Origin of the sequence: Bacteroides sp. HPS0048 (assembly GCF_964240755.1) — a bacterium.
GTDB lineage: Bacteria > Bacteroidota > Bacteroidia > Bacteroidales > Bacteroidaceae > Bacteroides > Bacteroides nordii.
Genome location: NZ_CAXSVC010000029.1, coordinates 1 through 57,671, shown reverse-complemented (window position 1 = coordinate 57,671; position 57,671 = coordinate 1). Strand labels below are relative to the sequence as shown.

Genomic DNA, 57,671 nt, shown 5'->3' with positions numbered 1-57,671 from the left:
GTTACCTATTGTATAAGAAAAAAATATATATAAAGATATGATATTAATAGCAGATAGTGGTTCTACAAAGACCGATTGGTGCGTTGTAGGACAAGGACAACTCGTCCGACAGATAGTTACGAAAGGTATGAATCCTTTCTTTCAATCAGAGGAAGAAATAGGGAATGAGATAGCTACTGCACTACTCCCCCATCTGGAAACCAATGCGCTCGACGCTGTTTATTTTTATGGAGCAGGATGTGTACCGGACAAGGTGCCAATGATGCACAATGCACTCTCTCTCCATCTGAACGTCAAGAATGGCATTGAAGTCAATACGGATATGCTGGCTGTCACCCGTAGTTTGTGTGGACACAAACCGGGCATCGCCTGTATTTTAGGAACCGGTTCGAACTCCTGTTTCTATGACGGCGAAAAGATTGTGAACAATGTTTCCCCGTTAGGATTCATTTTGGGAGACGAAGGCAGTGGTGCTGTATTAGGAAAACTTCTGGTAGGCGACATTCTGAAAAACCAGATGACCCCGGAATTGAAAGAAAAGTTTATGAAAAAAAACGGCCTGACACCTCCCGAAATTATCGACCGCGTATATCGTCAGCCGTTCCCAAACCGTTTCCTGGCAAGCCTTTCTCCGTTTCTGGCAGAGAACATTCACGAGTCATCTGTGCATGCACTCGTTCTTGGCAGTTTCAAAGCTTTCCTGAAACGTAACGTGATGCAGTATGATTATCAGAATTATCCGGCACATTTTATCGGCTCCGTTGCCTACCATTATCAGGAGGTATTACACGAAGCCGCCCAAGAACTGGGAGTACAAATAGGAGTTATCGTCAAAAGCCCCATGCAAGGTCTGATGACATTTCATAATTCATAAATCATAATTTACCCAATGTTTATCAAAATATCAGAGCAACCTTCGCTCTACAACGATTTAGAGAAAAAGTCTGTCCGGGAAATACTGGAAGACATCAATACGGAAGACCAGAAAGTAGCCCTTGCCACACAAAAGGCCATTCCGCAAATAGAGAAACTGGTAAGCCAAATCGTGCCTCGCATGAAGCAGGGAGGACGTATATTCTATATGGGTGCCGGAACAAGCGGACGCCTGGGAGTACTTGACGCTTCGGAAATACCTCCAACTTTCGGTATGCCTCCCACATTGGTCATCGGGTTGATTGCCGGTGGGGACATAGCCCTTCGTAACCCTGTAGAGAATGCCGAAGATAATACAACCCGTGGCTGGGAAGAATTGATGGAACATAACATCAATGATAAAGACACGGTTATCGGTATTGCTGCGTCGGGTACCACTCCTTACGTCATCGGAGCCATGCATGCTGCGCGCGAACACGGGATTCTAACCGGATGCATCACCAGTAACCCCGATTCACCCATGGCAGCAGAAGCCGATGTTCCTATTGAGATGATTGTAGGGCCGGAATACGTGACAGGAAGTTCACGTATGAAATCGGGCACAGGACAAAAAATGATCCTGAACATGATCACTACCTCTGTAATGATCCAGCTGGGACGTGTGAAAGGTAACAAAATGGTTAACATGCAACTCAGCAATCAGAAATTAGTGGACCGTGGCACGCGTATGATCGTTGAAGAGCTTGGATTGGACTATGACCAGGCAAAAGCCCTGTTGCTGATGCATGGTTCGGTAAAAAAAGCCGTAGACGCTTACAAAGCGGGACAATAAATAAAACTCAGCTTACCACAAAGGCCACCAAGTTTCATAGAGTATTACTTTTATTTGATAAAACGCGGATTTATGCGCATTAACGCAGAATTAAAGACAGTAATTCTTTCTTTTACATCTGTTTCTTTTTGCGAAAATCCGGATAAATCCGCGTTTCAATAATACCATACTTATCTTATCCAACTTTATCTAAACTACGTATTCATATGAAAACATCCTTCCTAATATTGAGCCTATTCTTTCTCTCTTTCCAGGCCTTGGGACAACCGTTACAACGCGTAGCTCCCGAACAAACAGGCATGAACTCCCGTCAACTTACATATGCTGATAAAGCTATTGAAACAGCTATAAACAACAAAGAAATTCCCGGTGCTGTACTTGCCGTCGTACGCCATGGCAAATTGGCTTATCTGAAAGCCTATGGAAATAAGCAACTGCTCCCTGATACAGAGCAGATGGATGTCAATACCGTATTTGACATGGCTTCCGTGAGCAAAGCCATGTCAACCGCCATCAGTGCTATGATTCTCATTGAACGCGGTCAACTCCGGCTTACAGACCGTGTCAGTCTCTATATTCCGGGATTCTCCGAAGATATCCGTATCACCGACCTCATGACACACACTTCCGGACTCCCACCTTATGCTCCGGTTAAGGAATTAACGGCTAAATATGGTGCTCCGAATCCTAAAGGGCTCATAGAATACATTTCCGGTTGCAAAACTAATTTCAAGCCGGGAACAGACTTCCAATACAGCTGCCTCAACTATATTGCCCTGCAACATGTCATTGAAACAGTCAGTGGACAAAGCCTGCGTGATTTTGCAAAAACGCATATTTTTGATCCGTTGGGTATGCAACATACCGATTATTGTCCTACCGGAGAAACATTGGAACGGTGTGCTCCTACCGAAAAGCAAAAGGACGGCAGTATTCTCAAAGGAATTGTTCACGATCCGTTGGCACGTATCATGAACGCAGGTGTCTCGGGTAATGCAGGTGTTTTCTCCGATGCCAATGACCTGGCTATACTCGCTGCAATGTTACTCAACAACGGAGAATATAACGGACATCGTATCCTCAGTCCATTAGGAGTAAAAACAATGAGAAGTATTCCCCGGCATATCCCCGGTCTGGGACGCGCATTAGGATGGGATCTCTTTTCTCCGTATGCATCTAATAACGGTGATCTGTTTGGACCAAACACCTACGGACATACAGGATATACAGGTACTTCCATCACCATTGATCCCGACAATGACACTGCCGTTATTCTGCTGACCAACAGCGTACATCCGGATGACAAAGGTAAAGCAACCCGGCTTCGTTCACTGGTAGCCAACGCCGTTGCTGCTTCTATCTACCCTACCGAGCGGACATATACTGAACATTACTACAAACGCTTTCTCGAATTTGAAGATGAGCCGGCCATCAGCCCCAAAGATATCGTCATGCTGGGCAATAGCCTCACCGAAGGCGGCAAAGACTGGGGAGTACGACTAAAAAAGAAACATGTACGTAACCGGGGCATCATCGGAGACGAAGCAATGGGTGTATACGACCGTCTGCACCAGATTCTCCCCGGGCATCCGGCAAAGCTCTTTTTATTGATAGGCATCAATGATGTATCACATGACCTCACAGCAGACAGTGTCGTGACTCTTATTACTCTCCTGATAGACAGAATACAGAGAGAATCACCCGATACCAAACTATATCTGCAAAGCCTGCTCCCTATCAATGAATCCGTATGTAAATACAAAACAATGATCGATAAAACAGACATCGTACCGGAAATTAACCGAAAACTGGAAACGCTCGCTACTTCCCGGAAAATACCATTTATCAACTTATTCCCTCTCTTTGCAGAAAAGGGAACAAATATTCTACGAAAGGAACTGACGACAGACGGATTACATCTGACGGAAGAAGGGTATCAGATATGGAGTAGGAAGTTGAAGAAATATCTTTAAGACAAAGACTTTCGGTCCCTTCCTCCCCCATCGTAACAGCACACAAATAACCTTTATAACAATATCCTATGAAACACAGTTTACTGTTCTTTTTATGCCTTTGGAGAATGATCGATTTATATTCTCAATGCAGTCTCACTTCTGAACTTAATAAATTCAGAGTCAATGACACCATTGTCAAACAGCAAATAGAATATAAGGCTCCTGGCCGGTCAGGCAAAGATGTACTTTGGGATTTCGGAAAATTATCTCCGATAAACAAGAAGTATACGCTCATTTATTCCGCCCGAAAAGGGGTTGATTCTATGATTGTAGGGCGAGAACACCATACCCGCTATTATTATGATTGGCAAAAGGATTCGGTATGGTTATGGGGATTTGAAAATTCAACTACTCAAATCGAAAACTCTAAACCTGAACTTCTTTTGCAGCTTCCCATGCATTATGGAGACAAAGTTCAAGGCTATTATCAGGGAGAAGGGAAATATTGCGGACGGTTACACATCTCTACGGTGGGACGAAATACGACCGAAGCCGATGCATATGGAATGATTATCTTACCCGGAAAAGATACTCTAAAGCACGTGTTACGGATAAAAATGACCAAATTAATCAGTGAAACGATTTCTCCCCTAAAGGTTCTATCCGAAAACATGAATACCCCGACTTACCGGATTCTGCCGGAAGATTCCATCGACAATATTATAAGACAGAACGAACGTACCATTATTGTAGAAACCTATCAATGGTACGCTTCAGGATATCGCTATCCCATCTTCGAAACAATACGTACCGGCCATCTGTCTGATAGTTTAAAAACAGCATATTTTTCTACGGCATTCTTCTACCCACCGGGCAAACACATGTATCTGCAAAGTGATACCGCCAATCTGGATTTACAGAAAAAAATACTGGCAGATACCGTCCATAAGAATGAGAAAGACGATCATAAAAGTCAAGACAACTCAAACGACTTACCTTTAGACTTTTCATACAATGTCTATCCCACCCCTGTGCAAACAGAATTAACTTTTGAATTCTATCTCTCTGACTATGCAGCTATTTCTTATAGATTGTACAACATAGCAGGCCAACAGCTTACTCATTATACCGTAAAAAATTACCCCGGAGGAGTATATCAACATTACATCGATATGGATAAATATCCCAAAGGAGAGTATATCCTGCAAATCTGTGTGAATGAAAAAGTATTCAGTGAAAAAATAATAAAAGGATAATACTATGAAAAAGATAGTGGCTTTATTAAAACAGAAGATTGTGTTGGTAGGAATTTTATCTTGTATTTCTCTCTTCTTGTCAGCACAAAGTGAGCCTATTCCGGTTATCACCAGACCGTCAGCCGAAGCGCAAACATTGGAAAAGTTTGGAGAAATACCAACCGACCTTTATACAGGAAGAGTAAATATTGACATACCATTATTGGATATTTCAGAATATGATATTACCATCCCTATAAAAATAAACTATTTCGGAGGCGGAATCAAAGTAATGGAAGAAGACGGACCAATAGGTTTAGGATGGAATCTTAGCGTTGGTGGAGCCATTTCCAGAAATATTTGTGGATTGCCGGATGAAATGTATGACCAGACTAACAAAATAGTAGGTTATGACAAACTCAACACTCCCCTTTTTCCATATATCCCGGGCACTGATGATAGAAAAAGTTTTGTAGAACTGATTAAGGAAAGAGAATTTAATTATAACCCTGCCGATCAATATCGTTCAGATGGAAGTTATTGTAAAATCGGTTACATGAGTAGTATTTATGGCGAACAGTATGACCAAGGTCATTTTGATACAGCACAAGATACATATAGTTTCAATTTCATGGGAATATCGGGAGTATTCGTCATTGATGAAAATAAAGATTATATCATTCAAAGTGATTATAATATTTCGATTGAGCGTTCATCAAATGGTGATTTTAGTATTTCGGATGCTAACGGATATGTTTATAGATTTACAAAGAGAGAGATATCAACTTTTCAATATACTTCTATTCAGCCAAGCACTAATCGGAGAGAATCATTTCGTTGTCCTTCTGCCTGGTGGCTAACTTCCATCACGACTCCGGCAAAAAATGTTATAGAATTCTATTATCGTACTTTGGAGAACATTGAATGTACTATTACAGATTATCCAATAATAGATTCTGAATTCCAAAAAATGCATTTTAACGAAGATTGTAATGAAGTCTATGAGTGGATCAGAAAAGTTTCCACAATTCCATTTCCTACTAAAATTTCCGACAAAGTATTACTAAGTTCCATTGTTACCAAAAACAGCTTGATTCGTTTTGAATACGAAGGGGATAGTTGCCACTCGCAACTAAAAAAGATTATCTATATACCCAATAAATTAGACGAAAATAGTATTTATAAAACAATTAACTTTTATCGTTCCTGTTTCAATACTGATGACGGCAGTTACCGTACAAAATTAGACAGTTTACAAATTATAGGAGAAGACACTTCTATCATCCAAACTTATAAATTAGCATATACAACAGATGAACTATTCAATAAAAACATTCGGGAAAGAGATCATTGGGGATATTGGGTACCCAATGGTGGCTTATATCCTTCTCATGTAAATTACTTTAGTAAACGCTATTATTATGGTGAATCAAGTAGACATTCATTTCCCGATGGTGCGACAATCGGTATGTTACAAAGCATAACTTATCCAACAGGAGGAAAAACAGAGCTTTTGTGGGAGCCCAATACTTTCTCTAAATTGGGATTAGCCGCCCAGCAAACAGATGCATCAGATAACTCTTTCTTTGAAACATTAGAAAACTATCGTGACACTATTGCACACCATCTTACGCTAAGAGGAAAAAAGAGCAACTATATATTGGAAACATCTTGCAACATAGGTACTCCTCAATCTATATATATAGATTTCACACAATATTATCCAGCAAACATACTAGGAGACGAAGATCCAGCAAGTTATAACACCTGTATTGAAGGATGGTTGTCTAATGATACAATATATAATTCAACCCATTTACCATATCTGGAGATAACCTTTCCGGATAACAACAGACAAATCATCCGCATAAATAAAAACAACTTTAACCGTACTATTCCAATATTTGTTTCCCAAAGTGGCAGATATACATTTAAGCTAAAAAATCCAGGAACAGAATGGTCTGGGCACAGACCTGATTTATGTGGTATTTTTTATGATATTTTCGATGGTCCCGACTGTACTGATTGTGGGAAAATAGATATTAAGTATTTCACTCTCCGTACTCCTATTGCAGCAGATACATATCCAACAGGAGGATGTAGAATAAAAATAATTAAAAATATATCAGGCAATGATACAATCGTCCGACTATATAATTATTCGGAAGATGGTAGAGATCCGACATCCCCCAGTAGCGGAGTACTGACATATATGCCCAGATATGGTTCTATTATTAGCAAAGCTTATCAGCCAGAACAACCATTAGACTTTAATGGTAATTCACTCTGCCGCCTATGGTGTGAAGCTGAAACTTCCATAATAAGTTTAAGTTCACATGGTATCCCCACCACACTAAACGGAGGAAGCCACATCGAATATTCTAAAGTTACAGAAAATATCATTCGGAACGGACACCTAAATGCCTTAGATCCGGCAAGAGCCGACAGACATGAAATTATATATGAATATGTAACATCTGCAGATCATTTAGACTGTGCAGATATTGATGAGACACAATATGGGCCTTATGTCAGAGCCGACATGCTCAAACTTACTTCCAAAAGATATAAAAGAGGATATCTAAAAAGAAAAACGGAACACACAGATGAAAAAAAAGTAACAGAATATTCATATGATATACAAGAGAAAGAAAAGACTTCTGTAATTACGGGTTCATTATTTATAGTCGGAGACTATACCGAACAGAAATTTGTAAGTTCTAAATGTCCTGAATACGGAAAAATTCACATGTATAAAGATTATGGAATTGTCAAATACAGAGTTATTCCTTACAATAAACATATTAATGAAATAAAAGCAACAGGAGATATTACTAGTAATTATCAAAAATATACTTATGCAGACAAATTATACAGTACTAATATAATGGCAAACGCTCCTTTATCATATTCTACAATAGATTCACAAGGAGACACAGTTACCCAATATTATACATATACCCGAAAAAACAAAATACATACCTGTATTTCTATAAAACAAGGGAGGATTACGGATGCATACCGAAACGAATATAACGATAAAAGCCAACTTACAGCCAAATACATAGCAAAATTAAATCCGGGCAATCTTCCTCTTGCCTCCTCCTATAAGTTAGGTAATTGGCAATTTATAACCGAAAACCAGAATCCGGCATTATACCAATTGACCAACGTCCTTACGGAAAGTTACCAATATGATCGTGACAGGCTGGTTCAGGTTACAGATGAGACCTCAGGTATATCCACCGTCTACCTCTGGGCCTACAACGGTACACATCCCGTAGCAGAAATCAGAAATGCCACATTTGCCAACGTAGTGCAAAGTTTAGGTGGCGATTATATGGTGAATCAATTATACAATTCGTATACCCCTAATATGAATGTGGTAAATAATCTAAGAAACGTACTTATAAATAGCCAGGTAACCACAATGACCTTCAAATTATTGGTAGGAGTAACCTCCATCACAGACCCCAGAGGTATCAAAACATCTTACGAATATGACTCTTTCGGAAATCTCAAGAACATACGGGATCTTAATAATCGACTGCTTCAGACCATTCAAGTTCATTATATCGGCGAATATTTATGAAAACAAGCATCTTATTATCAGGAATTTTTTTATTACCACTATTTATCGTACATGCACAATCCGGTGGTAATCAAAACTACATCTCCATACATACAAAAATGAATGCAGAGGGCACAACAGAACAGGTGTCTATTCAATATTTCGACGGCATGGGACGCCCTGTGCAACAAGTTCAGAAAAATCATACGCCATCCGGTAAAGATTTAGTTACCAACATCGACTATGATTATTGCGGACGGGTATCAAAAGAATGGCTGCCGACTCCTGTTGAAAACAGCCAGGAATATATCAAACCCGGAAACTTTGCCACACTGTCAAAAGCCTATTATCAGGATGGACGGCCCTATAAGGAAAACCTTTATTCCTCCCGTTACAGATATGATTATCTGGAAGGGATACAGGTACCCGGTGACGATATGGACAAGCACCACAGCAAACTGAAACATACAGCCAACACCGCGAACCAAGTCAGAAAATATATAGTGAATGCACAAAACCGTCTTGAAAATGCCGGATACTATCCTCCAAAAACACTCGAATGTTTTCTCACAACCGATGAAGATGGAAAAGAATCCCAAATATTCAAAGATAAAAACGGACGCATCATCCTGCAGACATCCGGAGGGGATGTGAATACCTATCACGTTTATAATTCATTGGGACAGCCGTGCTACATACTTCCTCCTATGATTTCGGATGTACTGAATGCAGGTGAAGTCAGTGATGACCATGTATTGTTAAAACAATACGCATTCATTTATAAATATGACGACTTAGGGAATTGCATATACAAACGCTTACCCGGATGCGAACCGATATACACGGTATACGATAAAGCCGGGCAATTGGTTTTCAGCCAGGATGGTAACCAACGGAAAAAGCATTTGTGGACAGCAAGCAATTATGACATTTTCGGCAGACTGATTTATATGGGACAATATGAAGCCGAAATGAGCTTGGAAGAAGCTATTATGGAATTTGGAAACTCACCGGTTACCGATTCATTTATCACAACTAATGCGATGGGATATTCAAATACTCCTTTCAACCTGCAATCCGACAAGATGCTAACTGTGAATTACTATGATGACTATCGTTTTCTGGAACTGCTACCGCCTGCACAAAGAGATTCATTATCTTACAAACAGAAAGAAGGTTACGGAACAGCATTCACATCAAACAGTTCTTCTTCCGGTTCAAAACCGAACGCCAAAGGCCTTCTTACAGGCACACGCACTTATCTATTGGATGGAAGTGGAAAATATACTATTCAGGCATTCTATTATGATGAAAAAGACAACATCATACAGACTCGCCAAAGCAATCATTTGGGCGGGTATACAACGGCATACCACAGAGTAGATTTCAGAGGGAAACCTATAAATGTGCTTAAAGAGAGTTCCATTTCCGGCAACAGATACGGCAATGTGTCCGAACTTTATTCATATACATATGACCAGGCAGAGAGACGTCTCACTACAAGCTACCGGCTAAATGGTAATCCTGCCATCACTTTGTCCGAAAATGAATACGACGAATTAGGACGACTACAAACAACATACAGACATAATCGGACAGACACAGTTTGTTACAAATACAATATACGGAACTGGATAACCCAAATAAGAAGCGGTTCATTTGAGGAGAATATTTATTACAATCAACCTGTTTATAGTTCGGAACTGGCAAAGCCTTGTTATAACGGAAATATATCCAGCAACACATGGACTTACAACGGAAAGAAAAATGGTTATATCTATTTTTATGATGCACTGAACCGACTAACATCAAACTATTGTTATCTGGATGGACTATTTATGGATGCCGGACAATTATCTGAGTCATTCAAATACGATAAACATGGAAATATAAAAGAGGTAACGAGATTTGGCGAAGACGATGTTATCGACCTGCTGACATTATCCTATCATGGTAATCAACTAAAGAAAGTCACAGATGGCTGGGGTTCCGGTAACCTGTACAATCAAAAAGAGTATCAGGATAAGGCAAACGAAACTGAAGAATTCGCTTATGATGCCAATGGAAACATGGTGAAAGACCTGGATCGTAACATCGTTACCGTTCGCTATAATATACTAAACTTGCCTGACACGGTCCAATTTAAAAATGGTAATCAGATAATCAGCTCGTATGATGCTTCCGGCAGGAGATTAAGTACCCGAAACTTCACGCTTGCTACTCCGGTAGTTGTACCTATCGGAGAAACCCGTAAATGGGAATATGATCTGGATGTAATAGACGAAACCGGCACATTTTACGTTGATAATATAGAATACGACTTTAATGGCTGTGACCCGGGAGTATATATGCTGGGAAAAGTGTTCAATCCTGAAGGATATGCTACAAGGATTAACTCAACTTCTCTTCTGCCCGATTACCATTATTATCGTAAAGATCATTTAGGTAATAACCGGGAAGTATGGCGTGCCGCATACAAAGACTATAGAGGGACGATAGTCCCGGCTACCACTGTACAACGTATTCAGTACTACCCGAGCGGTCTGCCTTGGGCAGAAGGAACAGGAAGAGACGTTCAAAACCGTAAATATAACGGTAAAGAGTTCATTGAAATGCATGGATATGATACATACGATTATGTGGCTCGTGGTATGTATCCGGCGATTATGAGTTTCACCTCAGTAGATCCACATGCTGAGAATTATTACAACCTTAGTCCATATGTATATTGTGGAGGAAATCCCATAAGCAGAATCGACCCGTACGGAATGGACTATTGGAGTACAAGCGATCCGGTGGAAATAGAACGGTTCTGGAATTCTCTATTTTCGCCTCTTGTAAACATGCTACAATATTATTCTAATTCATTCAATTTTTCATCCTGGGATCATCTTACAGATGCAGAGTTCACAGACAGACTGACTTTTAATGACGAGAATGAGACATTTTATTTTAGCTATAGTAAAATCATTAATGGCGAAATTAATGTTATAGGAATATCTATTAGAGCTACAAATGTAAACCAAGGAAATGCCTGGACCCAATATGGACTTCCCGCTTCCGGAAGGATAGAACAAACCAATACTGTATACGATTTATTAACAGGACGTTTTATAAGGAAAGCAGGTATAGAAATGGCTAAAGAGGCTATTTTTCCAGGTGGTTCGCCTACTAGTACTTTTGGTATAAGATCCGGGAAAAAGTCTACGAAAGGAATGCCACATGGTGATGGTGGAAGAGCTATGGAAAAGACTAAAAAGAGAGTTAAAGAACTACAGCAAAAAATTAAAACAGCAAAAAGCAAGAAAGAAAAGAAAGAACTTCAAAAGACAATAGAAAGAATTCTAAAAGATGCTCAATACAAAGAGAAAGGTGAAACTCATTGGAATTAATAATCAATCAATAAAAACCTATGGAACATAAAGGATTAATCCCAAACGAATCATATGAAATTTTTATTATTGGAGACAACATAACTAACTATCTCCATTTTCCTCATATATTAGATCATACTTGTGGTAATATGTACTGTTATGATAGTTATACTTTCCCAACTCTACATTTTACAGTTTGGGTAGAAGACGGAAGAATAGACACAATATGTTGCGACCAAGTGTGTTACTGGAAAAATACAAATCTGATAGGCATGCCATACAGCGATTTCCTAATAATGTGCGGACAAAAACCAACGAAAGAAAGTAAAGAATATGTATTGTTATCCAAGGACAGAGGGCAAAACCAAAAAGTTTATATATTTGATGACTTGAGTCTAACAATATGGACATGGCGTAACAAAATAAAAACTGTATTAGTGTACAAAAACGAAGATGAAGAATAGCTGTACCTATCGGAGAAACCCGTAAATGGGAATGGGATTTTGGATACAAAAAAAGATAGACAGGATACGTAAAGATGCCCATGACAAGAACAATGGTGAAACTCACTGGAATTAACAACAAAACATTTTAGACAACATGAAGAAAAAAGGTTTAATCCCCAATAAATCATACGATATTTTTATCTTAGGAGACAACATTGTTAACTATTTGCATTTACCTCATCATATGAAGTCTTATGATGATCAGGAAATATATCATGATACTTATTATTTTGATAATTTCAATTTTGAAGTGTGGGTTGAAAATGGTAGAATAGAGACTATTTGCTGTGATATAGAGTGTTATTGGCAGGATAAAAACTTAATAAAGATGTTCTATAAAGAGTTCTTGACTCTTATTAATTACCAGCAGTCTGATAGTGATGATTTCGTATATGTTCCCATAAGTAGAGATAGGGGACAAAACCAGAGAGTTCATTACTTTGACAACTTGGGACTAACATTATGGGTATGGAGAGAGAAAATAAGAACAATATTAATTTACAACTACAAAGATGAATAATAGAGAACCTTTGCAGGGAAGTTAGAGCTACAAATGTAAACCAAGGAAATGCCTGGACCCAATATGGACTTCCCGCTTCCGGAAGAATAGAACAGACCAATACTGTATACGATTTATTAACGGGACGTTTTATAAGGAAAGCAGGTATAGAAATGGCCAAAGAGGCTATTTTTCCAGGTGGTCCGCCTACTAGTACTTTTGGTATAAGATCCGGAAAAAAGTCTACGAAAGGAATGCCACATGGTGATGGTGGAAGAGCATTAAAGAAAGCAGAAAAACGTATTAAGGAGTTACAAAAAAAGATGAAAACGGCTCCTGCTAAAGAGAGAAAGAAGATCCAGAAAAAGATAAATGACATTAGAAGTGCTGCTCTAAAGAAAGATAAAGGTGAAACCCATTGGAACTAATTTTAATAACCATCAAGTTCACTCTTTTAGCATGCTGTCTTCTAACAATATATAAAAAAGACAAATGAGAGAATTAACAGAGTCAGGAAACACTACCAGCAACTGACTCGCATAAAATAACGAAATAAATTCATTAATATGGCAGAAGCAGGATTAATACCTAACAAATCTTATGAAATTTTTGTGTTAGGAGACAGCATTTCTAGCTATTTACATTTACCTCACAAGATAGAGTCTTACGATGATCCATACATATATTATGACACCTATTATTTCGATAATTTCAATTTTAAAGTTTGGGTTGAAAATGGCAAAATTGAAACAATTAAATGTGATAAAGAGTGTTATTGGAAAGGCAAAAATTTGATAAATATGTTTTATGAAGACTTCTTGATGTTAATAGATTATCAGCAACCTGACAACGCAGATATCTTATACGTACCTGTTAGCAAAAATAGAGGACAAAATCAAAAGGTATATGATTTTGACAATTTAGGACTAATGATATGGGTATGGAGAAAGAAAATTGTAAATATATTAATTTCTAATTATGAAGATGAACCATAGGAGGCTTTAAAGTATAAAAATAAGAATCTTTAGAATTAATAACAAAAGCAGAAATAACAACATGGGAAAGACAGGCTTAATACCCAACAAATCATATGAGAATTTTATTCTTGGAGATGATATTACTAATTATTTGCATTTGCCCCATCATGTGGAATTTTATGATCATTCTAAAATAGATCATGATTCTTATTTTTTCGATAATGTCAATTTTTATATATGGGTTAAAAATGGTAAAATTGAAACAATTAAATGTGATAAAGAATGTTATTGGAAAGGCAAAAATTTGATAAATATGTTTTATGAGGAATTCTTGATATTAATAGATTATCAGCAACCTAGCGATGAAGACATCATATACGTTCCAATAAACAGAGATAGAGGACAAAATCAGAAAGTGTATACTTTTGATTATTTAGGATTAATGATCTGGGTATGGAGAAAAAAAATCAGAACAGTATTAATCTACAATTATGAAGATGAATGATGGTTTAACACTTATTTTAAAGCAGAATTTCGATTGTAATCTCGACTGTGATAAATATAATCAGCTTCAATAGAATTGTAACAAATTTATTCCTTATTTAGATTGAGAACAGCTATTACTACCGCATCATTTAATTTAGAAAAGGAGTTTAGAGCAAGTATTTGATTTAAAAATAATGATTACAAACAATTTAATAAAAAAATAATAAACAAAGATAATATTTGGAGACAAATTATTCAGTTTGTCAAAGAAGAATGGTGGGATGACGAATATACTCCTGAAACAGATCTCGTAAAAGATTTGAAACTCAACGGAGATGATGCGTACGAATTTATCTACTTATTTAGCAAGAAATTCAATGTAAGCATTACCGAATTTAAATTCGAAGAGTATTTCTATCCTGAAGGAGATCGTATACTTCTAAAATTATTATACTTAATTCTAAAACAAAAGAAAAAAGTCAAGAAAAAAAATAACTCTCAGAGATTTAGAAAGGAGTGTGAAAGAAGGAAAATTGGTTTGAGATTATCTTTAAAATACTTATGAAAAAGATAATTTAGACTTTAACAATCATAATAGAAAGTTATACTGAAGCATCAAGTCAAATATAGTATGAAGAAAAAAAGTTTGCAGAATCTGTTTCTTATAAGTTTATTTTTCCTTTATAACGGATGCAATAACTCGAAACCTACATCTCAAGATTTTATTGGAACATGGGTCTCAGAAGATGGAGGAGAGATCATATTTAAAGAAGATAGTACATGTATCTTCAAAGGAATATATGCGAAACAGATCAATCCATTTTCAGAAGAAAAAGCATCATTATCTGGTGAAGGACAGTGGCGAATCCGAACTAAAGACAGTAATGGATATGATCAATATAATATAGCTATTTATCTAAAAGAAGTAATTTATTTCTCGTTATTTATTTCTGGGGAAGGACTATTAGACAACAGACCTCCATGGTATTTATTTGACTATATCGGTGATCCAGATGAGCTTAATTTATATAAGTTTACAAAATCAAAATAAGAAATGAAGAAAAAAAGTTTATTCAATCTGGCATTTGTATGTTTATGCTTCCTTTTTAACGGATGCAATAGCCCTAAACCTACATTTCAAGATTTTATTGGAACATGGGTTTCAGAAGATGGAGCCGAAATTACATTACAAAAAGACAGTACATGTATATATAAAAATATTCCTATTGAATATATAGAGATATCCATAGATAAAGATTCTCTTAATAATACAGGAAAATGGTATTTGAAAAAAGACGATTTAGGATATAACGGATATTACATAGATATCAGACAAAAAGAGACTCCATATATGACCCTATATATATCAGGAGGAGGACTATTGGACAATACCCCTCCTTGGTTCTTATTTCAATATATCGGAGATCCAGATGAGCTTAATCTATATAAATTCACAAAATCAAAGTAAGAAATGAAGATAAAAAGTTTATTTAATCTGTTTTTCATTAGTTTATTTTTCCTACTTAATGGATGTAATAACCCTAAACCCACATTTCAGGATTTTATTGGAACATGGGTTTCTGAAGATGGAGGAGAAATCATATTAAGAGATGATAGTACATGTATACTTAAGAATATACCTGCCCAATATGTTAATAGGTACACAAATACAGATTTTTTTAGCAATATAGGGAAATGGAATTTAGAAAAAAGTGATTTAGGATATGATGGATATAATATAAGAATCGGCCATGAAAGACTTTTATATATCATCTTTTATGTTTCTGGAGAAGGATTATTCAACAATACCCCTCCTTGGTATCTATTTCAATATATCGGAGATCCAGATGAACTTAATCTCTATAAGTTCACAAAACTTAAATAAAATGAAGAAAAAAAGTTTATTCAATCTGACATTTGTATGTTTGTGCTTCCTTTTTAACGGATGCAATAGCCCTAAACCTACATTTCAAGATTTTATTGGAACATGGGTTTCTGAAGATGGAGGAGAAATCATATTAAGAAGTGATAGTACTTGTGTGTGTAAAAACATACGCGATAACTATATTAATATATTTTCAGAAAAAAAGCCACTCAATTATGAAGGAAAATGGATTTTAAGAGAAAAGGATGATTTAGAATATGATAAATATAATATAAGAATTGAAAAGCAGGGAACGTTTTTAATAATTTTCTACATTTCAGGAGAAAGATTATTTGGATATGCTTCTCCTTGGTATCTGTTTCGATATATTGGAGATCCAGATGAGCTTAATTTATATAAGTTCACAAAACTAAAATAAGTTATGGCAAAAATTATGTTTGAATTCACTATTTGCAGTGATAATTGGGAACCCAATGGAATCATTAAGTTCCTTGGCATAGAGAAAGAAAATTTTCATATAGAATTAAGTCTTATGATTGAAGCTTTAAGTGGAGAAAGAGAACAAATACGTAAAAATATAATAAATGGAGTAACACCAACAAATAATGTATACAATCCAACCTTAGGCACATATGATTTTTCACTTTTTTAAATAACTAACATGATAATAATCGACTATTTTTTTTACTTAACATACACTTTTCTCATAAGAACAGGTAGAAACGAAGAGCAAGCCAAATGGAGCGCATTAATACATACAAGTCTTTATAGTAGTTTTTTTATAGACATAATATTATATTCAACTGCCTTAGTATGTAATAGGCCATTTTTCACTTATTACTTTTCATTAGCTTTTTGGAAAAGAATATTCATCCTGTATTCCATCTTAATCACTTTTTCATACATAAGATTTTACAAAAGTTGCACTTTAAATAAAATTCAAAATAGATTTCCACAAATTAATATAAAGTGGCCATTCTTTCTACTTACAATCTTTATACCTATATTAGAAGTCATTGTTGTTAGGCTATACACATTTGGACATTTATAAAATATTATATTCAATTAATGGCATAAAATATAATCAGTTTCAGAATAATTGCAATCAAGGTATTAAAAGACTTATCCCTTACTTAAATTTAAATAACTATTACTATTACATCATTTAGTTTAGAAAAAGAAACTAAACCAAGTACATAAATAGAAAATAATGATTACAAACAATTTAATAAAAAAACAATGAATAAAGATGATATATGGAGACAAATTATTCAGTTTGTCAAAGAAGAACGGTGGGATGACGAATATACTCCTGAAACAGATATCGTAAAAGATTTGAAACTCAACGGAGATGATGCTTACGAATTTATCTACTTATTTAGCAAGAAATTCAATGTAAGCATTACCGAATTTAAATTCGAAGAGTATTTCTATCCTGAAGGAGATCATATACTTCTAAAATTATTAAACTTAATTCTAAAACAAAAGAAAAAAGTCAAGAAAAAAAATAACTCTCAGGGATTTAGAAAGGAGTGTGAAAGAAGGAAAATTGGTTTGATATTATCTTTAAAATACTTATGAAAAAGATAATTTAGACTTTAACAATCATAATAGAAAGTTATACTGAAGCATCAAGTCAAATATAGTATGAAGAAAAAAAGTTTGCAGAATCTGTTTCTTATAAGTTTATTTTTCCTTTTTAACGGATGCAATAACTCGAAACCTACATCTCAGGATTTTATTGGAACATGGGTTTCTGAAAATGGAGGAGAGATCATTCTCAAGGAAGATAGTATCTGTATAGTTAAAAACATTACATACAGTGGATATTTAGGTACAGAAACATTAAACTATGAAGGCAAGTGGGAATTTAGAGATAAAGATGACTTAGGGAATAAACAATATAATGTAATAGTTAATAAAGAAGGGGTACTATCTATGTGCTTTTACATTTCAGGAGAAGGATTATTCAGTAATACTCCTCCCTGGTATCTATTCCAATACATCGGCGACCCGGATGGGCTCAATTTATATAAGTTCACAAACCAAAAATAAAAAGATGAAGAAAAAAATTCATTAATCTAACATTTACATATTTATCACATCAAATATACTCCTTCAATCCTTGCATATTCAACAAGGTAACCTCTCTCTTATCCACAGAGATCAATCCCTCTTTTATCATCTTATTGATCTCTTTTGACAGGGCAGGACGGGTTACTCCTAAATAATCTGCCAGTTGTACCTGATTATGCTCCAACAAAGCGATACCAGCAGAGGTGCGATGCTCCATGAGATAATAAACGAAACGACTGCGAAGGTTCTTATAAGAGAGGATACGCAAACGGGTAACGGTACATTTATTGCAGTTGCCTGTCACACAAAGAAAACTATGGAGTAGTTGTGGCACGGAACTTATCAGTTTGAAAACCGAAGTACGGGTAGCCATCAGAAGAATAGAATCTTTACTTACGGTAAAGGTTGCAGGCAGAATATTGTTTTCGCCAAACAGATGTGGAGTAGCAAAGGCGCGGGGTGCGATGATCTCTTCTACCTTTACCAGATTGCCGGCTACATCGATGATATTAACCTCCAGCTCGCCTTTCAGCAGCACATACAAATGATTGCAACGCGTATCTTGTTGCAGCACCACCTCTTTACGGGATACCTTGTACAATGTAAATTCAAGTTCGTCCATTAGACGATGTTTTACATTCACATCTAAGTCCCGGAAAAGAGGTATCTGCCACAGCAGTTGTTTATACTCATCTGTAAAATCGATTTTTACCACAGTACTTCTCTTTGGTTTGTGACAAAAATAGCTCTTTTTCCGTTACAGTCCTACCATTTAGCAAAGAAAATACGTGGGTTGATATTGAGGGAGACCCATCCCCAGTCTTGCCAGGCATCATGGTTACCGCCTTTCACCACATCCATGTATTTCGTCCCGAGCATGGTTGAGTAACCAACCGTCAGTTTCACATCCTTCATCACTGTGTAATCTACCTGCAGGTCGAACTCTGACCCGAGACTACGTCCTTCATCTCCCTCTACTGTTACGTCATAAGTAGTAGAAAAATGATGATAATTCAGTGACAGAGCCCAGCGGGAAGTGGGTTTAAAGTCAACACTCAGCTGCTTGTCCCACAAACCTTTATTGTAAGCAGAAGCATAGAAGTAATCCATACCACCATAAAACTTATGATGAGTGCCATAAAGCGGATCGAATGTAGACACCTTACTACTTTCCGGATCACCGCTCAGATAATCGGTCAATATGCTGACGGACCATTGCTGATTGATTTTATATCCCACTTTCACACCGAACATATAGGCTGAAACCTTCTTCACCTCATCGCCCACTTTCCGTTTACCAAACTGATAGTAAGCACTTCCGTTTAACGTCCAGTTACCTGGAGTATAGGTGAGATAAGTTCCGGTGGTAGGCATATAATTGGTTTTTCCTTTTTCGGGCGTTCCGGTCTCATAGCCTACATTCATGAAAAGCAAAGAGGCATTGAAATTCTTAGCCCACTGGCCGTTATACCATAAAGTCTGCATGGTTTTATAAGGCTGTGCTTTAGAAGGATCATAATAGTTGCCACCTATCGTTTTTTCATCATTCTGATTGAAAGCGAGGACAAGGTGCATTTTGTGTTTCCCGGCTTCGTATCCCAACTTCAATGCATCATGAAAACGTCCTGCCACATTCCAATCGAGACTACCCAGTAAACGTTCATCATCATATACCAATGACTGGCGTCCCAACTGTGCGAAGACACCTTTCCCAAAATCCAGCTTTGCCCATGCCTCATGAAGAATAAAACGTCCGTTCTTATCTATCTGAGGGTCCTGTCCCCACACACCTACATGTTGGGCAGAAAGCTTCATTTGCAGACGATCCCGCTTGTATCCAAGTGAAAAACGGGCACGATTGTTTATAAAAAAGGCAGGCAGCTGTCCATCGGCACGCGGACTAAGTACGCCATTGCGATATTCACCACGAGCACGCAGTTGTGCATCAATACTAAACTCGTTCTTCTCTTCCTGTGCGCAGACAACAGAAGAGCACAGTACCAATCCGGTTAAAATAATAGCAGTCAGTTTCATACAATATTAGTTTAAATTATAAGTGTGTACACTCGTTCCTTGTGCCGAAGGCAAATAATTGATGCCATACCAACACATTTGAAGTAAAAGAAAGCAAACCAATAATCCGGCGAGTGCCTTGCGATGGCTCCTGCGTTGATGAAGTCGGAAGTGAATATAACACAGGTAACCTATCCATGTAGCAGCTGCCCACGTCTCTTTGGGGTCCCAACTCCAGTAGTGTCCCCATGCCTCTTTAGCCCACAAAGCACCGAAAAGCATCCCCAGGGTCATAAACGAGAGCCCCACATACACCAGATCATCACAAAGTTCCATTTCCCGTTCGGCTGCCGGTTTCTTCTTTATCCATAACAGATAAACAGCCATTACCGTTGCTGCCCCAAGCATGGCATAAGCAAACATATATACGATGACATGCGGTGCAAACCAGGGACTTTGCAAAGCAGGCATCAGCGTTTTATTATGAATTTCAGGCTTAAAAAGATTGACGCAGATAAACACCAGTGACAATACAAAGCTGAAACTGAGTATCCACTTATAGCGCCAGCGAACATAAGTGATGATACCTGCCAATGGTAAGAAAAAGGAATACCACAAACGGGTCTCCCCCATTGTACGCATGGGTGGACGTTCCAATGAAATCCACATCCCGAGGATAAAGGTAAAAAAGACAAGCAATCCTGCCAATGTAGGTCCCAGTACCCAACCCATTGATTTACCTTTCCAGGCAGTGAGAGCTCCAAAGCCCCAAAGACAAAGAGATACAGTAGCAAACCATCCGAAAAGATCCCAATTCATACTTTCTCCTCCTTTCTTTTGTGTGACAATGCAAACATACAGACAGCACCGGCTATCATCATCCATATGCCCGTATAAACCACAGGCAACCAGGGATCGCTAACCAACTCGAACACACTGATATCACTCCAACGTCCTTTCGACTCGTCATAACTCAATTGATATATTTTCCAGCCCTCTATTTCAAAAGGTCGATTTACTTCAATCGTGGCTTCTGCCTGTTCTCCGGATTGTGTATAAACGGTTACTTCGGATGCAAAGCGTTTCGGTTCGCGTTCGGGCATAATAAGACTTACTTTCTGATTCAAGCGAAGCGCTTTGTATGGAAACATAAAACTACCGCAACTCACCCACCCTTCACGCTGTTCACCACTCGTTGTATTTTGAGCTTTCACGTAGACAGCACAGGCTGCCCCCACCGAATGAAATTCTACAAACCGAACGGTGTCTTCGGTAGCTACACTGGCAGCCATGGGCAACTTTTCCGTTACCTCAATTTCCCAATCCTGTAATTCTCCTTTGCTGAAATCATCTTCTATCAGCACATTCACCGGTTGTCCTGCCGGAAGTGCTTTTCCCGATTCATTATCTATCAACATAAGTTTGGGTGGATATTCATCAATAGTGAAATCATGCAGTTCTATCGCCAATGGCAATTCCAGCATCTCTTTTTGTTTATTAAACGCCCGCCATTCTGCCTTACCCGTTTGAGTAGTCATTTCAAGCCGTTGCATATCGGCACTTCCCAACACAGCACCGGTCAGAACTAAAAATAATCCAAGATGACTCAGCAGAAAAGGAATATCACGTACTGTAAAGTGATGAATCCGCCGGAGAATGACTATCCCTAACAATGTAACAAACCAGAAGAAGAGTAATACAAAAGAACAAGCGGAAAGCATCTGCGAAAATCCCAGCCAACCTTCAACTCCTGTAACGGCAACTTCCGGACGGTACTGACGGGTAAGCCCCATAATAACCGTCATCACCACTAAAGAAATCATAGCGCTGACAGCTGCCTGGTAACTGCTCATCCAACGAACAAAGTAGTACTTACGAAAGAAAAGATACAATGCAAGTAACAGAAGTACATAGACTACTCCCGCATAAATATTCACCGGCCAGGCGAACAAAGAAAGCGTACACTTCCCGAGCGTTACCTGCCAGAGAGTACCCACAAGAAAGAGTCCGCCGCAAACAGCGAACCCTTCTTTATATCCCCATGGTTTTTGCCACATCTTTATTTAGTTGAAAGTTGAAAGTTGAAAATTGCTATACAGTATGAATATAGCTGATTAATATTTATTGAAACGCAAATGAACGCAGATTTTCGCGAATTAAATTGCTGCATTATGCTTGAAAACAATATTCCTTACAGAAAAACAGCCTTCTTCTGCGTTTCAATAATAACCTGCTAAATAAGCATTTAATTGTAATGTATTACTTAGTTAAAAGTTAGTTATTATACAGTGGAGAGTCAGTTACTTGCAGTGCGCAGCAACTTTTAACTCTCAACTTTCAACTAAATATTCGTTAAGCGCCCGTTAGCCTTTGCTTCTTTCAGCCATTGCGGAACAACTTCTTTCAGGAATTTATCTTTATTCTCATGTTCTTTCTTCATGTCGAGACCGATGTATTCCTGTGCTTTGGCCTTGGTAGAAATATCCGGCATTGGTACTTCACCTGTAAATCCGTTATTAGCCAAAACCTTAGAAATAGCTAAACGCGCCTGCAAAGCTTTGTCCAAGCCATGACCCAGAATGCGTTGAATCTCTTGCGGAGCATGGAAAGAGCCCCCGTGTGAAGCGACTCCAAAATCCCATCTCCATTGTGCCTGACGAATCAGCTTCAGTGCCTCCTGCATCTGCAGGTCTGTAGCCCCCTTATCCCATGCAAATTTAGCTTCGATATGAGCTTTTGCCAATTCTTGTTCCAAACGATTACGGATTTCATTTGCTTTACGCTGACGGTCGTATACATTATTACGAAGTGTCTCTTCACTCTCGCGATGACACACTTGACAAGTACGATCAATCATCGCCAGCGGGCTTTGTATATGATGATCGCTGAACTTCATTCCCCCTTCACTCTTATACGGCATATGACAATCAGCACATGACACACCACGCTGTGCATGGATACCCATCTGCGAAATCTCATAGTCGGGATGTTGTGCTTTCAGGATACGCGCCTTACTCAGTGCATGTGTATAATCGGCAAAATCAGCCTCATCATAGTATGCCTCCATATCTTCCACTGTGAAGCCTTTGTCCCAAGGGAAAGTCAGATACTTACCGTCACCCTTGAAGTAATATTCCACATGACACTGTGCACATACCAATGAACGCATCTCTTGCGGAGTAGCCTTATCAATGTCTTTCCCCTGACGGGCAAATGCCTCACGCAACGCCGGACGGCTGATGTGTAGCTTCATATTCTCCGGTTCATGACAATCGGCACAACCAATGGGATTTACAATCTCATTGCCAAAAGCAGCCCACTTATTATTGTAAAAAGAATCAACGCCAAGTGCTTCCATCATACGGGGTACATCCGGGCTTTTACAAGTCCAGCAAGTAGAAGGCTGCGGACCACTGTGAGGATCCATTGGGGCACCGGTACGAAGACTTCGGGTGATGTCTTCAATGGCATGCATATGTCCACGTGGAGTTGTATAATCTTTAGAGAAAGCATATCCAGCCCAGAGAACCACCATTTCCGGACGTTTTTCAAGTACATCTACTGCTTCACTACCATTAAATTCGCTTTCAAAATCAGTCTGCACAGTCTGTTTCCATGTGTCGTATTGCCGGGGATAATTCTCTCCGAAAACCTCATTACGAGCCTCGATACCTTTAATCTCTACCCGTTTGTTATTGAATACACTGACTATCTCTGCCCGGCGTTCCATTAATGAAGAGACCACCAGTCCCAAAACGAATACAACAACCATTGCTCCACCAAACAACAGCCATCCTTGCCATGCCTTTAATTTCTTTTCCATATTGATAATGTGCTAATGTGTCAATAAACCAAATGTGCCAATGCCATTCATGCAGCAATTGAAAACAGGATAATTGACAGATCTATTTATGAATTTATTTATTTATCATTTTACGAAGCCATTCCGGTGCAGGCGATTCCGGATAAGGAGCCAGTGCATCCGGAGTAGTAGAAAGGCTGTTTTGCCCGTGTGCCACATCACGATGACAATCCCAGCAGGCCTTTCCTTCTCCTACCTGAGACATCATATAATTGATACGCCCGGTAGACACAAACTCGGTATTGAGTTGTGTATGACAACGGATGCAATTGTTCATGATTACTTCTGCACTTTCATCATTTGCTTTTATTACCTGATGCTCGCCACGAGTGAGAAACACCGCAACATGACGCATACCATCCATGCCCTTGAACGCCCACTTCTTTACCGGATTCTCATGAGGAACATGACAATCATTACACGTAGCATCCCGTCCGTGAGAGCTGTGCATCCAGGTGGCATAATAGGGTCCCATGATATGGCAATTGACGCAAGCTGCCGGGTCGTCGCCCAGATAGGTATGCGCCCGGAGCATATACAAGAAAAACAACCCTCCCCCGATAATCAGACCGGACAAGGCAATGGCTACCATCTTCCAGCGCCTGGAAGGAAGTAGCCAATGAATAATCTCTTTTATTTTCATAAGACACCAAATATTAAGTATACTACCGGCCGATTAACAGAACCCGTATTCTCTTTACTTGTGCAAAGGAGCAAAATAAAAGCTAATAAATGTGTAATCTACATTACATATGAGAAAATTATTTTTAATAATGTGCCAATATACTAATTTGCCAATATGCTGCGCTGTACTACCAAAAGGCATTGGCACATTAGCATATTGGCACATTATTATTCAATCACCATAATACGATCGTTCAAACCTACTTTTGCCGTATCTTCTACAAAGATATCTTTGACTGTACCGTCCGTCAGCGAACGGATTTCGTTTTCCATCTTCATAGCTACCAGTACACAAAGCGGATCTCCTCGCTGTACTACATCTCCCTTCTTTACATATGTTTTCAATATCACTCCGGGCATTGGCGCCTGAACCACTTGACGCCCCACAGACTCGGCAGCATTACGGGAATTGTGTATCTTTTCCATTTCGCCTTTCAGTTCTATCTGATAAAGTTCTCCTTTGTTCATGATAGTATATGTAGAATTGGAAGAAGAAATCTGCACTCCATGAGAATGATGATCAATGATTATAGAATGAATAGAATCACCACCAAGGTTATAATCTACTTCATACACCTTTCCATTGACTGCTATTTTCTTTACAGGACCATCTTCAAGAATCTCAACTTTATACTCATTATCGGGCATATCCAGAAGCCGGGCATAATAGGTTGCTAATGTTGTACTCATAATCTCTGATGTTTTTAATAGTTATTGGCAGTCATCTGCAGTTTACCATAATATTTCCAAAGGGATTCTCCTACCACCGGAAGAGTAGTAGCCCTCGACGCTGCCTCTTTTTCCTTCTCAAAATGCTTTAGTGCAGCTGCAATTACAGCCACAGTAGGATCAGTATTCTGACGCCGTTTCAAATCTTCTTTATCAAAACGGGTATCAATAAACGTAGTATCATACTCCCCTTTCAGAAAAGCGGCATTCTTCAAGACACGCTGATGAAACGGAATGGTGGTTTTAATACCCAGTATCTTATACTCCCGCAAAGCACGGGCCATATTTGATATGGCAGAAGCACGGTTTCTTCCCCAGCAACAGAGCTTGGCAATCATCGGATCATAATGCAATGACACCTCAAATCCGGCATAGGCGGCACTATCCAGGCGAACGTTACGTCCTTCGGGAGCCTCACGTACCGTAATGACTCCGGGCGACGGCATAAAGTTATTTTCCGGATCTTCGGCATAAATACGACATTCGATGGCCGCACCCCTAAACTCAATATCCTCCTGATGATAAGGCAAGCGATTGCCGGCAGCAACAAGAATCATATCACGTACAAGATCAACACCGGTACATTCCTCCGTTACCGGATGTTCTACCTGAAGCCGGGTATTCATTTCAAGAAAATAGAAGTTCTGGTCTTTATCCATCATAAACTCCAAAGTCCCGGCACTGTAATATCCTATTTTCCTGCAAGCCTCTACAGCCACCTTCAACATCCGTTTTCGCGTCTCTTCCTTCACAAAAGGAGAAGGAGACTCTTCTATTACCTTTTGATTTCGTCGTTGGATGGAGCATTCACGTTCATACAGATGAATTACATTCCCATATTTATCACCCAATATCTGCACTTCGATATGATGGGGATTTTCGATATACTTCTCTATATAAACCGCATCGTTCCCAAATGAAGTTCCGGCTTCGGATTGGGACAGACGAAGAGCCATCTCAACCTCTTCTTCGGAACGCACCAGTCGCATTCCCTTTCCGCCACCACCTGCTAATGCTTTCAGCATAATCGGATAACCGACTTCTGCTGCTACCTTTTTAGCTTCGGCAATGCCCTGAACCGGTTGTTCTGTGCCCGGAACAATGGGCAGGCCAGCTTCTCTCATGATCTTCCGCGCCTCCGTCTTAATACCCATCCGGGCAATTATATCAGCACTCGGACCAATAAAAATCACTCCTTCTTCCTCACAACGACGGGCAAAGTCAGCATTCTCTGACAAGAAACCATAACCCGGATGAATGGCAGCCCCAGTCTTTTTGGCTATTTCCAGAATCTTTTCCGGTTTCAAATAAGAAGTGTCCTCCGGTGAATCAGATATACAATAGGCTTCTTCAGCGTAACGGACATGCAACGCTCCACGGTCTACCCGTGTGTAAATCGCTACCGTAGCAATATTCATTACCCGGCAGGTACGGAAAATACGCATAGCAATCTCGCCACGGTTGGCTACTAATATTTTTTTTATCATAATATGTTTCCTCCTACAATATTAAAGCGGTAAATTAGAATGCTTTTTGGGTGGATTGGACTGGCGCTTATTAGCCAACATCTCAAAACTACGAATCAACCGCATACGAGTAATAGTCGGATCAATCACTTCATCCACATAACCGAGTTCGGCAGCCCGATAAGGATTTGCAAATTTCTCACGATATTCAGTCTGAAGCTCTTTTCGTTTCTCTTCAGGATCTCCAGCTTTGTCTATTTCTTTACGGAACAGAATATTCACAGCCCCATCCGGCCCCATCACGGCAATCTCGGCCGTAGGAAAAGCAAAATTCACATCTCCCCGGATATGCTTGGAGCTCATTACATCATAGGCACCACCATAAGCTTTGCGTGTGATAACCGTCACTTTAGGTACGGTAGCCTCACAATAAGCATATAGCAACTTGGCACCGTTACGAATAATACCACCATATTCCTGGTCAACTCCCGGTAAGAATCCCGGTACGTCCACCAAAGTCAGTAACGGAATATTGAAAGCATCGCAGAAGCGGACAAAACGAGCCGCCTTGACAGAAGCATCAATATCCAGTGTACCGGCAAGTACTAGCGGTTGGTTAGCCACCACTCCCACAGTTTTCCCATTCAGACGAATATAACCAATGACAATATTCGCTGCATACTCTGCCTGAAGTTCAAAGAAACTATTGTCATCGGCCACTGCCTCGATCATCTCCTTTATATTATAGGGTTGATTCGGATTGGTAGGTACCAGCATAGAAAGCTCTGGTGTGAGCCGCGTGGGCGAATCGGAAGTAGCAACAAATGGAGGTTCTTCCATATTATTTCCGGGCAGGAAGGAGATTAGTTCACGAATATAATTGATACATTCAATATCATTTTCAGCAGCCAGATGTGCTACCCCGGATATAGAAGTATGTACAGCAGCTCCACCCAATTCTTCTTTACTCACCTCTTCCTGTGTTACACTCCTCACTACGTCCGGTCCGGTAATAAACATATAACCGGAATTCTTCACCATCAGGATAAAATCGGTCAGAGCCGGAGAATACACAGCACCACCGGCACATGGGCCCATAATAGCACTGATTTGCGGTATTACCCCCGATGCCATCGAGTTACGAAGAAAGATTTCAGCGTATCCTGCTAGCGAACGAACCCCTTCCTGAATACGGGCACCCCCGGAATCATTGAGCCCGATTATCGGGGCACCCATTTGCATGGCCATATCCATCACCTTGCAGATCTTTTTAGCATACGTCTCCGAAAGTGCCCCTCCGAACACTGTGAAGTCCTGAGCAAAAACATAAACCAGTCGTTTGCCTATCATACCGTAACCGGTAACTACCCCATCCCCTGGTATCTTCTGTTTCTCCATACCAAAGTCGGTACAACGATGCGTCACAAGTTTATCAAGTTCGATAAACGATCCTTTCTCCAAAAGTAAATCGATACGTTCACGGGCTGTCAGCTTTCCTACTGAGTGTTGTTTCTCAATCCGGGCATCTCCGCCGCCGTTCTCAGCTTTTCTGTTTAATTCTTCCAGATGGTTGATGAGTTCTTTCATGGGCATTCATATTTAAGTACGATGTAAAAATAGAAATAATTACAGTGAATACATGTAATGCAGATTACATCAGGGGTGTATTCTACTAAATATAACATACCATTCCGAAGAAAAGTTAGGAAACATGCCGTTAAACATCCGGATTAACAGTAAGACTTAAGGAAAGAAATTAAAACTGTACACAAAACGACACATAAAATAACTGCCCATGGTAGATGTTCTTGTATTCTGGATATAGGAAGCCCCTACGTTCCTTGATAAATCTCTTCTGCTTTGCAGCAAATCAAATGCAGATATTTGAATAGTGCCTGTACCATACTTCTTTGAGAAGCAATCTCTTTCTATAGCAACATCCAGAATATTTTCTCTGATATTTCCGGTTTCACCACTGTAGCCTTTCTTTAAACTCCATCTGAAAGAAGAACTCAATCTTATTTTATAAGGCAGCAGATAGGATGCATTAAGTTCTGTTCCCCAATCCCGGGTTTCCATATTATCGGTAGATTGACCCTGCCCCTTTAGAATCACATATTTGAATAATCCCTGAATATTAAAATAGAAATCAGGAGTATAATATCTGAGAACCAGATTCTCATCAATAGTAAAAGAACCCATGACACTTACCTCATCATTGACGAGCCCCTTCTTTCTGTCATATCCGCCTCTAAGCCCATTGCTTATTGTAAAATTTGTTTCGTTTATCGGTGTATAATAAATGCATCGAAATTGCGCATTCCAATTACCATTTACATTTTTGTAAGAAGTGGTTCGATTTCCTGTCTCCGGATTAATATTGTAAGAAGATTGAATAGCATTCGCTGTGTATCCACCGAACAAACCGACATCGTAGAATCCCTGAGTTTTGGAATTAGAACCGGAAAGATTCAGTACCACATCATTTGCAAACTGCGGTTTAAGGTCAGGGTTTCCTTTAATACTGTTAGTAGGGTCGCTTATATCGGTATAGTCCTGCAACTGAGTACCTGTCGGAGATGTCATTGTCCCCATATAATCAAGTGTCAGCGTGTTACTTTTATTGAACCGGTGTTTTATATTCAATACCGGAGAGTAGTTGGTAACTTTTTGATTTACATTGGACCTGAAAGAGTCATCCGGGAAACGAGTTTTATTTTCAGAGTCGTCAATATCTACGTTCATTCCCATCGTATAGTCGGTTTTCTCTCCCAATGATTTGTAATTTAATGTAAAGCGCTGATTAAATATACTCTGCGATGTGCCCGGACTTTGGCTAGATAATAATTGGAGATTATCAGATGAAATATCTTCTCTAACCTTATAAGTATTTTTCCCGACATGATCACCTGAAAGACGAGCCGTATAGGCAATTTGCATAAAACGTTTCTCCGTGATAGGCTCAACATACGACAAACCCAATTTGATTTGCTTACCTGAATTCTCGTTAACCGTCCGTTGGTTCACAAGTGAATCATACTGATAGACATTATTATCATACATCCGACGGTTCCAGGAATAAGATTCACGAGCGTCACCCTGATTTATGATACCATAGAGCGACGTACTAAAAACCCGACCTTTCTTCTTTAACCGATGTGCATAGTCAATGGAAATATTCAGAGAGTAGTTGTTACCATTGTTTTCTGTGGCGGAATGTCCATTATAGAGGGTATCACGCAAGCCATTATAGCTATTAAAAAGTTCATTATCCCAACGATTCTTTTTCGAATAATTCAAATACGCCTGCGTTATAAGCGTATTTTTACCATTGGGGGTCCATTCTGTCCTTATGCCAGCATCCAGAATTTTATTTTTAGTATCGGATAAACGATTTGAACTATCAAAAAGAGAGGATTCCGACGAGAGTATTGTCTCCTGGTCTGTAAGTATATTCTCTACCGACTTTATAGAGGTATATGTTACATTACTGTAAACATTAAAGCGGTTACTAAATTCTTTATTTATCAAAAGCCCGATTTGCCCAACAGAGTTGTCTCCTGTCTGCGAACTACCGGTTCCGCTATTCGTATTGTCATTTCGTAACATGAGAGAAAACATATCCTGCCTTTTCAACAGATTTATATACGCATTTTGCTCATATCGCGTTTTATTATCGTTTATATCACGCCCGCCCCCCACAGCTGCCTGAGCCATTACGCCTACCTTATTTTCTTCTTTAACGGACAAGTTAAGTACTGTTTCTTTATCCCCGTTATCGAATCCAGTAAGTCGGTCCACCTCAGAGCTTTGGTCAATAACTTGTACTTTATCCACTATTTTGCCTGGAAGTGATTTTGATGCCATCTCTGGATTATTGGAGAAGAAATCTTTTCCATCAACAAGAATTTTACTTACCGGTTTCCCCTGAACTAAAATTTGTCCATGTTCTGTAACAGTGACATTGGGTAGCAATTTCAATAAATCACGCACCGAGGCCTGATCCGAAAGCGCATAGATACCCGTGTTATATTCTAAAGTATCCCCTTTCATTTGCATAGCAGCAGCCTTTCCGGTCACCATTACTTCAGCCAGATTAATACTTTCGTCCTGTAGTTTTATAGTATCCTCCAATAAGTTTTTGCAGATTGTATCTGCCGAAATCGTTCTGTAAGACTTTTGATAACCCAAGTAGCTGATTTCAAGGATGCATTTCTTCCGGGGAAGCATTAAAATAAAGTAACCTCCGGCATCAGACGTAGTACCCGAAAGGAAAACACTATCCGCAGTAAGTGCACGTATCGCTGCTCCTTCAATAGCATCGGAGTTCTTATCTTTGATAAATCCGGCTACCGAAACAGCTTCTTGAGCAGATAAGGAAAAGGTTATAATAAAAAATAAAATACTAAGTAAATATTTCATATCCCTTTCATTGGGTTATAAAAGAGCTATAATAAATAAAATCAGCTAACTGTTCCACAAATTAACTGATTTTATTTTTATGAGCTAGTAAAACACAAGCATATTAAAAACATATGAAGTAAAGTTATAATTGTGCGTTAACGACTTGGTCGGAAATTTATTAATAGATGGAGAGTAGATTCCTTTGTAATAGCATAATCTTGTAACGTTCTACCATCCTCTAACTGCTTTCCGGCAAAAATAAGTCTCTGTTGATTAGGTGGAATTCCCTCCTTAGCCTGAATCTTAGACTTAAACTGTGCAACAGTTTCATATGGATCAGTTGCAATCGTAATCGTCTTGTTATTTGCCATTATTTTAACATAAACATTAAAGCCTGATCGTGGAGAAACCTGATCACTTATAAAAGCTTCAGACTCTTCGAGGAAATTAGAAGAAACACCACTATTAGCAAACAGGCTATTCAACAAACCTGTTCCTGATAATACACAAACCAATAAATAACAATAAACTCTTTTCATAATATATAGAATCAAAGTGAACAAATAAAATAATCTACAATGATACATATAAAAATCGATATATATAAATTTTCTTGTAATTACTTTAGAATCTATTTTGAATTTATTGAAAATAGGAATAATGAGGAGTAATACACCTAATGGGTCACGCTACATCGGTACAACACAGTCAGTCCATTCATCACTGGCTGCACAATAGAGTTAAATCAAAACAGTTCCTCTATTAACAAAAAAAGCCTGTTCCTCATCACTATGAGAAACAGGCTACTTCCTTTATATATAGAAATCTATTCTTCTACAGCCAAGGTCGACAGCGAATTCGAACTACGATTTTCGATACTATACAACTGCATATCAAAAATCAATGTGGAATACCCTAAAATGCTACCACTACCACTGGAACCATAACCATAGCTCCAAGGTATGTAAACTAACCTTCGCTCTCCTACTTTCATACGCTGAAGCATCTCATTCCAACCAGTAATTACACCTGTTACCTTCAATTTCTTCGGCGAGTCAAAGGCTGTAGGGTTTGCACCTTTGAATCCATCAAATCGGTCCCCGATGATTAAAGTACCTTTATAATACATATATACACTATCTGTATAAAAAGGTTGCATATCCTGAGAAACATATCCTTCGATAACCTCATCCAGATTTGTCGGATTCGGATTTAACTTTGGATCATTCGTTATCGGCTTCAGCTCCTTATAAAATATGCAGGCATCCGGAGCAGACATAAGATGAATACTATCCAACCCACCATGATCGGCCTCCGTAGTATAAACATTATACAAAGAGTCGATAAACGCCTCATTTCGTGCCTGCCAGTTATCATACCTGCTCACTTCTTTCGTTTCTTCACAAGAAGTAAAGACAAGTGCCAGCAATAGGATTGGTAATAAATAGATTTTCTTATTCATTCGTCAAGGATTTATTGTAAAGTTTTCAAAAGCGAAGTGATGCTTACTCTGTCAGCAATAATATTGTTCAGTTCAGAGATCGCTACACGTTCCTGCTGCATGGTATCGCGATTACGCAAAGTCACACAGTTATCTTCGAGCGTTTGATGGTCAACCGTTACACAATATGGAGTACCAATGGCATCCTGACGGCGATAACGTTTTCCGATACTGTCTTTCTCGTCATACTGACAATGGAAGTGGAACTTAAGACTATCAATAATCTCGCGGGCCTTTTCGGGCAGTCCGTCTTTCTTTATCAAAGGCATTACGGCCAACTTCACCGGAGCAAGAGCTGCAGGAAGTTTCAATACCACGCGGCTTTCACCGTTTTCGAGTTGCTCTTCGCAATAAGCAGCACTCATGATACTAAGGAACATACGATCCACACCGATAGAAGTTTCGATAACGTACGGAGTGTATGACTCATTTAGTTCAGGATCGAAGTATTTGATACTCTTTCCGGAGAATTTCTCATGCTGGCTAAGGTCGAAGTTAGTACGTGAATGTATACCTTCTACTTCTTTGAAACCAAACGGCATAAGGAATTCGATATCTGTAGCGGCATTAGCGTAGTGAGCCAGCTTATCATGGTCGTGGAAACGATAATGATCATCACCGAAACCAAGTGCTTTATGCCATTTCAAACGCATTTCTTTCCATTTTGGGAACCACTCCAGTTCTGTACCCGGTTTTACAAAGAACTGCATCTCCATTTGTTCAAATTCACGCATACGGAAAATGAACTGACGGGCCACAATCTCATTACGGAAAGCCTTACCAATCTGTGCAATACCAAAAGGTATTTTCATACGCCCGGTTTTCTGTACATTGAGGTAGTTCACGAAAATTCCCTGTGCTGTTTCCGGACGAAGGTATATTTTCATTGCACCTTCCGAAGTAGATCCCATATCAGTAGAGAACATCAGGTTGAACTGACGAACCTCTGTCCAGTTCTTAGTACCGGAAATAGGACAAACGATTTCTTCATCAATAATGATCTGACGGAGTTCGTCAAGATTACCATCGTTTAATGCTTTTGCAAAACGGGTATGAAGCGCATCACGCTTAGCCTGATGTTCAAGGACACGGCCATTTGTACTGCGAAACTGTGCCTCATCAAAAGCATCACCAAACTTTTTAGCAGCCTTAGCTACTTCTTTATTCATTTTATCGTCGTACTTAGCCAATTGGTCTTCGATAAGTACGTCTGCACGATAACGTTTTTTAGAATCTTTGTTATCAATCAATGGGTCATTGAATGCATCAACGTGTCCGGAAGCCTTCCAGATAGTGGGGTGCATAAAGATTGCAGAGTCAATGCCTACAATATTCTCGTGCAGCAATACCATGCTGTCCCACCAGTATTTCTTAATATTATTTTTGAGTTCAACTCCCATCTGGCCGTAGTCGTATACAGCTCCCAGTCCGTCGTAAATATCACTTGAAGGAAATACAAAACCATACTCTTTGCAATGTGATACCAATTTCTTAAAAACGTCTTCTTGTGCCATTGTTTTATTTACAATTTAATCATTTACAATTTACGATTCCGATATCTGCCTGTAAATCACACTCGGAAATAATTCGCAAAGTAAATGATTTTTTTGGAGAAAATTCGTATTTTTGCGTGCACATCGTTCTATAATGATGTAAAAAAGATAATTTGTTGTTAAAACAAGAGGAATATTAACCATATGAGTGACGAAATCAACGAGATAACGGAAGAACATTCAGACTATAAGCCGGCGGACTCCCACAATGAAAGCGTAAAACATCAACTCACAGGTATGTACCAGAACTGGTTTCTGGACTATGCTTCGTATGTTATTCTGGAACGTGCCGTCCCCCATATCAATGATGGATTGAAGCCTGTACAACGCCGTATACTACACTCCATGAGGAGACTGGATGACGGACGTTACAACAAAGTGGCAAACATCGTGGGACATACCATGCAGTTTCACCCACACGGAGATGCTTCTATCGGAGATGCACTGGTACAGCTGGGACAAAAGGATTTGCTGGTTGACTGCCAGGGTAACTGGGGTAACATTCTCACCGGTGATGGTGCAGCTGCTCCACGTTATATTGAAGCCCGCCTCTCTAAATTCGCACTCGACGTAGTATTCAATCCGAAAACAACGGAATGGAAGTTGTCTTATGACGGACGAAATAAAGAACCCATAACTTTACCTGTTAAATTCCCGCTGTTACTGGCGCAAGGAGTAGAGGGTATTGCTGTAGGGCTCTCTTCAAAAATACTGCCACACAACTTCAATGAATTATGTGATGCTTCTATCAGTTACCTGCACGGAGAAAATTTCAAACTCTATCCTGACTTCCAGACCGGAGGCTCTATAGACGTATCCAAGTATAATGACGGTGAACGAGGCGGTTCTGTGAAGATACGTGCCAAAATCAATAAGGTTGATAATAAAACATTGGCGATCACGGAAATTCCTTATGGTAGAACTACCACAACTGTGATCGATTCTATTCTGAAAGCCGTAGACAAAGGAAAAATCAAAGTGCGCAAGGTAGATGACAATACCTCTGCCAACGTAGAGATATTAGTACACCTGGCAGCAGGAACTTCATCAGACAAAACCATTGATGCGCTATATGCTTTTACCGATTGTGAAGTAAGCATATCCCCCAACTGTTGTGTGATTGATGATAACAAGCCGCACTTTCTGGCCATCAGTGATGTACTGAGAAAATCGGCGGACAACACGCTCGATCTTCTTCGCCAGGAACTCGAAATACACAAAGGCGAACTACAGGAAAGCCTCCACTTTGCTTCACTCGAAAAGATATTTATTGAAGAACGTATCTATAAAGACAAAGAGTTCGAACAGTCCAAAGATATGGATGCTGCGTGCGAACATATCGATAGTCGGTTAACTCCTTTCTACCCGCAATTCATACGGGAAGTAACCAAGGAAGACATCCTGAAACTGATGGAAATCAAAATGGGACGTATCCTGAAGTTCAACTCAGACAAAGCGGAAGAAAACATAGCCAAAATGAAATCGGAGATTGCCGAGATAGACAATCATCTGGCCAATATCGTGGAATACACAATCAGCTGGTACCAGATGTTGAAAGAAAAATATGGTAAGAATTTCCCCCGCCGTACAGAATTACGCAATTTCGATACCATCGAAGCAACCAAAGTGGTGGAAGCTAACGAAAAGCTATACATCAACCGCGAAGAAGGATTTATCGGCACAGCACTCAAGAAGGATGAATTCGTAGCCTGCTGTTCGGATATAGACGATGTAATCATCTTCTACAGAGACGGTAAATATATGATTACTCCCGTAGCCGACAAAAAATTCGTAGGTAAAAACGTGCTGTATGTCAATGTATTCAAGAAGAATGATAAACGAACAATCTACAATGTAACTTACCGTGACGGAAAAGAGGGAACAACCTACATAAAACGTTTTGCCGTAACCTCCATCGTACGGGATCGCGAATATGACGTAACACAGGGTACTCCCGAGTCACGAATCACATATTTCAGCGCAAATCCGAACGGAGAAGCCGAAATCATAAAAGTGACATTGAAACCGAATCCACGTGTACGCCGTATCATCTTCGAACGGGACTTCAGTGAGATTGGTATTAAGAGTCGCCAGGCACAGGGAGTTATTCTGACTCGTCTGCCGGTACACAAGATAGCCTTAAAGCAACGCGGAGGTTCTACGCTTGGAGGACGTAAAGTCTGGTTCGACCGGGATGTGTTACGCCTCAACTATGACGGACGAGGTGAATATCTGGGAGAGTTCCAAAGCGACGACTCTATCCTGGTAGTTCTCAATACAGGCGAGTTCTATACAACAAACTTCGACGTAAGCAACCATTACGAAAACAATGTAAGCATCGTTGAGAAGTTTGATTCTAATAAAGTATGGACAGCTGTTTTATACGACGCTGATCAGCAGAACTATCCATATCTGAAACGTTTCTGTTTTGAAAGCACCTCCCGTAAGCAGAATTACCTGGGAGAAAACAAAGCCAATCAACTGATTCTGTTGACTGATGAATATTATCCACGTCTGGAAGTCATCTTTGGCGGTCATGACAGTTTCCGAGATCCGATGGTGATAGATGCCGATGAATTTATTGCCGTCAAAGGCTTTAAGGCAAAAGGTAAACGTATCACTACTTATACGGTAGAAACGATCAACGAACTGGAACCGACCCGCTTCCCTGAACCTCCCGCGCCCAAAGAAGAAGAGGAAACAGAGGAGGAAACAGAGATTCTCGATCCGGACCATGGCAAAAGTGAAGGAGATATTCTGGACGAGATGACAGGACAGATGAAGCTGTTTTGAATAATGGAAAATTGAAAGTTGAAAGTTGAAAACGAGGGCAACTGCATTATATCTTGTCATAAAACCGGTTCCCATTTTCAACTTTCCATTTTCAATTTTCAACTAAATAAAGGTTTGTCAATGAGGAAGAAGATACTGTTAAAGATCGGTTTAACCGGATATTGTCTGCTGGCTTTCTGCCACGGACTGTATGCTCAGGTAGATTCGTTGCAAGCCAACCGATATGTGACCCGTGCCACTATGTACGGAATAGGTTATACCAATATATTCGACACCTATCTGTCACCACAGGAATATAAAGGTATCGACTTTCGTATTTCACGGGAAACAATGCGTATGACTAAATTGCTTAATGGAAAAGTATCCGTACAAAACTTTTTTCAGGCAAACATTGGATATACACATAACCGGGTAGATAATAATAATACCTTTGCCGGATTGGTGAATTGGAATTATGGATTGCATTACCAATTCCGCATCACAGAAAACTTTAAGCTGCTGGCAGGGGCTCTGGCAGACATTAACGGAGGATTTGTATACAATCTGCGCAATACCAATAACCCGGCATCAGCACGGGCATTTCTCAATCTCGACGCTTCCGGAATGGCAATCTGGCATGCAAAAATAAAAAACTATCCACTCACATTCCGTTATCAGGTCAATGTACCGGTAATAGGGGTTATGTTTTCACCTCACTACGGTCAATCTTATTACGAGATATTCACATTGGGAAATTCCAGCGGAGTAGTACAATTTACTTCACTGCACAACCAACCTTCCATGAGACAAATGTTATCCATAGACTTCCCGATTCGCTATGCAAAGATGCGCTTCAGTTATGTGGCAGATCTGCAGCAATCGGATGTTAATGATATCCGGACACATACATATTCACACGTATTCATGGTAGGATTCGTAAAAGATCTGTATCTGATCCGTAACAAAAACGGAACACCATTGCCGCCGGCAATAAGGGCGTATTAAAGGGAGAAGGGAGAATGGAGAGGGGAGAAGTACTATGCAGGGTGATGGCGTGGACAATTGTAAATTGTAAATAGTAAATGGAAAGATGAGAAACCGGATGATCAGTTGGCTATTATTTCTTACTTGCCTGAGTGGGCTGACCGCCTGCATTAGGGAGGAAGAGTATACCAATGATCCGATAGGAAACTTTGACCAACTCTGGAAAATCATAGACGAGCGATATTGCTTTCTGGACTATAAAGGCATAGACTGGAAAAAAATCGGAGAAAGGAAACGTAAATTTATTGAGCCGGAAATGGATGACCGGGATCTCTTTCAGGTACTCAGCGATATGTTGTACGAACTCCAGGACGGACATGTCAACTTAACTTCTACTGACAATCAAACCCACTTTGACTTCTGGCTTGACTCACCACGTAATTTTAGTGAAGCAACGATAGAAAGCAACTATTATCTGGGGCAAAACTATCAACAGACAGCCGGCTTCAAATATAAAATACTAAATGATAAAGTCGGTTATATCTATTATGAAAAGTTTTCCGAAGGCATTGATAATAATGATTTAGACAGGGTTTTCTCCTATTTTTCTAACTGTAAAGGACTCATTATTGATGTCCGGCAAAACTCCGGGGGGAATGCGACAAACTCAGCTAAAATAGCTTCGAGATTCACAGAAAAGAAAATACTAACAGGGTATATCTGTCATAAGACAGGGCCGGGACACAATGACTTTTCAGAACCATATGCCATCTATCTGGAACCAGCCAAAGGTATTCGCTGGCAAAAGAAAGTAGCCGTACTTACCAATCGGCATTCATACAGCGCTACCAACGATTTTGTCAATCATATGAGATGCCTTCCTAATGTCACAATCGTAGGTGATAAAACCGGAGGAGGATCAGGAATGCCTTTTTCATCCGAACTTCCTAATGGCTGGACAATCCGTTTTTCTGCCAGTCCGCACTTTGACAAAAACATGAACCATATTGAGTGGGGAATTAATCCGGATGTAAAAGTGGATATAAACTATAAAGATGAGGCTAATGGGTTTGATACAATTATAGAAGAAGCAAGGAAATTACTTAAATAAACACTTTTATTCGTCTTTCGTTTGGCAAAACAAAAAATATATCTATCTTTGCACCGCTAAAGAAAAAATTAGTCACGGATTTTGCGGCTGTGGCGTAATTGGTAGCCGCGCCAGACTTAGGATCTGGTGTCTCGCGACGTGGGGGTTCGAGTCCCTTCAGCCGCACAAACACTAAAAAGCCTTCAAGAACTACTCTTGAAGGCTTTTTCATTTAACCAAAGATTAAAATGAAGAAACATACTCTTTGTTGCATCGGACACGTCACTTTAGATAAGGTAGTAACACCTCAATCCACGGTATTCATGCCAGGAGGAACTGCTTATTACTGTTCATATGCTATCCGGCATCTGAACGATGTTGATTATAAATTGGTTACTGCAGTAGGAGACAGTGAGCTGGACGTTATAGACAAAATGCGTGACGCCGGTATTGATGTAACCGCTCTTCCCAGCAAATATTCCGTTTACTTTGAAAACATATATGGCGAGAATCAGGATGAACGTACGCAAAGAGTACTCGCCAAAGCAGATCCGTTTACTGTACACCAGCTTGAGAATATCGAAGCGGATATTTTTCATCTGGGCTCTTTGTTGGCTGATGATTTTTCGGTAGATGTTATCAAACATCTTGCCGGTAAAGGGCTGGTTGCTATTGATTCTCAAGGATACCTGCGTGAGGTACGCGATACACACGTCTATCCGGTGGATTGGGCCAATAAAAGGGAAGCACTGAAATACGTACATTTCCTGAAAGTGAATGAACACGAAATGGAAGTATTAACCGGATATGACAATGTAACAGAAGCGGCCCATAGGCTCCACGAATGGGGAGTGAAAGAGGTACTGCTCACATTTGGTAGCATGGGCTCAGTCATCTTTGACGGAAAAACCTTTTATCAGATTCCGGCATACGAGCCGGATGTAGTGACAGATGCCACAGGATGTGGCGATACATATACAATTGGTTACCTGTACCAGCGGGCTGCAGGAGCAAGTATCGAAGAGGCCGGACGCTTTGCAGCAGCAATGTCTACACTGAAAATAGAAAAATCCGGCCCGTTCCTCGGAAATAAAGAAAATGTATTGCAATGTATGAAACATGCAAAAGAAGTGCTCCCTTTGTGCTTCCCGCACGGGGAGGTACGCCAGGCGGTGGTTACTATTTGAACGGATTTGAGTGTATTTCACCACAGAGTTACACAGAGTTTAAATCTTTGATGAAACGCGGATTAACGCAGATTTTCACAAAGGGAAACAAATAGATGATAAAGAAATACAGTCTTTTAATCTGCGTTCATTTGTGTTAATCCGCGTTTCAATCAGAGAAATACTACTCTGTGGAACTCTGTGTTACTCTGTGGTGAGTTTTGCTCATTCCGATCAGATTCGAGCCATCTTACTTTCCCCACGTCTTCCTCTTTCCCACTGTTAAAAATCACGATTAACACTCTTATCCTAATCTTTTTTACTACTTGTTTGTTCACTTTAATATTTTCGTCGCCACTTCATGTGACAATTAGACCTAAGAGAGTATTCTAATAAAGTAGTTCATGTAAATAGTAAAATTTAACGCAATGAGACCTAAACCTTTACAACATCTTCCCGAAGAGAAGAGAACCTCCTGGCTAAGGAATATCCTTGCCATAGCCTGCCTGTTACTGACCTCGTCATCTTTGTTTTCTCAAACAAAAACAGTGACGGGTACAGTAACCGACGCGCTGAACGACCCCCTGATCGGAGTATCAGTATTGATACAAGGTACCACCTCCGGAACAGTCACTGACCTGGATGGAAACTATTCTATCTCAGTCACTCCGGACAATGTACTTGAATTTTCATATGTAGGCATGCAGAAACAAATGATCCCTGTAGGGTTGCAAACTGTGATTAATGTCGTGATGAAAGACGACTCACAGATGCTGGGCGAAACCGTAGTCATAGGATACGGTAGTGCCAAGAAGCGCGACCTTACCGGTTCTATCACCAATATAAAGGGTGAAGAAATTGCTAACAAGCCTGCGACCAATCCACTGTCTTCTCTGCAAGGAAAGATTGCCGGTGTGCAGATTATCAATAACGGACGTGCCGGTGATGATCCTGAAATACGTATCCGCGGAACGAATTCTATCAACGGCTACAAACCTTTGTATATCGTAGACGGACTCTTCAACGATAATATCAACTTCCTTAATCCGGAAGATATTGAATCAATGGAAGTATTGAAAGATCCGTCTTCATTAGCCATATTTGGTGTACGCGGTGCGAACGGTGTAATCATTATCACCACCAAAAAGGCCAAAGAAGGACAAACCAGAGTGAATATCAATACATCCTTTGGTTGGAAATCAGTTGTGGACAAAATAGCAATGACCAATGCAGACCAGTTTAAAGAATTATACAATGAACAGCTGACCAATGAAGAGACTGCTCTTTTTGACTTCAGCAACTGGAACGCTAATACAGACTGGCAAGACGAAATCTTCCAGAACGGATTCATTACCAATAACAATATCAGCATTACAGGTGCTTCCGAGAAGCATAGCTTCTATCTGGGCGTAGGCTATTCCCACGAACAGGGTAATATCAAGCATGAGAAGTTCAGCAAAGTGACCATCAATGCAAGTAACGAGTACAAGCTAACGGACTTTTTCAAGGTTGGCTTCCAACTGAACGGTGCACGTATCTTACCCGCTGATGCCAAACAGGTATTGGGCGCTATCCGCACCACACCGGTTGCCCCTGTATACAATACAGAGTATGGCCTTTACACAGCCCTGCCGGAATTTCAGAAAGCACAGATGAACAACCCGATGGTGGATGTAGATCTGAAAGCCAATACTACCAAAGCTGAAAACTACCGTGCTTCGGGCAGTATATATGGTGAAATTGATTTCCTGAAACATTTCACAGCCCGTGCCACATTCTCTATGGATTATGCTTCGGACAACGGACGAACTTACACACCGATTATCAAAGTATATGACCCTACCGTGCAGGGTAATGTTTCAACCTTGGGAACTGGAAAGACAGAGGTGAGCCAGTTCAAACAGAACGAAACAAAAGTACAGAGCGATTACGTACTGACGTATACCAATAGTTTCGCTGACGGTGCACACAACCTGACAGCCACTGCCGGTTTTACCACCTATTACAATTCACTGAGCAGACTGGATGGCGCCCGCAAACAGGGAGTGGGACTCGTTATCCCCGACGATCCGGACAAATGGTTCGTCAGTATCGGAGATGCAGCCACTGCCACCAACGGCAGTACGCAATGGGAACGAACAACCGTATCCATGCTGGCACGTGTCATTTACAATTACAAAGGGAAATACCTGTTCAACGGTTCGTTCCGTCGGGATGGCTCCTCCGCCTTTTCATATACAGGCAACCAATGGCAGAATTTCTACTCGGTAGGTGCAGGCTGGTTGATGAGTGAAGAAGAGTTTATGAAAGATATCAGTTGGCTGGACATGCTGAAGCTGAAGGGTTCATGGGGTACATTGGGTAATCAGAATCTGAGTACTGCCTATCCGGCCGAACCGCTACTGAAAAATGCATATTCGGCTATATTCGGTAAACCGTCCATCATCTATCCGGGATACCAACTGGCATATTTACCTAACCCAAATCTCCGCTGGGAAAAGGTGGAAGCCTGGGAAGTGGGGTTCGAAACGAATATGCTCCGCAACCGGTTACATCTGGAAGGAGTATTCTATAAAAAGAATACGAAAGATCTGCTTGCAGAAGTTCCGGGTATCTCCGGTACGATCCCGGGCATCGGTAATCTGGGAGAAATCAGAAACAGTGGCGTGGAACTGGCAGCAACCTGGCGTGATCAGATCGGGGATTGGGGATATTCAGTAAGTGCAAACCTGACTACGATCAGCAACAAAGTGAAAAGTCTGGTACAGGAAGGATATTCTATCATCGCCGGAGATAAGAGCCAAAGTTATACAATGGCCGGCTATCCGATAGGTTACTTCTACGGTTACAAGGTAGATGGCGTGTACCAGTCACCGGAGGATATAGCCTCCTCTCCTACCAATACCTTGGCCACCGTAACTCCGGGTGATTTGAAGTTCAAGGATGTGAACGGTGATGGCAAGATTACCCCGGAAGACCGTACCATGATTGGCGATCCGACGCCGGACGTCACCTACGGTATTTCTTTGGGAGTATCTTACAAGAACTGGGACCTCAGCGTCGAAATGATGGGACAAGGGGGCAATCAGATATACCGTACTTGGGATAACTATACCTTTGCTCAATTCAACTATATGGCGCAGCGACTCGACCGTTGGCATGGAGAAGGCACATCAAACAGCCAGCCATTGCTGAATACGAAGCATTCCATTAACCGTGAAAACTCGGAATACTACGTCGAAAGCGGACGTTTCTTCCGTATCCGCAACCTGCAACTGGCGTATACTTTTGATAAAGCGTTAATTGCCAAAGCACGCATGCAGGCGCTGAAGGTATACTTCAATGTTCAGAACCTGAAAACATGGAAGCATAATACCGGGTACACACCGGAATTAGGTGGTTCAGCCATTGCTTTCGGAGTAGATAACGGTAGTTATCCTGTGCCCGCCGTTTACACCTTCGGCATCAACTTAACCTTTTGAGAATGGAAAATTGAAAGTTGAAAGTGAGCTGCGCTATCAGGCTGCATAGCAACTGTCAATTGTCAACTGTCAATTGTCAATTAAATAATAATCAAAGAAAGCAATTATGAAACTATATATTTATATATTATCCTTGTCATTAGTTATCGGGGCGATGACACTGACAAGTTGTAACGACTTTTTAGATCGTAGTCCGCAAGGGCAATTTACAGAAGACGACGATCCGAACGCATTGGTAAATGGCAAGATTTACAACGTTTACACCATGATGCGTAACTTTAACATAACTGCAGGGACACCGGCATTCGCCATCCATAGTTTCCGAAGTGAAGATGCCGAAAAAGGCAGTATAAGCAGTGATGGTTCGGACATCGCAGAAATGTACGACGATTTCATCTATACTCCTACCAATGGTTTATTGGGTGGATACTGGAGTCAGAACTATGCAATCATCTTCCAGTGCAATGACATCCTTACCTCTATTGAAGAGAGTGAAGCGAGCGGCAAGCTGACGGAAGAAGATCTCCGTAATCGCGGAGAGGCGATGTTCTTCCGTGCCTACTGCTACTTTAACCTGGTACGTGCTTTCGGCGAAGTTCCTCTGATCACTTTTAAAGTGAATGATTCTTCGGAGGCAAATGTGCCCAAAACCACCGCAGAGAATCTTTACAAACAAATAGACAAGGATCTTGCCGGAGCCGAAAAGCTACTGCCGGAACAGTGGACAACAGAATACCTGGGCCGCCTTACCTGGGGGGCCGCCCGTTCGCTCCATGCACGTACGTTCATGATGCGCAATAATTGGGACAGCCTTTATGTAGCCGCCAACGATGTCATGTCAAGCGGACTTTATAATCTGAATACTCCCTACGAGAAGATATTTACAGACGAAGGTGAGAATAACAGTGGTTCTATTTTCGAACTGCAATGTACAGCTACAGCAGCAATGCCCGCCAGCGACGTAATAGGTAGCCAGTTTTGTGAAGTACAGGGAGTGCGTGGCGCAAGTCAATGGGATCTTGGCTGGGGATTCAATATGGCAACTGAAGAGTTGTATAATGCCTATGAAGCGGGAGACCCACGTAGAGACGCAACCCTTCTCTACTTCCGTAAGAACGAGACAGATCCGATCACTCCTGAAAATACAAATACCCCTTACAATGAATCGCCTGTATCTCAGGCTATGGGACGCGCCTTCAACAAGAAAGCGTATACAGACCCGGCCTTGCGGCGTGAGTATACCAATAAAGGTTTTTGGGTAAACATCCGGCTCATCCGCTATGCAGACGTAGTGCTAATGGCGGCCGAAGCTGCCAATGAGTTGGGAAAGACCGGAGAAGCCAATGCCGATCTTGAAATGGTACGGGCACGGGCACGTGGCAACAATCCGAATATTCTTCCAAAGATAGAATCGATGGATCAGACCGTGCTTCGTGACGCCATCCGGCACGAACGACGGGTAGAGCTTGGAATGGAGTTCGACCGTTTCTATGATCTCGTACGCTGGGGCATTGCCTCAGAAGTGCTTCATGCAGCAGGAAAGCTGAATTATCAGCCCAAGAATGCACTATTGCCGTTACCACAAACGGAAATAGATAAATCGAAAGGAGTATTGGTACAAAATCCTGACTATTAATGACATCAATTAATTTAGTGTAAAGTCCATGAAATCATAAAATAGAGGGAGAATAGAGAAGAAAGAGGCAAGCTGTATCAGCACACCGAAGGGTATAAACCCAACCTACAATAATCTCCTGTCATTCATAGACTTACACCCATAAAAAGTTCTACCTTTAAAGGGATATAGATACATAAATAAGGCAGCTTTAGTGACATGCTGATGTCACCTTCAATGACACACGTATGTCATAGGTGATGACACACCTGTGTCATAGGTGGTGACACACTGATGTTATAGGAGGTGACACACCTGTGTCATTGAAGGGTACATCAGCATATCATATATGGCGACGCTAAAAACAGTTATAAATATCAACACTGCTATGCCATATACAGTGATATCCGGATAGGATAAAAGAAGATATTATCAGCCTGTCAGTTCAAATCAATTATAAATAAAAACAAATATGAGTAAAGTAATTAAGAAACTAAGTATTCTGTTTGCAATTGTCCTGAGTGGTACAATCAGCGTTCAGGCACAAAAGTCTCCACAAGACATGAATCGTTTCATCGATGCATTGATGAAGAAGATGACTGTGGATGAAAAGATTGGCCAGCTCAATCTTCCCGTGACCGGTGACATCACCACCGGACAGGCCAAGAGCAGCGACATCGCCGGGAAAATAAAACGGGGTGAAGTAGGCGGACTCTTCAACCTGAAAGGAGTAGAAAAAATCCGCGACGTACAGAAACTTGCCGTAGAGAATTCCCGACTCGGTATTCCTCTGTTATTCGGCATGGATGTCATTCATGGATACGAAACAATCTTCCCCATCCCACTGGGCTTATCATGCACGTGGGATATGAAGGCCATTGAAGAATCTGCCCGTATCGCTGCTGTCGAAGCAAGTGCAGACGGTATCTCATGGACTTTCAGCCCTATGGTGGACATCAGCCGCGACCCGCGTTGGGGACGAGTATCCGAAGGTTCCGGCGAAGACCCGTTCCTCGGCTCACTCATTGCCCGGGCCATGGTGAACGGATATCAGGGAAAAGAGCCGTCAAGCCAGCTGAAACGTAATGATGAAATTATGGCTTGCGTCAAGCACTTTGCACTTTATGGAGCAGGAGAAGGCGGACGGGATTACAACACGGTTGATATGAGCCGCCAACGGATGTACAACGAATACTTCCCTCCCTTTGAAGCTGCCATTGAAGCAGGAGTAGGCAGTGTGATGGCTTCATTCAACGAAGTAGACGGAGTACCCGCCACAGCCAATAAATGGCTGATGACAGATGTTCTTCGCGGTCAGTGGGGATTCGGTGGATTTGTAGTAACCGACTATACCGGAATTTCCGAAATGATCGACCATGGTATCGGTGATCTCCAAACCGTTTCAGCCCGTGCCATCAATGCCGGAGTAGACATGGATATGGTGAGTGACGGTTTTGTCAGTACACTGAAAAAGTCGATTCAGGAAGGAAAGGTTTCTATGATGACCCTAAACACCGCCTGTCGTCGTATCTTGGAAGCCAAATATAAACTGGGATTATTTGATGATCCATATAAATATTGTGATCCGAAACGTCCGGCACGCGACATATTCACCCGCTCACACCGGGATGCCGCCCGCCGCATTGCCTCAGAAAGCTTTGTGCTCTTGAAAAATGACAATCAGACCCTCCCCCTGAAAGCAACCGGAACGATTGCCGTTATCGGCCCGTTGGCAGATACCCGGACGAATATGCCGGGCACATGGAGTGTAGCAGCCGTGCTGGACCGTTCACCGTCACTCATTGAAGGACTCCGCGAAATGGTAGGCCGAATGGACGAAATGCCGCTCAACCAGCCGAATGAACCGTGGTATATTCCTCTGATGGAAAACGGAGCTGACATCAATCTACTATATGCCAAGGGTAGCAATCTGATCAGTGATGCCGCTTACGAAGAACGCGCTACCATGTTTGGCCGTTCTTTAAACCGTGACAACCGTACGGATGCCGAACTGCTAAAAGAAGCAATAGCAACGGCCAACAAAGCAGACGTTATTGTAGCCGCTTTGGGAGAATCCTCTGAGATGAGTGGCGAGAGCAGCAGCCGTACCAATCTGGATCTGCCGGATGTACAACAAACGTTATTGAAAGCATTGGTCGCTACCGGTAAGCCGGTCGTATTAGTACTGTTCACAGGCCGTCCGCTGGTTCTGAACTGGGAACAAGCCAACGTACCTGCCATCCTCAATGTATGGTTTGGCGGAAGCGAAGCTGCTTATGCAATTGGTGATGTACTGTTTGGTCGCGTTAACCCCAGTGGAAAACTGACCATGAGCTTTCCGCAAAACGTAGGACAAATACCTTTGTACTATGCTCACAAAAATACAGGACGTCCCTTACACGACGGTAAATGGTTCGAGAAATTCCGCAGCAATTACCTTGATGTAACGAACGAACCGCTTTATCCATTTGGTTTCGGACTCTCTTATACCACCTTTGCATACAGTGATATCAGTTTGAGCCAGACCAGTATGAATATGCAGGGAGTTCTGACAGCTTCTGTAAACGTTACCAATACCGGAGCATTCCCCGGCGGAGAAGTTGTACAGCTCTACATCCGTGATCTTGTGGGCAGTACGACCCGTCCGGTAAAAGAGTTGAAAGGATTTGAAAGAATCTATCTCCAGCCCGGCCAGACACGCACTGTTACTTTCAAGATAGCACCCGAAATGCTGAAATTCTATAACTACGACCTGCAATATGTGGTAGAACCCGGAGACTTCAGCATAATGATAGGGCCTAATAGCAGAGATGTACAAACGGCACGCGTTCGTTTAATTGACAGTTGACAGTTGACAATTGACAGTTGCTGCGCTGTATACTGGCTGCGCAATCATGCTGCATAGCAACTGTCAATTGTCAACTGTCAACTGTCAATTAAACAAGGTTTCACGCTGCACAGCAACTTTCAATTTTCAACTTTCAACTTTCAATTAACAAAGACATGAAACATATCTCTTTTTATACACTCCTCTGTTGCCTCTTACTGGCAACAGGGGCGTGTCAGAACAATAAAAAATCAGGTGATAAGAAAGACGCTTCTCTCACCGACAGTCTGACTACAGACGCATTGCTGGACACAGTTCAGCGACGTACCTTTCTCTATTTCTGGGAGGGAGCCGAGCCCAACAGTGGTCTTGCTCCCGAACGTATCCACATGGACGGTAAGTATCCCGCCGGTGGACCGGACGTTGTTACTTCCGGCGGTAGTGGTTTTGGTATTATGGCCATCCTGGCAGGTATAGACCGTGGCTACGTTTCACGTACAGACGGATTGGCACGTATGGAGAAAATAGTTTCCTTCCTTGAACGTGCCGACCGCTTCAAAGGTGCTTATCCGCACTGGTGGCAGGGTGAAACAGGAAAGGTGAAACCCTTCGGACAAAAAGACAATGGCGGAGATCTGGTAGAAACAGCATTCCTCATGCAAGGGTTACTTGCAGTACACCAGTATTATATAGACGGAACTCCACAGGAAAAAGCCTTGGCACAAAGAATAGATAAACTCTGGCGGGAGGTAGACTGGAACTGGTACCGCAAAGGAGGACAGAACGTGCTCTACTGGCACTGGAGTCCGGAATACGGTTGGGACATGGACTTCCCCGTTCATGGCTATAATGAATGTCTCATTATGTATATACTTGCCGCAGCATCACCCACTCACGGTGTTCCTGCCGCTGTATATCACGAAGGATGGGCACAGAACGGAGCCATTGTATCTCCGCACAAAGTAGAGGGTATCGACCTTCATCTGCGCTATCAGGGAACCGAAGCCGGACCGCTCTTCTGGGCGCAATACTCCTTCCTGGGGCTTGATCCCGTAGGACTGAAAGACGAGTACTGCCCAAGTTATTTCAATGAAATGCGTAACCTCACGCTTGTCAACCGCGCTTACTGTATCCGCAATCCAAAGCACTACAAAGGATTTGGTCCGGACTGTTGGGGGCTGACCGCCAGTTATTCGGTAAATGGTTATGCCGCCCATTCCCCCAATGAACGGGAAGATTTAGGAGTCATCTCTCCTACTGCTGCCTTGTCATCCATTGTATATACACCGGAGTATTCTTTGCAGGTGATGCAGCATCTTTATAACATGGGAGACAAAGTATTTGGCCCTTACGGTTTTTATGATGCATTCAGCGAAACTGACAACTGGTATCCACAGCGCTATCTTGCCATAGATCAAGGACCAATAGCAGTAATGATTGAAAACTACCGCACCGGATTATTATGGAAACTTTTCATGAGTCATCCGGATGTTCAGGCAGGATTGAAAAAGTTAGGATTCAACAAGCCGGCTTAAAAAAAGAAAAGGTATAGCCGTTACTTCTTCGTACGGAGTTGAATGTATTTCACCACAGAGTAACACGGAAATCCACAGGGTTTAAATCTTTATTGAAACGCAGATGAACGCAGACTTTCACAAAGGGAAACAAATGTATGATAAAGAACTACAGTCTTTTAATCTGTGTTAATCAGCGTTTTATCAGATAAATACGACTCTGTGGAACTCTGTGATACTCTGTGGTGAGTTTCGCTCATTTCTATTCAGGTATGAATATAAAAGGGTACTTCCGGGATGAACTGGAAGTACCCTTTTGCCTAAATACAATCAGGCCATCTGGTAGAGATGAAATATAGCAGCCTGATTGTTGAAATTACGGCTTATCACAAGAAGTAATTTCAGAAACAAACAATATATCCAAAGGAGGAGGCCATCTTCTTTCAACTAAAAATGACCTCTCCATTTATTAAAATGAATTACTCGGTTGGTTCAATAGTAATAGTGAACTTCGCACTCTTCTGAGTACCATAAACATAATCAACAGCAGCTTCAACTTCTACAGTTACAGGCTTAGTCAGATTGATGTTTTTCTTCAATGAGAATTTACCACCAACAATATTGAAATATTCCTTAGCAGACAATGTCTGATCCGTAGTTCCCACTTTACCATCTTTAACGATATAACGAACGCGGTCTGTTTCAGTGAAAGTTACTTGTCCTGTTTCTGAAGCAGGTTTAGTTCCTGTTACCATAGTATATACAGTCTTACCATAAGTTACAATCGCACCTTTTGTGATAACATCTGTTCCAAATCGATCCTTCAAGTTAAGAGCAGTAGCAACATCCAGCGCATTGCCAAGAAGAATATCCTCTTTCTTATATGTCAGATCCTTTGAAGAAATCTGCTCGCTCAACGGATAATACATCTTGATACTGAATTCTTCGGATGCGGCTACATTCGATGCAATTTTCGCAGAAAGTTTAACTTTGAATTCTGACAAATCAACGTATTCAGTAAATTCAATATTGCCGTCAGCATCCAATGTCACACCTGCAGGAATGTCTCTTGCATCAATGGTACGGTCACCATTCAAGTCTTTAGTCGGAACTAACTCATAGATATAGTCTACATCATTTGAATAGTAGAAGTAACCAATGCTCAATTCATTATTGATAAGATATGCAGCATCACCGGCCGGTTTATCATATTCCAAGAAATAAGTCTTGGCATCCGTCCAACGTACTTCCTGATGTTTCAACAAGTCAGCAGCTGTAGGATAAGACAGGTTCAAAGTAGCAGTCAGAGTAATATCACCATAAAGATCAGTATGGTAAATCGTACTCATTGCATAAGTCTTACGCTCTGCATTAGCAGGCAAAGTAACCGTTATCTTATCAGCATCAACATCGAAGTTAAATGTAGGTTGAGCAGCAGTTGCAAGAGCATTACCCACTTTATGTTCAACCTTAGCAGAAGCCAGATTCTTGATAGCATCCAAAATCTCTTGTGCAGTAGCACCGGCTATAAGTTGATCTGTAAAGTTATTAGCTTTATTAGCCTTGATGATAAAGGTTTGTGCTGCATTAGAAGCATTACCAGACCACATAAATGCACCGTTTTTCTCAGTAAATGCATTAGAAGACCCTGCTTGAAGATCCTTTTTAACTATTGATCCATAAGCAATAGTAGCACCTTCTGTATTATTGGTCACAGTATAGGTTACCTCGAATTGTTTATTAGGTACACTTTGTGTATTAACTCCAAATACGTTGTTATCCACCAGTTTAACCTTGAGTTCATTACCTACATTATTAATGTTCACTGATTTCAATTTAACAGCAGCTTTTGTTACTTCAAATCCCTTAGCCGTTAATTCTGCTTTAATTGCATTCACGTCAGCTGAAGCTGTAGAAGCCAACACCACCCATCTGCTTTCTGCTGTACAATAGATAGAGTATACTTCCAGATTCTGAGTAAATCCACATTCAGCCAGCGTCAACGGTCTGCTTCCATCCGTATAGTTTACTTTAAACAGGCTAACAGGTTTCTCTTCAACATCTGTATATGCTATCTCTTTTGATGAAGGAGAAAGAGCATAAGTTCCGTTAGTAATACCCTTTACACGAAGATTAAAGTAATCAGTTGTAACATCATTTACAGGTTTACTATTCGGTTCTTCTTCCGTACCATATTCCTTCGATGTAGCAAGTTTCAAAGCAACCGGATAAAGATTATCAACCAGTCCATCACTCACTTTAGCCTTAATTACAATTGTACCTGCACTGGTTCCGGCTTTAACACCACCTGCAACAATTTTCAATGAGCTTTCACTTGTAGCTCTTGTTTCCAATGCATCTTCCTGATAGAATGAGAAGATCTCAGGTTTAACAAGCGCTAATTTAACAAGATCCGCCACTTTTTCAGCAGGAGCAATGCGGAATGTCATTTCTACTGTACCGTTTACACCATTAATAGTATAGGCAGGAACAATGGTAGTACCGTTTGCATCTTTATACTGAGGAACAAATACAATACTTTGGATACGTTCCAATACAGAATTCAACTCCTGGTCTATCTTATCAACTTTGCCTGTTACATCAGAAATTGCAGCCTCAATAGCAGCTTTGATAACAGCACTGTTCTCCAGCGTATTCTGAATTTTATTAGCAATAGCCTGGTCAATAGTACCAGGACCTGTCTTTGCAAGAGCTTCTGTAATTAAATTACTAACTGTAACTTCAAGATCATTCAATTGCTTAATCAAACCGGACTCTTCATTACCTACAGTTTCCTTTAAAGAAGAAAAGTTTTGCTTTAATCCATCGTAGTCAGATTTATCAAATACATCAAGCCCTTCCAATGTTTCAATACGTCCGGCAAGCTCTGCATCTGCCTGTGCATATTCGCTCTGTAAACTACTTACAGCAGCTGCTATATCAGTAGCAATTTTTGCAGTAATAGCAGTGTTCAATGTAGAATTGGCATCATCAATGTATTTCTTTACAGCTCCTACTTCTGTTCCAAGCCCATCAAGTCTATCCTCAATGCCGGTAATCGTCCCCTGAATACTACCGATTGTACTCAAAGCACCATCAATTGCTGTTTTATTAGCTGCAATATCAGCCTTCACAGCATTAAGATCTGTAGCCGGTTGATTTTCCAGTTTAGTAATACGCTCTTTCAATGCAGTAATATCTGTTTCCAGCTTACCGATCTGGACATCCATCTGTCCTTTAGCTGTTTCCAAAGCTGCAATTCTACCAGCCAATTCAGCTTTCACAGTAGCCAGATTAGCAGCGGTTTCTGTCTTAAGAGCATCGGTAACAGCTGTCATTTCCGACTTCACCTTCTCGATATCAGCGGCTACGGTAGCTGCATCAGCTTTCTTTGCAAGATCTTCCTGCAGTTTAGTTATGCTTTTTTGAATCGGATCAAGTGCAGCTGCTATTTTTGTATCCACCCCAGCAACACTTTTCTTTAATTCGTCGATAGCTGTCGACAATGCAGCAACTGTAGTTTGGTCAGCCTTACCTGCCAACACAGTATTCAGGCTCTCAACCGTATTTTCCAGTTTGCCGATTCTGGTAGCAAAATCCGAGTCTTGGCTCTGCAATTTCTCTATCGTCTTTTTCAACTCGTCAATCGCCGACTTGTCAACCTTGTTTGCCTTCAAATCATTAACGGCAGTTTCCAAAGAAGCCAAAGCAGCTACTTTATTAGCCAAATCAGTACATTTCTCATTCAGCTCTTTAATAGCTGCCTGATAAGTAGCCTGATCCACCTTTCCGTTCACCAGACTGGTGAGAGTCTTATCTGCTTCTTTCAATGCTTCAATGTTGGTCTTAATCTCAGCAATAGCAGCTTCCATCTTAGCATTTGCGACACTCAGATTGCCATTGGCATCCTTCAGTGATTGCAATTGAGATGCTAAATCTGAAATAGAAATAGACTTCAGCGCATCAACCTGTTCTTGCAGCTTATTGATGTCATCGTCGTAATCCTTGCATCCAACGAAATTCGTAGATGTAAAAATTAGCGTTCCTAAGAGCGCCACAGTTACAAACTTTTTTCTCATAAGTTAAAAAATTACATTAATAATATATTATTAAACACTAAGTTTCGTATATGTCGCTATTGTGTAAATTCTTCCCAAACTGCTACTCATCAATCATTTAAAAGTTGGACGACATGTATTATCAATGCCGTTTTTTTAGTAATTTAGCCGTAGCATAGCCCTATTACGGCGCAAATATCAAACATTTATTTGATATAACAAAACAATTAATTGATTATTTTTTTAATATAGTATGGATATAATTGATAGATTACAAGAAATAATTAACTACTCAGATCTAAATGTATCTTCTTTTGCGAAAAAGATAGGTGTTGTAGATCAAACAATTAGAGGAATAGTTGTACAAAGGAGAAATAAGCCGGGATTTGATATTTTGGCCAAGATACTTCAAACATTTACTTGGGTCGATGCAGAATGGTTAATAACCGGAAAAGGAGAGATGATCAAGCAAAAAACAACTACGCAAACAGAGAACAGTCCATCATTAGCAGAATTAATTCAATATCTACGGGAAAAGGATTTAAAAATCGAACGGTTGATAGAAGAAAAGACGGAGTTGAAAGTAAAATTTGAAATGGCAAAAAAAATAAATATACAGAAAGAAGAACAGAGCCACGCTCCGTGCATTCCACAAAATAAGATGAGTCAGGATATGTAATTATTGCCTGATTTTATCAGAAAGATTGTAGCGTAAACAGAAAAGCCTGCATTTTTCGAAAAAATGCAGGCTTTTCTGTTATTCAATTTACTCCACCTTGGCCGCCACCGCCGCCATCACCACCTTTTACGTCATCATTCTCAATGGTACGCGCAGCTTTTTTCACACTGGCTTTCAGCTCACCAATCCGGTAACTTATGCTCATACCAAAACGCTGGCGAGAGTATCGGTAGGAACTCTCCTGCCAGAAGTTATCTCCGTTCACCATATTTTTATTCGTCATGTATTTCTTAAAGAAATTTCCGGCGAAAGCACTCACTGTCAGACGTTTCTCCTTAAGGAAAGAGCGGTTCACACTAATACTGTAGTCATAATAACTACTTCCCTTGCCTTGCAAAGAGACATAAGGTGTACTTCCCATTACGTTTACACTCAGCCGGATCTCCAGCGGCAATGTTTGCTGCACACCACCGTATGCAAATAAATTCCACCCACTATTCTTCAATCCCTGAGAAGGGCTCTCCATGCGTGAATAATTTCCCCACAGATTCATATAAACACGCGTTTTAGGCGAAGCATTCCAGTTAACATAACCACTTAATCCAAGACTGCTATTCTTACCCGAATTCTGATAAGTAGAATAAAGTACCTCCTTGCCTGTATGTTCTTTCAATCCAGGAATATCATTATCATTCATCAGAGTTGTTATCCGCTCTATACCATTATTGTTAAACGAATAGTTTAGTGCCATATTAATATTAAACTTCTGCGTAAAATTACTATAACTAATATTAAAAGAATGACTCTTTTCGCTTTCCAACGATGGATTTCCCTGACTTATATAAGATGGATTAGCATCATTCAAATACGGATTCAAGTACCAGATACTTGGTCGCCAGATACGCATATTATAACCTGCACGGACATTCGACATTTCTGTAATTTTAAAACCAAAACTTGCCGAAGGTATAAAATCATCAAAATTCACATTAAAACTCTCTTCCGGCTTTTCTGTATATTTCACATCCTGCATAGTACGTTCATAACGTATACCGGCCCTGCCCGAAAATTTCTTCACCTTAATAGCATACCCGGCATATGCGGCCAGTATATCATTCAGATGTTTGTAGTGACTACTGCGGTCCGCATCATATTCACCTACCTTGTCATAACGGTTATTATCACTTTTATTATTGCGAATAATATATTTCACACCTGTTTCAAGCGTATGTATTTTAGCTATCGGAGTCGTATAATCTGCTTGAAAAGTATGCTCCGAACTATTCTGCTTTTCATCAGAGCTATGTCCGTCAAGAACAGTATTCACATAATCTTCCCAATCGGGTTCAACATGATTAATGGTATAGCCTAATTTTGAATTAGAGGTACGAGGGCGCGTACTCACTTTATAAGAAAAGGTGAACATACGCTCCTTTACCTTTTTTGATGTACGCTGATAATCGACATTCCCACGGATAGAATACCACGAACCATCACTTTCACTATCGTTCTTGTATGAATAATAAATACTTTCCGAAGAAGCCGGATCAGCATTTCTCATTATTGATTCGTTATATCCATTGCTATCATTATTGCCTCCATACATACCAAATCCCATTGTTACCAGACGCAGAGTATCTATCTCATAACTTGCCTCCAGGTTACCACTCTGAAAATTGCCTTTTCCTTTGTTGGAACCATCAGACAAAATTACCGTCTCCTTATTGGCAGACTCCTGTTTCTGCCGCTGAGTAGAACTTGAATAGCTACGAGGATTATTGTTAGCACTATAATTATAACGTGCAGAAAGGGTCAGTTTCTCCTTTTTTATAGTAGTGTACAAGCTTCCACCACCTCCCGTATTACTTACATTACCACTAAAAGTTGCCGTATATCCTTTAAATCCACTCCCTCCTATCGTTACGATATTAAGAATACCGCCTACTCCTTCAGCATCATATTTCGCACCGGGATTTGTTATTACTTCAATATGTTTGATCGTATTGGCCGGCATACTTTTGAGAACATCCACGGGGTTGTCACTCATCATGTTATCCGGTTTCCCATTCACATGAATCTTAAAACTACTACTACCATTAACTTTAATATTATCCTCGCCATCCACCGTTACCAAAGGGACTTTACGCAACATTTCCAGTACTGTATTGGTTTTAGAGTCCGGATCATCCTGCACATTATACTCTATTTTATCTATATCAGCTTTCACCAACGGTTTCTGCGCAACGATCTCAACACTTCCCAGTTCATTGGTGGCTTCCGAAGTGTACAAAGTGCCCAAATCAATAATCTTCTCATTCACTTTCACCTCAAAATCTTTAATCACAGTACTTTTTCCTATAGAGGTAATCGTAATCGTATGAATACCCGGCACAGCATTAATCTTTTCCTGAAATTTTCCTTGCATATCGGTAACTGCCATCTTTACTGCCTTATCCGGCTGCGACTTTTTCACAATCCTAATAGTAGCATAGGGTTCACCTTCCAGAGTTAAAGAGTCAAGAAGTACGCCTTTTAGTGAATAAGAAGGAGATGTCGTGTTTTGTGCATAGACTGCATTTGATACAATAAAGAGCATCAATAATGGTAGTAACTTGCTTTTCATGTTGTTGTCGGTTCTAATTTATAGTTTACTAAGACAGATATCATAGTCTTTATTTATAGTATTGCGACAAAAATAGGCAGTTTATTTCCTCTTACGAAACATTCGGAGTTAAGAAAGTAAAAAGAGAGCTGAAAAGATATCAAAGAATACATCTTTAGAAAATAACTGATACACAAGAAACCGAGATTTATAAAGAAAACCAGGAGATTTGATTAAAACACTCACTATAAAACACTGATAATCAACAACTACAAGAATGTACACTTTTATCATATAAGAATGTACACTTTTGCATATCAAGATTGGTTCTTCTTCAATTTAGTTGAACCGTGTTTGATAAGTCACTTTTGCAAAGTAGGCTCTATGGGATTCAAAATCAT

General features: G+C 40.4%; 43 protein-coding genes, 1 tRNA gene and 1 pseudogene (1 of these 45 running past the window's edge). 30 read left to right on the top strand and 15 right to left on the bottom strand.

Annotation, left to right across the window (positions count from 1 at the left end; translation table 11 throughout):
- The 20 genes from ACESQI_RS18705 to ACESQI_RS18610 all read left to right on the top strand — a co-directional run.
- On the top strand, positions 1 to 41 hold the final stretch of the coding sequence (locus ACESQI_RS18705; protein ID WP_007483603.1) for an acyltransferase family protein. The gene continues 1,123 nt to the left of window position 1, outside the view; only the last 41 of its 1,164 coding nucleotides appear in the window; the start codon falls outside the window, past its left edge; its stop codon occupies positions 39 to 41.
- Positions 38 to 874 (top strand): ATPase, encoded by an 837-nt coding sequence (locus tag ACESQI_RS18700; RefSeq protein ID WP_373126748.1) that lies wholly within the window; start codon positions 38 to 40, stop codon positions 872 to 874. Before ACESQI_RS18705 ends, ACESQI_RS18700 begins: the two co-directional genes overlap by 4 nt.
- Before the next feature lie 15 nt (positions 875 to 889).
- Entirely contained in the window at positions 890 to 1,705 is an 816-nt protein-coding gene (murQ, locus tag ACESQI_RS18695; RefSeq protein WP_025868136.1) for an N-acetylmuramic acid 6-phosphate etherase, read from the top strand.
- A 206-nt stretch (positions 1,706 to 1,911) separates the two neighbouring features.
- Positions 1,912 to 3,678, top strand: coding sequence for a serine hydrolase (locus tag ACESQI_RS18690; RefSeq protein WP_002558893.1), 1,767 nt, complete (start codon positions 1,912 to 1,914; stop codon positions 3,676 to 3,678).
- A 68-nt stretch (positions 3,679 to 3,746) separates the two neighbouring features.
- Positions 3,747 to 4,916, top strand: a complete 1,170-nt coding sequence (locus ACESQI_RS18685) for a T9SS type A sorting domain-containing protein (RefSeq protein WP_002558892.1) — start codon at positions 3,747 to 3,749, stop codon at positions 4,914 to 4,916.
- Between the two features lie 4 nt (positions 4,917 to 4,920).
- Positions 4,921 to 8,487, top strand: a complete 3,567-nt coding sequence (locus tag ACESQI_RS18680) for an RHS repeat protein (protein ID WP_195349719.1) — start codon at positions 4,921 to 4,923, stop codon at positions 8,485 to 8,487.
- On the top strand, positions 8,484 to 11,858 hold the full coding sequence (locus ACESQI_RS18675) for a DUF6443 domain-containing protein (protein ID WP_373126745.1): 3,375 nt from the start codon (positions 8,484 to 8,486) through the stop codon (positions 11,856 to 11,858). The genes ACESQI_RS18680 and ACESQI_RS18675 overlap by 4 nt, the downstream gene beginning before the upstream one ends.
- 20 nt (positions 11,859 to 11,878) lie before the next feature.
- The gene (locus tag ACESQI_RS18670; RefSeq protein WP_373126743.1) at positions 11,879 to 12,304 is read left to right on the top strand and encodes a hypothetical protein; all 426 of its coding nucleotides are present in this window, start codon (positions 11,879 to 11,881) and stop codon (positions 12,302 to 12,304) included.
- Positions 12,305 to 12,440: 136 nt separating this feature from the next.
- Entirely contained in the window at positions 12,441 to 12,866 is a 426-nt protein-coding gene (locus ACESQI_RS18665; RefSeq protein ID WP_373126741.1) for a hypothetical protein, read from the top strand.
- Positions 12,867 to 13,018: 152 nt separating this feature from the next.
- The gene (locus ACESQI_RS18660; protein WP_373126739.1) at positions 13,019 to 13,273 is read left to right on the top strand and encodes a hypothetical protein; all 255 of its coding nucleotides are present in this window, start codon (positions 13,019 to 13,021) and stop codon (positions 13,271 to 13,273) included.
- 138 nt (positions 13,274 to 13,411) lie between these two features.
- On the top strand, positions 13,412 to 13,840 hold the full coding sequence (locus tag ACESQI_RS18655; protein WP_256143845.1) for a hypothetical protein: 429 nt from the start codon (positions 13,412 to 13,414) through the stop codon (positions 13,838 to 13,840).
- A 61-nt stretch (positions 13,841 to 13,901) separates the two neighbouring features.
- Complete coding sequence (locus tag ACESQI_RS18650) at positions 13,902 to 14,327, top strand: hypothetical protein (protein WP_256143883.1); 426 nt, start codon at positions 13,902 to 13,904, stop codon at positions 14,325 to 14,327.
- 201 nt (positions 14,328 to 14,528) lie between these two features.
- Entirely contained in the window at positions 14,529 to 14,873 is a 345-nt protein-coding gene (locus ACESQI_RS18645; protein WP_373126757.1) for a DUF1493 family protein, read from the top strand.
- A gap of 66 nt (positions 14,874 to 14,939) precedes the next feature.
- Entirely contained in the window at positions 14,940 to 15,359 is a 420-nt protein-coding gene (locus ACESQI_RS18640; protein ID WP_373126737.1) for a hypothetical protein, read from the top strand.
- 3 nt (positions 15,360 to 15,362) lie between these two features.
- Positions 15,363 to 15,776, top strand: coding sequence for a hypothetical protein (locus ACESQI_RS18635; RefSeq protein WP_373126735.1), 414 nt, complete (start codon positions 15,363 to 15,365; stop codon positions 15,774 to 15,776).
- Positions 15,777 to 15,779: 3 nt separating this feature from the next.
- Positions 15,780 to 16,193: a hypothetical protein gene (locus ACESQI_RS18630; RefSeq protein ID WP_002558880.1), complete on the top strand. Its 414-nt coding sequence runs from the start codon at positions 15,780 to 15,782 to the stop codon at positions 16,191 to 16,193.
- A 1-nt stretch (position 16,194) separates the two neighbouring features.
- Complete coding sequence (locus tag ACESQI_RS18625; RefSeq protein ID WP_002558879.1) at positions 16,195 to 16,611, top strand: hypothetical protein; 417 nt, start codon at positions 16,195 to 16,197, stop codon at positions 16,609 to 16,611.
- Positions 16,612 to 16,614: 3 nt separating this feature from the next.
- Positions 16,615 to 16,845 carry a hypothetical protein gene (locus ACESQI_RS18620; RefSeq protein WP_002558878.1) on the top strand — a complete coding sequence of 77 codons (231 nt, stop codon included), beginning with the start codon at positions 16,615 to 16,617 and terminating at the stop codon, positions 16,843 to 16,845.
- A gap of 587 nt (positions 16,846 to 17,432) precedes the next feature.
- On the top strand, positions 17,433 to 17,774 hold the full coding sequence (locus ACESQI_RS18615; protein WP_373126733.1) for a DUF1493 family protein: 342 nt from the start codon (positions 17,433 to 17,435) through the stop codon (positions 17,772 to 17,774).
- Positions 17,775 to 17,840: 66 nt separating this feature from the next.
- On the top strand, positions 17,841 to 18,248 hold the full coding sequence (locus ACESQI_RS18610) for a hypothetical protein (protein WP_002558873.1): 408 nt from the start codon (positions 17,841 to 17,843) through the stop codon (positions 18,246 to 18,248).
- Between the two features lie 49 nt (positions 18,249 to 18,297).
- Here the strand turns inward: ACESQI_RS18610 and ACESQI_RS18605 are convergent, their stop codons facing one another.
- The 13 genes from ACESQI_RS18605 to ACESQI_RS18545 form a co-directional block, all read right to left on the bottom strand.
- Positions 18,298 to 18,984 (bottom strand): Crp/Fnr family transcriptional regulator, encoded by a 687-nt coding sequence (locus ACESQI_RS18605; RefSeq protein ID WP_122201074.1) that lies wholly within the window; start codon positions 18,982 to 18,984, stop codon positions 18,298 to 18,300.
- A 50-nt stretch (positions 18,985 to 19,034) separates the two neighbouring features.
- On the bottom strand, positions 19,035 to 20,303 hold the full coding sequence (locus ACESQI_RS18600) for an alginate export family protein (protein WP_373126731.1): 1,269 nt from the start codon (positions 20,301 to 20,303) through the stop codon (positions 19,035 to 19,037).
- A 6-nt stretch (positions 20,304 to 20,309) separates the two neighbouring features.
- Complete coding sequence (locus ACESQI_RS18595; protein ID WP_122201076.1) at positions 20,310 to 21,101, bottom strand: cytochrome c biogenesis protein; 792 nt, start codon at positions 21,099 to 21,101, stop codon at positions 20,310 to 20,312.
- The gene (locus ACESQI_RS18590) at positions 21,098 to 22,339 is read right to left on the bottom strand and encodes a cytochrome c biogenesis protein ResB (RefSeq protein WP_122201077.1); all 1,242 of its coding nucleotides are present in this window, start codon (positions 22,337 to 22,339) and stop codon (positions 21,098 to 21,100) included. The genes ACESQI_RS18595 and ACESQI_RS18590 overlap by 4 nt, the downstream gene beginning before the upstream one ends.
- A 284-nt stretch (positions 22,340 to 22,623) precedes the next feature.
- Positions 22,624 to 24,105, bottom strand: coding sequence for an ammonia-forming cytochrome c nitrite reductase (nrfA, locus tag ACESQI_RS18585; protein WP_281962098.1), 1,482 nt, complete (start codon positions 24,103 to 24,105; stop codon positions 22,624 to 22,626).
- A 94-nt stretch (positions 24,106 to 24,199) separates the two neighbouring features.
- Positions 24,200 to 24,787, bottom strand: a complete 588-nt coding sequence (gene nrfH, locus ACESQI_RS18580; protein WP_373126728.1) for a cytochrome c nitrite reductase small subunit — start codon at positions 24,785 to 24,787, stop codon at positions 24,200 to 24,202.
- Between the two features lie 209 nt (positions 24,788 to 24,996).
- Positions 24,997 to 25,518: a biotin/lipoyl-containing protein gene (locus ACESQI_RS18575; protein ID WP_373126726.1), complete on the bottom strand. Its 522-nt coding sequence runs from the start codon at positions 25,516 to 25,518 to the stop codon at positions 24,997 to 24,999.
- Between the two features lie 14 nt (positions 25,519 to 25,532).
- Entirely contained in the window at positions 25,533 to 27,044 is a 1,512-nt protein-coding gene (accC, locus tag ACESQI_RS18570) for an acetyl-CoA carboxylase biotin carboxylase subunit (protein ID WP_195348717.1), read from the bottom strand.
- Positions 27,045 to 27,065: 21 nt separating this feature from the next.
- On the bottom strand, positions 27,066 to 28,610 hold the full coding sequence (locus ACESQI_RS18565) for an acyl-CoA carboxylase subunit beta (RefSeq protein WP_195661492.1): 1,545 nt from the start codon (positions 28,608 to 28,610) through the stop codon (positions 27,066 to 27,068).
- A 156-nt stretch (positions 28,611 to 28,766) separates the two neighbouring features.
- A complete protein-coding gene (locus ACESQI_RS18560) occupies positions 28,767 to 31,445 on the bottom strand; it encodes an outer membrane beta-barrel protein (RefSeq protein WP_373126724.1) in 2,679 nt (892 codons plus the stop codon).
- A 137-nt stretch (positions 31,446 to 31,582) separates the two neighbouring features.
- Complete coding sequence (locus tag ACESQI_RS18555; protein ID WP_223381751.1) at positions 31,583 to 31,966, bottom strand: ubiquitin-like protein; 384 nt, start codon at positions 31,964 to 31,966, stop codon at positions 31,583 to 31,585.
- A 287-nt stretch (positions 31,967 to 32,253) separates the two neighbouring features.
- Complete coding sequence (locus tag ACESQI_RS18550; protein WP_234130028.1) at positions 32,254 to 32,889, bottom strand: FKBP-type peptidyl-prolyl cis-trans isomerase; 636 nt, start codon at positions 32,887 to 32,889, stop codon at positions 32,254 to 32,256.
- An 11-nt stretch (positions 32,890 to 32,900) separates the two neighbouring features.
- Positions 32,901 to 34,442 (bottom strand): glycine--tRNA ligase, encoded by a 1,542-nt coding sequence (locus ACESQI_RS18545; protein WP_002558859.1) that lies wholly within the window; start codon positions 34,440 to 34,442, stop codon positions 32,901 to 32,903.
- 183 nt (positions 34,443 to 34,625) lie between these two features.
- Here ACESQI_RS18545 and ACESQI_RS18540 point away from each other — a divergent pair, with 183 nt between their 5' ends.
- The 9 genes and pseudogenes from ACESQI_RS18540 to ACESQI_RS18500 all read left to right on the top strand — a co-directional run bounded on the left by ACESQI_RS18540 (position 34,626) and on the right by ACESQI_RS18500 (position 49,952).
- Entirely contained in the window at positions 34,626 to 37,274 is a 2,649-nt protein-coding gene (locus ACESQI_RS18540; RefSeq protein WP_234130029.1) for a DNA gyrase/topoisomerase IV subunit A, read from the top strand.
- A 120-nt stretch (positions 37,275 to 37,394) separates the two neighbouring features.
- The gene (locus ACESQI_RS18535; RefSeq protein ID WP_025867075.1) at positions 37,395 to 38,258 is read left to right on the top strand and encodes a DUF3316 domain-containing protein; all 864 of its coding nucleotides are present in this window, start codon (positions 37,395 to 37,397) and stop codon (positions 38,256 to 38,258) included.
- A gap of 85 nt (positions 38,259 to 38,343) precedes the next feature.
- Complete coding sequence (locus ACESQI_RS18530; protein ID WP_007483550.1) at positions 38,344 to 39,348, top strand: S41 family peptidase; 1,005 nt, start codon at positions 38,344 to 38,346, stop codon at positions 39,346 to 39,348.
- Between the two features lie 83 nt (positions 39,349 to 39,431).
- Positions 39,432 to 39,513 (top strand) — tRNA-Leu (locus ACESQI_RS18525).
- Positions 39,514 to 39,575: 62 nt separating this feature from the next.
- The gene (locus ACESQI_RS18520) at positions 39,576 to 40,514 is read left to right on the top strand and encodes a PfkB family carbohydrate kinase (protein ID WP_373126721.1); all 939 of its coding nucleotides are present in this window, start codon (positions 39,576 to 39,578) and stop codon (positions 40,512 to 40,514) included.
- 407 nt (positions 40,515 to 40,921) lie between these two features.
- Complete coding sequence (locus ACESQI_RS18515; protein ID WP_182416603.1) at positions 40,922 to 43,975, top strand: TonB-dependent receptor; 3,054 nt, start codon at positions 40,922 to 40,924, stop codon at positions 43,973 to 43,975.
- 106 nt (positions 43,976 to 44,081) lie between these two features.
- A complete protein-coding gene (locus tag ACESQI_RS18510) occupies positions 44,082 to 45,611 on the top strand; it encodes a RagB/SusD family nutrient uptake outer membrane protein (RefSeq protein ID WP_373126719.1) in 1,530 nt (509 codons plus the stop codon).
- A 451-nt stretch (positions 45,612 to 46,062) separates the two neighbouring features.
- Positions 46,063 to 48,417: pseudogene (locus tag ACESQI_RS18505) on the top strand (glycoside hydrolase family 3 N-terminal domain-containing protein); the annotation flags it as partial.
- A 176-nt stretch (positions 48,418 to 48,593) separates the two neighbouring features.
- The gene (locus ACESQI_RS18500) at positions 48,594 to 49,952 is read left to right on the top strand and encodes a glucoamylase family protein (protein WP_025867079.1); all 1,359 of its coding nucleotides are present in this window, start codon (positions 48,594 to 48,596) and stop codon (positions 49,950 to 49,952) included.
- Between the two features lie 458 nt (positions 49,953 to 50,410).
- Here the strand turns inward: ACESQI_RS18500 and ACESQI_RS18495 are convergent, their stop codons facing one another.
- Entirely contained in the window at positions 50,411 to 54,010 is a 3,600-nt protein-coding gene (locus ACESQI_RS18495) for a hypothetical protein (protein WP_373126717.1), read from the bottom strand.
- A 232-nt stretch (positions 54,011 to 54,242) separates the two neighbouring features.
- On the opposite strand from ACESQI_RS18495, the gene ACESQI_RS18490 reads away from it, so the two are divergent.
- A complete protein-coding gene (locus tag ACESQI_RS18490) occupies positions 54,243 to 54,668 on the top strand; it encodes a hypothetical protein (RefSeq protein ID WP_007483542.1) in 426 nt (141 codons plus the stop codon).
- An 82-nt stretch (positions 54,669 to 54,750) separates the two neighbouring features.
- Here the strand turns inward: ACESQI_RS18490 and ACESQI_RS18485 are convergent, their stop codons facing one another.
- Positions 54,751 to 57,291, bottom strand: a complete 2,541-nt coding sequence (locus ACESQI_RS18485) for a TonB-dependent receptor domain-containing protein (RefSeq protein WP_373126715.1) — start codon at positions 57,289 to 57,291, stop codon at positions 54,751 to 54,753.
- Positions 57,292 to 57,671 lie beyond the last annotated feature (380 nt).

What these genes read in the sequence shown, in the direction of transcription:
- ACESQI_RS18700 (WP_373126748.1), top strand. Translation starts at nt 38, where the DNA reads ATGATATTAATAGCAGATAGTGGTTCTACAAAGACCGATTGGTGCGTT.
- murQ (WP_025868136.1), top strand. Translation starts at nt 890, where the DNA reads ATGTTTATCAAAATATCAGAGCAACCTTCGCTCTACAACGATTTAGAG.
- ACESQI_RS18690 (WP_002558893.1), top strand. Translation starts at nt 1,912, where the DNA reads ATGAAAACATCCTTCCTAATATTGAGCCTATTCTTTCTCTCTTTCCAG.
- ACESQI_RS18685 (WP_002558892.1), top strand. Translation starts at nt 3,747, where the DNA reads ATGAAACACAGTTTACTGTTCTTTTTATGCCTTTGGAGAATGATCGAT.
- ACESQI_RS18680 (WP_195349719.1), top strand. Translation starts at nt 4,921, where the DNA reads ATGAAAAAGATAGTGGCTTTATTAAAACAGAAGATTGTGTTGGTAGGA.
- ACESQI_RS18675 (WP_373126745.1), top strand. Translation starts at nt 8,484, where the DNA reads ATGAAAACAAGCATCTTATTATCAGGAATTTTTTTATTACCACTATTT.
- ACESQI_RS18670 (WP_373126743.1), top strand. Translation starts at nt 11,879, where the DNA reads ATGGAACATAAAGGATTAATCCCAAACGAATCATATGAAATTTTTATT.
- ACESQI_RS18665 (WP_373126741.1), top strand. Translation starts at nt 12,441, where the DNA reads ATGAAGAAAAAAGGTTTAATCCCCAATAAATCATACGATATTTTTATC.
- ACESQI_RS18660 (WP_373126739.1), top strand. Translation starts at nt 13,019, where the DNA reads ATGGCCAAAGAGGCTATTTTTCCAGGTGGTCCGCCTACTAGTACTTTT.
- ACESQI_RS18655 (WP_256143845.1), top strand. Translation starts at nt 13,412, where the DNA reads ATGGCAGAAGCAGGATTAATACCTAACAAATCTTATGAAATTTTTGTG.
- ACESQI_RS18650 (WP_256143883.1), top strand. Translation starts at nt 13,902, where the DNA reads ATGGGAAAGACAGGCTTAATACCCAACAAATCATATGAGAATTTTATT.
- ACESQI_RS18640 (WP_373126737.1), top strand. Translation starts at nt 14,940, where the DNA reads ATGAAGAAAAAAAGTTTGCAGAATCTGTTTCTTATAAGTTTATTTTTC.
- ACESQI_RS18635 (WP_373126735.1), top strand. Translation starts at nt 15,363, where the DNA reads ATGAAGAAAAAAAGTTTATTCAATCTGGCATTTGTATGTTTATGCTTC.
- ACESQI_RS18630 (WP_002558880.1), top strand. Translation starts at nt 15,780, where the DNA reads ATGAAGATAAAAAGTTTATTTAATCTGTTTTTCATTAGTTTATTTTTC.
- ACESQI_RS18625 (WP_002558879.1), top strand. Translation starts at nt 16,195, where the DNA reads ATGAAGAAAAAAAGTTTATTCAATCTGACATTTGTATGTTTGTGCTTC.
- ACESQI_RS18620 (WP_002558878.1), top strand. Translation starts at nt 16,615, where the DNA reads ATGGCAAAAATTATGTTTGAATTCACTATTTGCAGTGATAATTGGGAA.
- ACESQI_RS18615 (WP_373126733.1), top strand. Translation starts at nt 17,433, where the DNA reads ATGAATAAAGATGATATATGGAGACAAATTATTCAGTTTGTCAAAGAA.
- ACESQI_RS18610 (WP_002558873.1), top strand. Translation starts at nt 17,841, where the DNA reads ATGAAGAAAAAAAGTTTGCAGAATCTGTTTCTTATAAGTTTATTTTTC.
- ACESQI_RS18600 (WP_373126731.1), bottom strand. Translation starts at nt 20,303, where the DNA reads ATGAAACTGACTGCTATTATTTTAACCGGATTGGTACTGTGCTCTTCT.
- ACESQI_RS18595 (WP_122201076.1), bottom strand. Translation starts at nt 21,101, where the DNA reads ATGAATTGGGATCTTTTCGGATGGTTTGCTACTGTATCTCTTTGTCTT.
- ACESQI_RS18590 (WP_122201077.1), bottom strand. Translation starts at nt 22,339, where the DNA reads ATGTGGCAAAAACCATGGGGATATAAAGAAGGGTTCGCTGTTTGCGGC.
- nrfA (WP_281962098.1), bottom strand. Translation starts at nt 24,105, where the DNA reads ATGGAAAAGAAATTAAAGGCATGGCAAGGATGGCTGTTGTTTGGTGGA.
- nrfH (WP_373126728.1), bottom strand. Translation starts at nt 24,787, where the DNA reads ATGAAAATAAAAGAGATTATTCATTGGCTACTTCCTTCCAGGCGCTGG.
- ACESQI_RS18575 (WP_373126726.1), bottom strand. Translation starts at nt 25,518, where the DNA reads ATGAGTACAACATTAGCAACCTATTATGCCCGGCTTCTGGATATGCCC.
- accC (WP_195348717.1), bottom strand. Translation starts at nt 27,044, where the DNA reads ATGATAAAAAAAATATTAGTAGCCAACCGTGGCGAGATTGCTATGCGT.
- ACESQI_RS18565 (WP_195661492.1), bottom strand. Translation starts at nt 28,610, where the DNA reads ATGAAAGAACTCATCAACCATCTGGAAGAATTAAACAGAAAAGCTGAG.
- ACESQI_RS18560 (WP_373126724.1), bottom strand. Translation starts at nt 31,445, where the DNA reads ATGAAATATTTACTTAGTATTTTATTTTTTATTATAACCTTTTCCTTA.
- ACESQI_RS18555 (WP_223381751.1), bottom strand. Translation starts at nt 31,966, where the DNA reads ATGAAAAGAGTTTATTGTTATTTATTGGTTTGTGTATTATCAGGAACA.
- ACESQI_RS18550 (WP_234130028.1), bottom strand. Translation starts at nt 32,889, where the DNA reads ATGAATAAGAAAATCTATTTATTACCAATCCTATTGCTGGCACTTGTC.
- ACESQI_RS18545 (WP_002558859.1), bottom strand. Translation starts at nt 34,442, where the DNA reads ATGGCACAAGAAGACGTTTTTAAGAAATTGGTATCACATTGCAAAGAG.
- ACESQI_RS18540 (WP_234130029.1), top strand. Translation starts at nt 34,626, where the DNA reads ATGAGTGACGAAATCAACGAGATAACGGAAGAACATTCAGACTATAAG.
- ACESQI_RS18535 (WP_025867075.1), top strand. Translation starts at nt 37,395, where the DNA reads ATGAGGAAGAAGATACTGTTAAAGATCGGTTTAACCGGATATTGTCTG.
- ACESQI_RS18530 (WP_007483550.1), top strand. Translation starts at nt 38,344, where the DNA reads ATGAGAAACCGGATGATCAGTTGGCTATTATTTCTTACTTGCCTGAGT.
- ACESQI_RS18520 (WP_373126721.1), top strand. Translation starts at nt 39,576, where the DNA reads ATGAAGAAACATACTCTTTGTTGCATCGGACACGTCACTTTAGATAAG.
- ACESQI_RS18515 (WP_182416603.1), top strand. Translation starts at nt 40,922, where the DNA reads ATGAGACCTAAACCTTTACAACATCTTCCCGAAGAGAAGAGAACCTCC.
- ACESQI_RS18510 (WP_373126719.1), top strand. Translation starts at nt 44,082, where the DNA reads ATGAAACTATATATTTATATATTATCCTTGTCATTAGTTATCGGGGCG.
- ACESQI_RS18500 (WP_025867079.1), top strand. Translation starts at nt 48,594, where the DNA reads ATGAAACATATCTCTTTTTATACACTCCTCTGTTGCCTCTTACTGGCA.
- ACESQI_RS18495 (WP_373126717.1), bottom strand. Translation starts at nt 54,010, where the DNA reads ATGAGAAAAAAGTTTGTAACTGTGGCGCTCTTAGGAACGCTAATTTTT.
- ACESQI_RS18490 (WP_007483542.1), top strand. Translation starts at nt 54,243, where the DNA reads ATGGATATAATTGATAGATTACAAGAAATAATTAACTACTCAGATCTA.
- ACESQI_RS18485 (WP_373126715.1), bottom strand. Translation starts at nt 57,291, where the DNA reads ATGAAAAGCAAGTTACTACCATTATTGATGCTCTTTATTGTATCAAAT.